The following is a 55,690-nucleotide window of genomic DNA, read 5'->3' as shown; positions in this document are numbered from 1 at the left end:
GTGCGGGAAGGCGCGCTGGTCGCCTGTCACCTCTATCCGCCCGTCCCCTCGACTTCCAATGGAGCCACCCAGCCATGACCCGCGCACACGCCATCGCCCAGGCGGAACACTGCTTTGATTCCGGCGCCTTCCGCACGCTGTTGGCGCGCCGCCTGGCGCTACCCACGGAAAGCCAGAACCCCGAACGCGCCGCCGTGCTGGCGGACTATCTGCAGGAAGAGATCCGTCCGGCGTTCGAGGCCCTGGGATTCACCTGCCGCACCCTGACGCATCCGAAGGCGCTGGCGCCGTTCCTGTACGCCGAACGCATCGAGGACCCGGCCCTGCCCACGGTGCTGGGCTACGGGCACGGCGATGTGATTCGCGGGCTGGAACGGGAATGGAAGGAAGGCCTGTCGCCGTGGTCGCTGACCGAGGCCGAAGGCCGCTGGTACGGCCGCGGCATTGCCGACAACAAGGGCCAGCACACCATCAACATGGAGGCGCTGCGGCTGGTGCTGGAGACGCGCGGCAAGCTCGGCTTCAACGCCAAATACCTGATCGAGATGGGCGAGGAAACCGGCTCGATGGGGCTGCGCGAACTGTGCACCGAGCACCGCGACCTGCTGGCCGCCGACCTGCTGATCGCCTCGGACGGCCCGCGCCTGAGCGCCAACCGTCCCACCATCTTCCTGGGCGCGCGCGGCAGTCTGAATTTCGACCTCACGATCGAGGCACGCGCCGGCGGACATCATTCGGGCAACTGGGGCGGACTGATCTCCAATCCCGGCCTGCAACTGGCCCACGCGATCGCCAGCATCGCCTCGCCCGTTGGTCAGATCCGCATCCCGGAATGGGTGCCGAAGGAACTGCCGCCGGCCGTGCGGCGCGCGCTGGCCGACTGCCAGGTCGACGGCGGCACGGACGGCCCCGAGATCGAACCGGATTGGGGCGAGCCCGGTCTGTCGCCCGCCGAACGCGTGTTCGGCTGGTGCTCGTTCGAGGTGCTGGCCTACAAGACCGGCAACCCCGACACGCCCGTCAACGCCATCCCGCCGCGTGCCTGGGCGCGCTGCCAGTTGCGCTTCGTGGTGGGCGTGGACCCGGACGACCTGATTCCGGCCCTGCGCCGCCACCTGGACAGCCATGGCTTTCCGATGGTGCAGATTTCGCTGACGCGCGAATCCATGTTCCGCGCGACCCGCATCGACCCGGATGACGCCTGGGTGCGCTGGGCCGTGGACTCGCTGGAACGCACCTCTGGCCAGAAGACCGCGCTGCTGCCCAACCTGGGCGGCTCGCTGCCCAACGACATCTTCACCGACGTGTTGGGCCTGCGCACGATCTGGGTGCCGCACTCCTACCCCGGCTGCTCCCAGCATGCGCCCAACGAGCACCTGCCGCCGGAACTGCTGCGGCAGGCGCTGGGGCTGATGACCGGGCTGTACTGGGACCTCGGCGCGGGCGGCACGCCGGAGATCAGAAGTCCCAGATGACCGGTACCCAACGGAACGCGTTGCCTTCCACGGCGACGCGTCCCACCGAGGGGAACGGCAGGTGCGCCGCCACGAGCAGACCCTGGTTTTCGGCCAGTTCGTTGAACAGCGCGAAGCGCACGCGGGCCGATTCCTCGGGGTCGTGCTCGAAGCCGTTGTGCCATTCGGGATGGTCGAAGGCCACCGGGAACACGGCATCGCCGGCGAACGTCAGGCGCTCGCCACCGGAGATCAGGTCGACGACACAGTGGCCGGGCGTGTGGCCGCCGGTATGGCGCACGATGACGCCCGGCGCCACTTCGTGGCGGTCCTCGAAGACGCGGATCTGATCGCGGTACGTTTCATAGAAGCTGGTCGCCGTCGATCGCAGCACGGCGGGCACCGGCTTGGGCATGACCGTCTGCGAAAAATCTGGCGAGGTCCAGAACGCGACTTCAGTCGCATTGACGTGGATGCGCACATCTTTGCGCAGGCGCTCCTTCACGCCGGGGACCAGCAGGCCGCCCACGTGGTCCATGTGCATGTGCGTGATGATGACGTCCGTCACGGACTCAAGCGGAATGCCCGCAGATTGCAGCCGCTGCGGAAACTGGCCCGCGCGCGGAAAGCCCGAGAATTGGCCGCCCAGCCCCGCGTCGATGAGGATGGTCTGGTCACCGGTGCGCGCGACCATCACGTTCAGCGGCCAATCGAAGGCGTCCGGCGGCATGAACATGTGATCGAGCCAGTTGGCAAGATCGGCCGGATCGGCATTGGTGGCCATCGTCGACGTGGGCAGCGGCAACACGCCGTCGCTGACGACCAGCGCATCGATATCGCCCACTTGCACGGCGTAGCGGGATGGCACCAGATCGATGGCCTGGTGGGTGATGGGGTCCAAAGTGTCTGCGGAAAACATGGCGGAATCTCCTTGAAGGCGGCCGGTTGATCCGGCCGGAAACCGGCGCCCTCGCGCCGGGTCGTTGCGCGGCGGCGCGTGCGTCAGCCGCGCAGGAAAGCCAGCAGGTCAGCGTTGATGCGGTCCTGCAGGGTGGCCGTCAGGCCGTGCGGGGCGCCGGGGTAATAGATCGCCTGCGCGTTCTTCACCAGACGCACAGCCTTCTTGGCCGAGTCGTGGATCGGCACGATCTGGTCGTCTTCGCCGTGCATGAACAACGTGGGCACGTCGATCTTCTTCAGGTCTTCGGTGAAATCCGTTTCCGAGAACGCCTTGACGCACTCGTAGGCGTTCTTCTGGCCGCTCTGCATGCTCCACAGCCAGAACTGGTCCAGCTGGCCCTGCGACACCTTTGAACCCGGGCGATTGGCGCCGTAGAACGGCACGGCCAGATCCTTGTAGAACTGCGAGCGGTCGCCCGCCACGCCGTCGCGGATGCCGTCGAATACCGACAGCGGCAGGCCTTCCGGATTGGCGGCCGACTTCAGCATCACCGGCGGCACCGCGCCGATCAGCACAGCGCGCGACACGCGCTTCGTGCCGTGCCGGCCGATATAGCGCGCCACTTCGCCGCCGCCGGTGGAGTGGCCCACCATCGCGATGCTCTTGACGTCCAGCGCCTCGATCAACTGCGCCAGATCGTCGGCGTAGGTGTCCATGTCGTTGCCGTTGGACGGCTGCGAAGAACGCCCATGGCCGCGGCGGTCATGCGCAATCACGCGAAAGCCATTGCGCGCCAGGAAGTGCAGTTGTCCGTCCCACGCATCCGCGTTCAGCGGCCAGCCGTGCGAGAACGTAACGACCGGGCCGGCGCCCCAGTCCTTGTAGTACAGCGTCGTGCCGTCTTTCGTGACGAAGGTGTTGCTGTTCATGGGAGTGCTCCGTTGGGGTTGGGAATTGCGCTGCGGGGCTGCTTGTGCGCCGATGGCAAAGGCGCTGCCAGCCAGGAGCGCGCTGCCGGCAAGCAGCGTGCGCCGGGCGGCGTTATACGAGTCGTTCATGGGGATCCTCAAGGTCGGAAGAGACAGTGAGGGCATCGTAGGACTGCGCCCGCGAGCGCGGTAGACACGGCGCGGGAAGCACGATGTTGTGCGATGCGCACCAATGCCGGCTGGAGGTTGCCGGCGTGCGCGAGACAGGCGCTATTCGGGCAGCGCCGAATCCCGATACGCCACGGCGATCATCGCCGTCAGCACGAAGGTCATGGCGACGCACGCCACTGCGCCCAACACGCCCTGCAGCGCCTGCACGCCCACGTAGTCATACATCAGCGGGAGCAGATCGTTGGTGGCATGCGCGGCCAGGACCAGCAACACCAGGAACCCCAGCATCAACGGCCAGCGTGGATAACGCATCGCGGCGCGCACCGCGCCAAAGCCATATTCGCCGGTGACCGCGACGCGTGGCAGGCTTACGCCGTACACGGCCAGCCCGTACAGCACGGGCACCCACACCACCACCAGCAGCGCGATCAGCACGCCGTAGAACAGCGGTTCGTTGGCGCCGCCCATCAGCATGTACAGCACATACGGCAGATCGCCGGTGGCGCGCGCAAGCGCCATGACGCCAACCACCAGCCCGCCCAGCAGCACCAGATGCCGGGCTTCCGGGTTGCCGCCGCGCGGCGCGGCCGCATGCGCTGTTTCGCCAAGCAGGATGACCCGATGCCAGGCGTAGGTGGTGCGCGCGAGGGCGATCAGGCAGACGAGCGCCAGCGCGAGGATCAGCCAATCCACAAGCCCGTACAGCCGGGACGTCATCAGCGCAAACGGCAACGTCAGCGTGAACACGGCCAGTGACCACGGCGCGGCGGCCAGCATGGCGCGGCCGTGCTGCCTGATGACGCCCACTGTCGCGGCGATGAAACGACCTGCTCCGGGTTTGCTGGACACGAGACTCCCTTGCTCAGAAATGATGGTGCTCGTTTATACCGCACGCAGCCTATTCACCCGATCCCATGTCGCGTATCTCGGTTACCCTTGCGGACCTTTTCTTTCTACCGAGTCTTCATGAAGTCGCTTCCCCTTGCATTGGCTGCCCTTGCCACCGCCCTGCTGCCCACGCTGGCGCACGCCGCGTACACGCCCATCGAGATCGAACGGGCGGTGCTCGAGTACGGCATACGCGAAGAGCACGACGCGCTGCTCCGGGCGGACTGGCGTCTGCTGGGCCGGATGATGGACATATCGCGTGTGGACCCCGCGGATATCTCGGACATGTACGCCAAGGGTCCGACGGACAAGGCGCCGGCCGTGATCCAAGATTCCTTCGTGTTCAAGGCGACGATCGATGCGGCAGCGGCGAAGGCCGGCGTCGTGACGTTCGCCGGCACCCCCGGGGCCACCGTCCGCGCCACGCTGCCGGCAGGCGCGAAGCCCGCCAACGACCTGATGTTGACCTGCGCCAAGCTGGCCTTTGCCGATGGCGTCGCCACGTTCTCGCAGTGCCAGAACTGGACGCCCGTCGCCGAGAAGACCGTTGCGGATTTTCGCGCCGACATCGCCGAATTCCTGCAAGGCAAGCCCGCGAAGAAGTACGTGGCCAAGTTCGTGATCGACTACTTCGTCGTCGCGGGCGACATGCCGGCCAAGGCCGGCTGCCCCGACGACCGCAAGGCCTGCGACGAGGCGATCCGCAAGACCGACATGACGCGCGCGGGCTATCAGGCCGTGACGGACCGCCTGAACGCGGCGGGCGTGCAGACCGGGCGCTAAGCCTTTCAGGCCATTCCTGCGTGCCCTCCATTGCGGGCGCGCAGGCAGCCGCCACGCAGGCGGCGTCCAGCGTCACTAGTCCCGAGGCGTTCAGCTGCGGCCGGGCTCCGTCCTGGCCGCAGCGGCGTTGGCTTGCGTTTCGGCCTGTACTTCGGCCTCCGCCTCGGCCTCGGCCCGAGCCTCCAGCTCATTGCCCAGCACCTCAGCCGAATCCTCGTTGCTGGCTTCCGGCTTCAGGCGGCGGCGCGTATGGCCCGCGGCGCGCGCGCTGTCGCCCTCGTCCGCACGCTCGGCCTGTACGTGCACATTGGCCGCAGGCGCGTAGCCGCGCTTGTCCTGACCGAAGTAGACCACCGTGTGCGGGTACGGCAGCTCGATGCCCGCGGCGTCGAAGTGCTTCTTGAGCAGGCGGTTGTAGCCGCGCTGCACCGCCCACTGCATGCCCGGCGTGGTCTTGATGAGGATGCGGATGGTCACGCCCTTGTCGTTGACCGCCGTGACGCCCGCCACCGTCATGTCTTCCAGGATCTCCGGTCCAAGCACCGAATCGGTCATCAGCTCGGCAAACGCCGCACGCAGATGCTCGATGGCGTCGTCCACGCTTTCGCGGTGGGCAATCGTGTATTCACCCAAGTGATACGAGAAATCGCGCATGTGGTTGGCCACCACGTCCACCGACGAGAACGGCACCAGATGGTAGCCGCCGTCCAGCGTGCGGATGCCGACCGAGCGGATGGTCATCTTCTCGACCGTGCCGAACACGCCGGCCACCTGCACCACATCGTTTTCGTTCATCCCGTTCTCAAGCTGGATGAAGACGCCGGTGATGATGTCCTGCACCAGCTTCTGCGCACCAAAACCGATGGCCAGACCGACCACGCCAGCACCCGCGATCAGCGGGCCGACGTCGATGCCGATCTGCGACAGCAGCACCATCAGCGTCATCGTCACGATGACGATCAGCGCGGCGTTGCGGAACAGCGCCAGCAGCGTGCGTTCGCGCGCGCTGGGCATGCCACGCTCTTCGCTTTGGCTCAGGCGATGCTCGATGATGCTGGCGATCACCGTCCAGGCCAGCATGGCGATCATCAGGACGATCACGATGTTCAGCACCACCTTGATCGCGGCGGCGCCCGCGTCCGACGCCAGCCAGCGCGACAGGTCAAAGGCCTGCCACGCGTCCAGGATCAGCAGCACGATGATGATGCGGATGATCCAGCCAACCACCTTCAGCGCAGCCGGCACGTACGCATTGACGCGTGCCTCCAGCAGCGGCAAGCGCCGCCGCAGGTCGTCCGACAGGCGGATCGGCTTGGCCAGCACCGCGTTCAGAAGCAGGATCAGCAGGCTGCCCACGCCGATGACCAGCAGCGTCTGCGCCGTGGCGCGCGCCATGAACGGCAGCGCATCGGTTGGGTCGACCTGGCTGACCACAAGCAGGATCGTGAAATAGAGGATGCCCAGCACGTGCCAGATGCGCGACAGCAGCCGCAGCCGGGAGCCCATGAACGTGGCCGCGCCCGCGGCCCGGCGGTCCAGCCGTTCGCGGACCGCCTGCCGGTTATGCCAGATGACGCGCACGGCGTAGATGTACACCGCCAGCATGATGAGCATCGTAGTCAGCCGGCCCAGCGCCGGCGACAGCGCCGCCGCCATCACGGGTCCGACCACCAGCGTGCCGTAACCCGCCGCGGCCACGATGCGCACCAGCCACGCGTTCCAGTACTTCGCCAGTTCGTCCGACATCGGCAACAGGCGCAGATGCGGATGGCGCACCGCGAACACCGTGCGGATCAGCACCTTCACGATCTCCACCGCCACGAAGGCCTGCAGGAACAGCGAGGCCAGTCCATCCAGCGTGCCGCGCCCCGGCGTGCTCCACAGCGCCGCCGCGCCGCCTGCCATGGCGGCCAGCAAGACGACGGCGACGTCGATCGCCAGCGCACCCACGATCGCGCCCGCGCGGCGGGTCAGCACCTTCATGGACGCGGGCTTGCCCCGGACGGGAGCCGACCCGGTTTCGCAACCGTGCTCGGCCACCCAGCGGTCGATCCGCGTATAGATGCGCATGGCGATCATGCGCAGCAGGATGAAGGCGATGATGGTGGCCGCGGCAGCCAGCGCCAGCGGCAGCAACGCGCTGCGCGCCGTGCCGCTGTCCATGCGCAAATTCTGGCCCGAGGCCAGCGCGCGCATGTCGTCAACGCCCTGCCCCATGTCGGCCGCGACCCCGGTCAGGAACTGCTGAACGCCATTGGCCATGCGCTCCTGGAACGTCGGCTCGGCGGGGGTGGCGGGCGTCTGTTTCGCCGTCGCGGTCTTGGCTGGCGCTGCGCCAGCGGCGACCGGTTTGTCACTGGCCGCCTGCGCGCGCAGCTGGTCGATCAGGGCTTGGCGCGCTTGGGGGTTGTCCAGCAGATCGGCCAGCGCGGCGGGCGTCAACGCCGAGGCCGCGGGGGCCGGCTCAGCCGCCGCCGCGGGGGTCAGCAGCGGGAATGCGGCGGTGGCCGGAGCGTGCCAGAGGATCGATAAACAACTCAACATCGCCGCCAGCAGCCAGGCCGCCAGCCAGGGCCTTTCCCGTCTGCGCCGCCAGGAGACGGCGGCATGGTGGCGGGAGGGAAGGGATCGGGATGCTGTCGTTGCGGATCGAACCACTAATAAATCTCCTGTGCGATCAGGGCATGGACGCCATAGGTAAAAAGAGAAGCCGGCGACTGCGGGAGACCCGGCTTGGGCAAAGGGCACATGATAAAGCCCCTGCTCTGTCCCCTTTAGCGGCGGCCTGCGCTTATCGCTGGAAGCAATAAACAAGCGGCGATTAATTCGTTGGTCCGGACGGCTTGAGTGTTTAGAGTCCAACGCCGCCATGCCCGCGCCGCATTCCGACAGGCGCGCGCCCAACCACGAGTCCGCTTCATGACCACCCGATTCCAAGCTGCACGCCGCAACACCCTGCTCGCCCTTGCTCTGGCCGTCACCGGCACGGGCGCCGCGCAGGCCGACCAACGCGTCATCCGCATCGTCGTGCCCTACGGCACCGGCGCAGTCCAGGACACCATCGCCCGCGCGATCGGCGACGAACTGGGCCGCGCGTTGGATGCCTCCATCGTGATCGAAAACCGCGCCGGCGCCGGCGGCACCGTGGGCACCGCCCAGGTCGCCCGCGCCAAACCCGATGGCAACACCCTGGTGCTTGCCGCCGCCAGCCACAACATCGCCGGGTATCTGTATAAGAACCTCAGCTACGACCCCTACAAGGACTTCACGGGTGTCGCCTACATCGGCAACACCGGCTACATCATCCTTGCGTCCGCCTCGCTGAACGCCAAGAACACCGCCGAATTCATCCAGGCCGTCAAAGCCAAACCCGGCGCTTACGATTACGCGTCGGCCGGCAACGGCAGCGCCTCGCACCTGGGCATGGCGTCGTTCCTGACCGCCGCCGGCGCGCAGATGCAGCACATCCCCATGAAGTCCACCGGCGACGCCGTGACCGAACTGCTGGCCGGCCGCGTCCAGGCCGTCACCGCCGCCACCATCGGCGTGACCGCCTATCGCAACGACTCGCGCGTCACGTTCCTGGCCTACACCGGCAAGACCCGTTCACGCTTCGCGCCGGATCTTCCTACCGTCGCCGAAAGCGGCCTGCCCGGCTACGCCTTCGATTCGTGGCTCGGTTTGCTCGCCCCCGCCGGCATCGCCCCCGCCGACCGAGACAAGATCAATACCGCGGTCAACAAGGTGCTGGCCGACCCGAAGGTGCAAGCGCGATTGGCTTCGCTGGGCGTCGAAGCCGAGGCCAGATCCGCAGCGCAGTTTCAGGAGTTGCTGAAGGCGGATTTTGAAGCGGCAGGAAAGGTGGTGAGCGCTTCCGGGGCGCGGGTGGAGTAGCTGACGCGGTCGTGCACTGATGGCATTGCGACCCCGGCCCCGTGCCGGGGTTTTTCGTATTGGCGGACATCTGCCTCTGCGCTCTGCGCTCTGCAGACAATCGAATCTCGCGCATATCAGGCCGACTCAACTTTCTGACAAATCAGACCCGCTCTTCCGAGCTTTCGAACTATTCATATGTCCAAGGGGACGACCCCGCCGTAGATTGAACGACTTTTCGTTCATTTGACGAGTGACACTCATATGGCGGGCGCAGCGACAGAATTGATAGCCGAGGCGTCTCGATGGACGCGTCGGGTGGTAAATGCATCGCCATGCCCCGATTGGGTCTCGCTTGAACCGAGATCCCGCGCCTGGATTCTTCTGGACGGCGCGCACAGCGACACACTCGAGAACGACCTTCTGCAAATCAAGCGTGGATTCGAGTACCGCTGGGTCTGGCGCGACACGCCTCGGGAATACCGAAATCCGGGCTATCGCCACGGCCCCCTGCTGGCGCCGCTCGACGAGGCCTTGTTCACCTACGCCGTCGAACATTGGCTTCGCCAGCAAGCAGGAATCATCTTGGTGGCTCCCGACGATATCGACCTCCTCGTCGCCCACCTCCAACAGCTGCACCATCTGACGGGTACAGACGGATTTCCGATCAGGTTCAGCCTTAATGGCGCGCGGGCGCTTGAAGATCTCTGCGAAGGCTTGACGGCGCCTTCCCTGTGCAGGCTGTACGGCCCGATCCAACGCTTCATCTGGTATGAGGGCGAGGAGCATCAGGTGGAATGGTCGGTTGCGGAGTCTCCCGTACAGGTGCAAGCAACGCCCGGACTGGACGAGCTCATCGCCCTGACAAAAGCAGACGAGGTCTCACTCGAACAGGCCAGCTTTGCGTGGTTCGTGCGCGACTGCGTTCGCAGTATTCCCCGACAAACGCCAGCGTTCGACGCCCCCAAGCATGAAACGGCCTCGTGGCGGCGCACGGACCTGTTCGTTCGCGAAGCTGCGGATCAACTTGCGCTCACCCTGGAACGCGACGTTCGCCACTACGTCGACCTGCGGTTTCGGTACCCGCAAGATTTTTTCGCGAAGGCAGCGAGCTCCGGGAAATCCCGATCGAACGGCACATTCCCGGAAAGCGGCGATTGGCGGATGCCGAAGCACGACTCTCGGCGCTCGCGGCGCGTTAAAGGAAATCTCACGTGAGTTTCAAAAAAGCACTTGGCTCCATTCGCCCGAATGAGAAGCGCCTCGGCAAAGCCATCTCCCCACCGCCCTGCGAACGCGGCGTTCCTTTATATCCGCTGCGCTATGGCATTGCCGATTACGCGTGGGACAAGGACATGTTTCCCCGCCTGAATACCGAGGGCTATCCCACACTCACTTCGGGCAAAGCGTACGGCTTGCGCACATTGCGCCCGGGTACCTACGTCTATCTCTGCCATTTCGAGCATGGGCGTATGTGGACGCAGCACTACCAAGTCACTGAAGACGTCAAGTTCGCCCGAATTTGGTGGAGTTATGACGACGACCAGGATGCAACGCCGGGCAGGCTAAGCCGCCCCGATACGGTCGGCGCCCAGACATATCTTTTCGCGCCAGATGCGAATACTGCCGAAACCGTATACATCCTGGTGAGCGACACACTGCTGTCCCACCGCAAGCTCTGGGCCATCGAGACCAACGAAAGTGGTCTTCGAGATGCGTTGTGCACGCAATGCAGGCCCGCCGGCAATCCCTATCAGGAACATATCTTCGACGCGACGCTGCTGGGTCAGGCTGCGCCTGAACTCGTCTCGCCAGCTGGGCACGGCGCGCCCAAGCCTTTCGTATGGAGTGAAATCCAGTTCCCAGAAGAGGCGCCAAATCACCACAACATACTCGGCAATATGTATATCGCCTTGCTGCCGCGCAAGGATTTCACGCCTCTGGTGGTGGCATTGCAGGATCCGATCGGGATTGCCAGCGAGCTTCATTACCTGATCACCCGTTCCGTGACGCTCAAGACTGAATATGCCGGCCGAAACGCGCACAAGCTGCAAAGTGCGACGCTCATCCGAAATTACTTCGAGGGAATGAAGAAGCAGGCGGGAAAAAGCCCGGACTTGGCCCATACGATAGCGAAGCAGCAAAACCTGGTGAACTACGCTGGCGCGATGCTGTTTCCCGGCGTCTACGCCAAGGAGAGCGAAGCGTTCGACCGCACTATTGCGGCAGCAGTAAAGGATTCGCTTGCGTGGGTTCGCCTGATCGATCCGTCGCGGCTATTGGGCAAGGCGCTGCACTGTTTTGACCGCAGCGTGATTCACAACGCGCATGACTATGAGAACGCCGTCTTCCAGTGCATTGGCGGCCTCGTGCACTCCGAAGCTGGAATACAGGTGTTGAGCGATCTGATCAGTCTACCCGTCGACAAAAGCCCTTACTGGCTCGCGCTGGCAAATGGCAGCGAGTTGCTTGTTGCCAGGTTGAAAGCCAGTTCCGGTGAGATTGCCAAGAACCTATTCAGCGTCATGGACAAGGTGTTGGAACAGCACCAGCTCACCACAGCCTCAAACGCGCTGATCGGGTTGCTGCAGGTGCTCCCGGAAGCCAAAGTGGCTGATGTACTGATGCCACGTCTGCGGCACGTGATGGAGGTTAGAGCCGGTTTCACCATCGTCCGCTATGACATCGGCCTGGGGGATTTGCAGCGTGCCGCTTATGAGCTCCAAGGCTATCAAACACTTGGCGAAGACGGGTTGCGTGGGTGGAAGATGCCGTCGCCGAGGATCAAACCGGCTGACGTGGATAAGAGGACTTCAGTCTACGACTGGGTGAAAGTTGGTGAAACCACGTACCGTGAACTTGACGAGGCGCAAACGGACAAGCCGGTACTGCCGCCTTCCAAAGCAGTTCGAATGGAAGGCAATCCATTCATCAATATGTTGATTCGCCTGCGAACACCAGCCGGACACTTGTTCGCCGGACTGGGTGGCCTACTCGCGTTGAATGCGTTTTCGAACGCTTGGAAGAACCTAAGCAGGACAGACGCAAATTCCGCCAACTACGTAAGCGTTTTTGGAGCGACAAGCGCCGTCGTGGCCGCCGGCGTAGAAATTAGTTTTTCCATGATTGCATTCGGTGCAATGAGGCAGGGAAATGCAGCTTTAGCGCTCAGCTTGTCCGTCTCTGCAGCAAAGCGAGGCCTCGCGGTCTTTGGAGCTGGAGCGGCTGGACTGGCGGCAGTAGCCGACTTGATCAGGGCGATCCGGGCGTTTATTGACGGCAACCCGGAACAAGCAGGGATGTTGGTCGGATCAGCGATAGCTAGCGGCATTATTGCTGTCGCGATGGGAGCGGGAGGTACGGCTGCGGCAGCCTCCCTTGTCAGCGGGGGTACTGCAATTGTGCTCGGCTTAAATCCAGCGGGATGGGCAATTGTGGCGGGAATTGTGGCGGTTGTCTCGGTTGGATTTGCCTTCGGTGTTGATATCACTACGCATGGTCCAGTCGAGCTTTGGCTCAAATACAGTGCATGGGGAGTGGAAGACCGGCATTACTCCAACGCTGAAGAATTGGAAGCGGTTCACGGCATTCTCTATCGGCCGCGGTTGACAACTGAATGGACCAACGCAGCGGGATATACGGTAGGTGCTCTTCGCATCAGTTGCCAGCTACCCGATAACTCCGATTATCTCGGGGACCGATTTCAGTCGAGGCTGTCTCTAACTATGCGAGGCAGGCAGCTTTCTCACGTGGACGGGCCCATTGCGTACGCGCCCGGCACGAAACCCGTCGACTATGAAGTCGAATGCATCGTTTCGCGGTTAGGTGGGACCGGCAAAGAATGCGGCTGGTCGATCCTCATGCATGAGGATGCCGAAGTGGCACTGGAATATCTCTACTTTCCCGATCCAGAACGACATCCAACTCTGGCAATTCGGCAGCCCTGTGCGCCGGCTCCGTTGGCATTCACGTCGGGAGGATGGTTTAAAGAGCCGATCGATCAATCCAAACTTGAGCCTGTGCGCCCCCCAAATGAATACAAAAATTAAGCGTCTTCCAAATAGTCTTCGCCTTGGAAGCACACCCCTCGACAGAAAGGGGGCTGCATTTGCAGCCCCGAAGCCCGATGGCGTCCGACGTGCTAACGACCGTTGTATCGAACTCGAAACATACGCGAATCATGTGCAATCGGGGGCGGCAAGTTACATTGGGATGTCAATCCTTATAAGTATTGTGACGCTCATCGCGGGTGCATTCGCATTGGGTGTGGAGAACATTTGCGACGAACGTTTCTTGAAGATGCTCGCCGCGTCTCCCGCCTTGACAATCATGGCCTTGATTTTTTATTTCGCAGGCGGAACTCACAAGAGTCGCGGCGCATATGTCCGTGTCCACCGCGGCACCCGAAAGCTCTACTTCGTACCCCCACGGCAGAAGCGGCTGCTTGTTCTTGCCTGGGATCAACTGGAAGCGGTAGCCGGCTACATTCCAATCGTCTCCCCAAGCGGCTACTTCACCCGACACCCTCTCTATCTAATTGGCGTCGACTACAGCATGGACCCGCCTTCAGAGGTGTGCGTGGCGTGCGGCAATGCTGGCGCTTTTACCGGAGATCAGTCCGCGAAAGACCTGTGGTCTTACCTTCTCGCTTTCATGGAAAACGGCCCAGAGGGCTTGCCGAAGCCGGCTCTGCTGGTGCCGCGACTAAGCCGGACACATGAAACGCTCAAGCCGTATCGGGATTGGTGTACCGAATTGCGGCGCAAGCTCGCTCAACCCAACGGCATATTGAAAGCGCCTATTACCATCCCGCTCTGGTTATTTTTGTTGGTGATTGAAGCGTATCCGAACAGTGTAGAGGCCTTCCTTCAATACCACGTGCCGTACGCGCAGTTTCCCAAAGAGATCGACAGGTTGTGCGGCTTTGATTAATGGAGCCGACCTACCGCCTGCGCATCCCATCGAGCAGCAGATCCGTCATGAACTCCGCTACCGCCTGCTGCCCGGCCACGTCGGGCATCAGGCGCGTGAAACGCTCGATGAGGGCAATGAGCGACTGGCCGAACCACTCGGGCGAAATCTCCGGCCGGAACAACCCTGCCTGCTGCTCCGCCCTGACGTTCTCGGCGATCAGGATGACCAGTTCATCCTTGAGCGCCTCGGCCGCTTCGGCCTGGAAAAAGCCGATGCGCGTGAGGTTCGGGTCTTCCTGCAGGATGGCAAGCAGCGTCCCGATACCCTGCCGGATGCGGTTGACCAGGGCTTCGCCCTGCAGGTGGCCGGGAAGCCGCGCCTCGCTGATCGCCCGGCGCAGCCGCTGGGCGAAAAGCGCCACCAGCTCGTCGAAGGCCGCCTGCTTGCTGGTGAAGTATTGGTAGAACACGGGCTGGGTCACCCCGGCGCGGGCGACGATGTCGCTGACGCGGGTGTGCTGAAAACCCCGTTCGGCGAATTCGGCCGCTGCGACTGCCAAAAGTTGTAGCCGTGTGCGCTCTCCCTTGGTGAGACGCCTGTCCTGCGGTGCCGAATCGGGTAGTGCCATGATCATCGCGGAAAAATACTACCTATCCGCGCTTTCCGCCACTGCAACAGGATCAAATGGTCACCCTTCGGTCCAGGCGGCGACTCCCGCCTAGCGTCTTGTCACAGCGTTGAAATCAGTTGAAATCCCCGTATCGCTTGAGACACTTAATTGGCGCGCCCGAGCAGTAAAGTACGCCTATCGTCCGGCGTCTGGCGCAGTGCCGCCGCCGGTCGGCTCAGGAGCAAGATCATGAAGCGGTTTACAGGCCGGGTGGCCATTGCGGCATTGGCGCTGGCAGTTGCCGGTGCGCCGGCTGTGGCTGGCGGGCGTGGCGGGAATTGGGGCGGCCATGGTGGCGGCTATGGAGGCGGCTATCACCATCATCACGGCGGCGGCGGTGGCAGCAGTTCCAGCGGTTGGTGGATAGGCGGAGCCTTTGCGCTCGCGACGGTCGGGCTGCTGCTCGCGGCCAATTCGGGGCCTTCGTACGTGCAGACCGGAGTCTATTCCTCTGGGGTGGGCTACACGAGTCCGCCGCTGTACGCCACGCCCGTGTATGGGACGACGGTCTATGAAGCCGCGCCGGTCTACAACGCCCCGGTTTACGAAGCGCCGCCGGTTGCCTATTCAACGCCGGTGCCTCAGTACGCGCCCGTGCAATACGAGTCTGCGCCCCCTGTCAATGTCGCCCAGGCAAACGCCACCACGGATTGCCAGCGTTGGGCCATGAACCAGAGCGGTTACGATCCCGCCACCATCACCCAGTGGACCACCCAGATCATGGTAGATTCCTACAACCGCGCGCTGGATTCCTGCATGACCAGCCGCGGATATCGCGCCAACTGACGAGCGCGGTATCGGATATTTCCAGCAGTCCTGACGCGCCGGCCTGCACTTGCTGCATGCCGGCGCACTTGTAGCCACGTTTGACGCCCCGCTTCAGCAGCGCCAGCCGCGCCAGGCAAACATCAAGCCGACAGCCAATAGAGCACCCGCCGGCAGCACCCAGACGAATCCGGAGTCCGTATAGACGACCTGTTCAACGGGATCGTAGTAGCGGCCCAACTCGTTGAATTCCCACCGCAGATACTGCGCATACCAGGCGTAAAAGAAGACGGCGGACAGGACCAGGCTTGCCAGCGCGGCCCCGCGGGCAAACGCGACGCCGCGATGGGTGCGAACGATCCCCTTCCAGGCCAGGCAGCCGCATCGGGCTACGCCGGCCAGCACCAGCCAGTCGCCAACCTCAGCGAGCATCGCCTGCCTCCAGTCCGGCCAGGAATGCCTCCGCTTCGGCCCATTGGTGTTCACTGAAGACGTGCAGCCCTGCGCCGCGCAGCAATTGCGCCGTCACGCCCATGCCGAGCTGACGGCGGCGCGCGAAATGACCATCGTAGACATAACCGCTGCCACAGGACGGACTGCCCTCCTTCAGCACGGCCATAAGGATGCCTCGCGCCTGCGCGGCCGCCAGCGCTTCGTGCGCGCCGTGCAGGAAAGGCGCCGTTACGTCATCGCCCGTCACCGACACTACGCGCGCACCGCCGGCCAGCACCGAGGCCGCGTCTCTGCCCGGCTCGATTTCCGCCGGGGGTCTTGGGATCGGCATACCACCCGCCACCTCCGGACAGACTGCCACCACACGCCCCTCCTGCAGCCAGCGGGCCAGGACGGCGTCGCCGTGAGGCACGCCGCGTCCGTCGTACCGCACGGGGTTGCCCAGGAGGCAGGAGCTGATCAGAACAAATTGCATGGGAGGGTGTAATCGGGCGCTTTGCTGCCGTGGGGCGGTGCGGCCGAAGAGGTGATGCAAGCCGGCATCATAGATCAGCGCCAACGGGGCTGCGCCAGCGCACGTAACGCCTACAGCCCTTGCAACCATTCACGGAGCGCCGGATCGCGCACCTCCAACAGGTCGAACAGCCCCAGCGCGCGCAGCGCGGGCATGGCGTCCTGGATATCGCGCCGCGCGGCGGCTTGCGTTTCGTCCGAGGACGTCGGGTCGGCGCACACACGGACATTTGCCAGGAACGCGCCGACCGTTCCCTTGCGCACCGCGATGCCGTTGAAGGTTTCTTGGTTCATGCCATCCGGCAAGACATCCTGGGCTTTCATGATTCGCTCCTGGGTTGGACACAAGCGCTACGATACGTCCGACCAGCCGGCAAATCTGCGTCATTCAGGACAATGAATACCGTGTTTCAGCCACCGTACCCTCAATCCCCCGCTCCTGCTTCTTCCAGAGACCCGGACACCCCGCTGCTCGTGCCGGAACGCGCCAACGAGCGGCGCGGGGAACGGCTCATTGCAGTCGCCAGGAATGACGGCGCCTTGCGCCACACGGAAAGGCACTCGCATGTGCGCGGGCAACTGCTGGGCGCGTGGCAAGGCCTGTTGACCGTGTACGCGGCAGAACAGCAGTGGGTGGTTCCGGTGCAACAGGCAGTCTGGATTCCGCCCGACCACCCGCATGGGCTGCGCTCGCACGGTCCCTACTCGGGCTACGGCGTCTACCTCAATCCCGCCGCGTGCACGGGCCTGCCGCAATCGCCGTGCGTGTTGCAGGCGTCGGACCTGCTCCTCGCGGCGATCGAGCGCGCGGCGAGCTGGGGCGATGATGAGGCAAGCGGTCCCGCCCGGCGTCGCATTGTTGGGGTGATCCGCGACGAAATCCGCAGCCTGCCGCGCGCGGGCTCGGCGTTGGTATTGCCGCGGGATCCTCGTTTGCAACAGGTGGCGCGGGCTCTCTCGGACCAACCCGCCGACACGCGGCCGCTCGACGCATGGGCGGACAGTATCGGGATGGCGTCACGGACGCTGGCGCGCCGTTTTCTGGCCGAAACGGGCTTACCGGTGGGCGCCTGGCGCCAACGGGCGCGGATGATGCGCGCGCAGGAAATGCTGGCCGCGGGCGCTTCCGTGACGACGGTGGCGCTGGAACTGGGCTATGACAATGTCAGCGCGTTCATCGCCATGTTCAAGCGCGACCTGGGCGTGACGCCCGGCCAGCATCGGAAGCAGACGGGCGCGCAAGGGGCCGTCTGACGCGTTTCCTCAGTGCAGGCCGGCACGGGCCGGGCAGTCCACGTTCAGGCCGCGTCGGTCTTCTTTGCGGTCTTGCGCGGCGCCGTCTTTCGAGCGGGTGTTTTGCGCGCCGGCTTGACGGCCGTGGCGGGCTCGGCGGCGGGAGCCGCTGGCTTTTCCACTTGGGCCGGCGTGTTCTCCGATTGGGATGGCGCCTTGGCCGTGGTCTTGCGGGCGCCGCGCGCGGTTTTGGCGGCGGGCTTTGCGGAAGCTGCTTCGGAAGCGGATTCGGATGCGGCCTGGGATGCAGCGTCCGACCTGCCCGCCGCGGCCGATCGCGGCGCGCCGGCGAAGGGATCTGACGCCTCGCCTCGGCGTTCGCGTTGGGTGTTGGCCGGCGGCGCGACGAACGTCCACTCGGCGACGTTCACCACCGGCGGCGGACCGGAGACCAGCGCCGACTGCGGCGGCGGAGGCACCGGTCGCGCAAAGGCCGGCGGAGTCACTTCTTCGCGCTGGCGAGCCGGAGCCTGCCGCTCGGCCGGAGCCTTTTGTTCCGACGACGCATGCACGTCGGGCGAAGCTTGCCGGTCCGTCGAACCCTGCCCTTCAGACGAGGGTCGCCCCTCAACCGAACCTCGCGGCTGACCGGCGTCCTCCCCGGACGCCGAATGACTTGCTTGCCGGGCATCATCACCCGCTCTCGCTCCCCGCCCACGACGGCCCGACCGTCCCTGCCGGCCGTTATCAGCCTGCCTGCCGCCGCGCGCCTGCGACGGGCCATCCGCGGCATCACCGCCAGTTGCTTGACCCGGCGCTGCCGACACATCCACCACCGTGCCGTCTTCCGTCTGCTGCGGCGCATCAGGCTGTTTCCAAGCCTCCGCAGCTTCGGCGGATCCGTCCGGCGATACAGTCACGGTCTCATCCCGCTCCGATCCCTCGCCGTGCGAGCCAGCCGTCCGGCCGCCCGCCGTCTTGCGGCCACCGCGCGATTTGCGGCTGTTACGGCCGTTAGCGCTCGGCGCCTCGCCGGCAACGGCCGCCGCGGCATCGGCCGCCGCGTCTGCGCTCGTCGCGCCATGCGCCTCGCCAGCCTCGGCAGAGGATGCCTCGCCCGAGCCATCACGATAGACATACGTACCCGACTTCTCTTCGCGCCCGACCTCCAGGAACCCGCGCGACTGGGCCTCTTCCAGCAGATTGCCGAACGCGCGGAAGCCATAGTAGGACTCGTTGAAATCGGGCTTGCGGCGCTTCAAGGCGTCTTTCAGGGCCGATGCCCAGATCTTGCCGCTGTCGCCGCGTTCGGCCATCAGCGCCTCGAACGTTTCGACCACCATCTCGACCGCCCGCGTCTTGCGCGCGTCCTGCTCTTCCTTGCGGCGGCGCTCCTCGTCGGGCGAGCGGCGCTGGGCGCTAACGCCGCGATTGTCGCGGCGCGCCTCGGCGGTGCGCTGGCCTTCGCGGGCCAGATCGTCATAGAAAATGAATTCGTCGCAGTTGGCGATCAGCAGGTCGGACGTGGACTGTTTGACGCCCACGCCGATGACCTTCTTATTGTTCTCGCGCAGCTTGGAGACGAGCGGGGAAAAGTCGGAGTCGCCGCTGATGATGACGAAGGTGTTGACGTGGGACTTGGTATAGCAGAAGTCCAGCGCGTCCACGACCAGGCGGATGTCCGCCGAATTCTTGCCGGACTGGCGCACGTGCGGGATTTCGATCAGCTCGAAATTGGCCTCGTGCATCGGCGCCTTGAATTCCTTGTACCGCTCCCAGTCGCAATACGCCTTCTTGACGACGATGCTGCCCTTGAGCAGCAGGCGCTCGAGCACCGGCCGGATGTCGAACTTCTGGAATTTGGTGTCGCGCACACCCAGCGCCACGTTCTCGAAGTCGCAGAAAAGCGCCATGCTGACGTTTTCGTTGGGGTTGTTCATGTTCTCTCCAATGCCGCGGTCGGAAGGCCAGGCCCAGGCAATGCCCGGCCTTACACCGCCAGAATTCGCCCATGATATACATTTCCGCTTGGTCTCCCCCTTCATCCGCCCCGAGCCGCCATGACCGACACCCAGCCGCCGCCCGAACTCGTCACCGACCGACTGGTGCTGCGCCCCCTGTCCTTGGACGACGCCGACGCCATCCAGCGCACGTTTGCCCAATGGGAGGTCGTGCGCTTTCTGGCCGACAAGGTGCCTTGGCCATATCCCGACGATGGCGCGCGCCAATTCCTGCAACACGCCGCCCTGCCCGCCATGCGCCGCGGAACGCAATGGCATTGGTCGGTGCGCACGCGGGCGCAGCCTGACCAGCTGATCGGCGTCGTCAGCCTGATGGACGACGAGCCCGGCAACAACCGCGGCTTCTGGCTGGATCCGGCGCATCAAGGGCGGGGTTACATGACCGAAGCCAGCGCGGCCGTCACGGCCTACTGGTTCAACGTGCTGGGCAAACCGGTGCTGCGCGCGCCCAAGGCCATCGCCAACACGGCCTCGAGGCGGATTTCGGAAAGCAGCGGCATGCGGCTGGTGGGCACCGAAGAACGCGGCTTCGTCAGCGGACGGCATCCCGCCGAGATCTGGGAGATCACGCGCGAGGAATGGTTGGCGCAGCAGGACGCCACGCGGCAAGCCTAGGCCGTCCCCGATTTGCGCCCGCGAATCGGCGGCGCGCCGCCCGCCTGACTGCCCGATTAAGCCGGCGCTTACCGCCTATTTCGCCCCGCTTTCCGGCCAATTGACCGGCGCTTGCGCTGGCTAGAATTCCCGACAATCCGGCATTCCGCGCGTGGGATGCCATGTTTTCGGGCAAGATCCATGAATCCGTCTACCGTCATCGGCGCCGTTGTCGGCCTGCTCACCCTGATCATCGTGGTGGCACTGTCCGCCAACGACACCAGCCTGTACTTCAACCTGCCGGGCCTGGCGATCGTGCTGGGCGGCACCTGCGCCGCGCTGTTCATTGCGTACCCGCTGCAGGAAGTGGTGCGCGTGTTCAAACTGGTGCGCACGGTGTTCCGCAACGACCAGCACGACCAGCAGCGCGACATCGAGGAACTGGTGTCGATGGCGCAGCTCTGGATGAACGCCGACGTCCACAAGGTCGAGCACGAGCTCAAGAAGGTCTCGAACCCATTCCTGCGCACGGGCGTGCAGCTCATCATCGACAACACGCCTGAAGACCAGATCATCGAACTGCTGAAGTGGCGCGTCGCCCGCCTGCGCGCCCGTGAGCAGGCCGAGGCCCAGATGTTCCGCGTCATGGCCACCTTTGCGCCCGCCTTCGGGATGCTGGGCACGCTGGTTGGCCTGATCAACCTGATGGCCGTCCTGGGCGATGGCAGCATGCAGACCATCGGCCAACAGCTGGCCATCGGCCTGATGACCACGTTCTACGGCATCCTGCTCGCCAACCTGATCTGCAAGCCGATCGCGCTGAAGCTGGAACGCCGTACGGCGCGTCGCGTGGAATCGATGAACATGGTGCTGCAAGGCATCTCGATGATGTGCGAGAAGCGCGGTCCGGCCATGGTGCGCGAGACCCTGAATTCCTTCGTCATGCACGTCGAAGACGAAATCTACGACGGCGGCGCCGACGCCAAGCCCAAGGCCAAGACGGAAGGCCAGGTCAAGCCCGGCGCAACTGCGCCGGCCGCCGGAGCGCCGACCGCCGGAGCGCCGGCCGCCGGCTCGCCCGCCCGCGCCACCGCAGCCGCCTCCGTCTCCATCGCCCGCCCCGCTTCCGCGCGTCAATGAGCCTGATTTCCCCTTCCCTTGCGCAGCGGATCGAGCAGGCCCGCCAGGCGCAACTGCGCGCGCAGAAGGCGTCGGCGGCGAGCGCCTGGCGCCCTAGCGACAGCGACCGCCAGGACCGCTATGCGCGCTGGCACGTCGAAGACGCCGTCGAGCAGGATTCCGAGAACTGGCTGCTGAGCTATCTGGATCTCATCACGCTGCTGCTCGCGATGCTGGTCGTCATGCTGGCCGTCGCCATGTACGGCGGCGGCTCCGGCAAATCCGGCCAGCCCGTCGAGCTGGTCGGTACGCTGGGCGCCAGCGGCCTGCCCAAGTACGACGGCGAGTATTCGGAATTCGAAACCGTGCAGATCCCGGCAAGCTGGTCAGCGCAGCCCACGCCCGGGCCGGCCCTCGCCGCGGCCGCGCCCGCGCTGGCCGAAGACGAAGTTGTCGTGGCTGACGCCGCCCCGCCGCTGACCGCCCCGTCCAAGGAATCGCTGGGCCTGGCGGACCTGGGCAATTCGGTGGACGTGATCGTCAACGAGCAGTCGGTCAGCTTTCGCATCAGCAACGAACTGCTGTTCGCTTCCGGCCAAGCCACGCTCAGCACCGCGGGCCTGGACGTGATCAAGCGCCTGGCCGGCATCCTCAACAAGAACGACTACCAGGTCTCGGTCGAAGGCCACAGCGATCCCGTGCCGATCCTGACCAAGCAGTTCGCGTCGAACTGGGAGCTGTCCAGCAGCCGTGCCACCAGCGTGTTGCGCGAGCTGGTGCGCGATGGCGTGACGCCGCAGCGGCTGCGCGCGGTGGGCTACGCGGAAACGCGCCCAATCGAGTCCAACGACACGGCAGCCGGCCGCGCGGCAAACCGCCGCGTCGAGCTCATCATGGACATTACGCCGCCGCAGGCCAAGACCGCCGCCGCCCCGCAGGCGCCCGCCGCTGGCAAACCGCCCACCGCGCCGCAAGCGGCCGCCCCCGCGGGCGAACCGTCCAAGCCGGCGGCAACGCCGTCCACGGCGAAGGCGGCCACACCGGACGCCAAAGCGCCTGCGAACGCCATGACGGCGCCCGCGCCCGCCACCCCGGCGCAATCCTGATCCGCGATTCCTTCCCTTGAAAAAACCGGCGCAGGCCGGTTTTTTATTGCCCGCTTGCCGTACTTTCGTGATGTAAAGGACGCTTGACATACCGCCGCACGGCCGCCAGAATGTCAAGCACGCTTTACATCAACAAGGGCATTCCCATGAATCAACTCCAGGCCAAGCGCCGCTATTTCAAGGAACTGGGCTTCTCGATGGCGCTGTATGCCGTACTTCTGGCCGGCGCGCTGTGGCTCAGCCTCGACATGCAGCCCGGCGCCCTGCGCACCGTCGTGCTGCTCACGCCCATGCTGGCGTTTCTGCTGGCGCTGCGAGCCGTCGTGCGCGCCGTGCGCCAGTCCGACGAATTCATCCGCAAGACCACGCTGGAACACCTGGCCATTGCCGCAGCCGTCACCGCCGGGGTCACGTTCACGTATGGCTTCCTGGAAATCGCTGGCTTTCCCAAACTGAGCATGTTCGTGGTCTGGCCGCTGATGGGCGGCGTCTGGGCGTTCACCACCATCGTCGACACGTTGCGCCATCGATGAAAAACTGCATCCGCGAACTGCGCGCCGAGCGCGGCTGGAGCCAGGCCGCGTTGGCCGAACGGCTGGACGTCTCGCGTCAGACCGTCAACGCCATCGAGACCGGCCGATACGACCCGAGCCTGCCGCTCGCCTTCGCCATCGCCCGCGTGTTTGAAACATCCATCGAATCGATCTTCCAGGAAGGCTAAGGCGCAATTTCCGGCATGGCGCCGACGCGGGGATCGGCGTTAACCTAGCGGACCCGCCGTTCGCGGCGACCGCAGTCCCCAAGCGGGAGTCCCCATGCCCTACATGCTGCTGATCGTTGAACCGGTGGGCCAGCGCGCCCAGCGCACGCCCGAAGAAGGGCGCGAGGCCTATGCGCAGATGGTGCGCTACGCCGAATCCCTGCAATCGCGCGGCCTGCTCACGCGCGCCGAATCCCTCAAGTCCGATACCGAAAGCGTGCGCCTGCGCGTGCGCGACGGGGAACGCCAACTGATGGACGGCCCCTACGCCGAGGCCAAGGAAATGATCGGCGGATTCTTCCTTCTGACCTGCGAGTCGCGCGAAGAAGCGTTGGCGCTGGCCGCCGAATGCCCCGCCGCGCAGTGGGCCACGGTTGAAGTCCGGGAGTTGGGGCCCTGCTTCATGTAGGGCGAGGGCACGCGAGTCGGCGGCCGCCGACTCAGTATTTACCCTGATCACCGCATGTTGTTGTCGATCTGGCGCGCTGCCGTTCGTCGTCTCTATACAAGCGCCCCTTTCGGCCTTGCTATCCCTCCCCTGGAGACCTCAGATGCGATTCATGATCATCGTCCGGGCCACGCCCGACAGCGAAGCCGGCAAGATGCCGGACGACAGCCTGCTTGCCTCGATGGCGACCTATCACGAAGCCCTGGTCAAGGCCGGCGTGTTGCTGGACGCCAACGGCCTGCACCCGACGTCCAAAGGTTGGCGCGTGCGGTACGACGGCAGCGGCGAACGCAAGCTGCTTGACGGGCCGTTTGCCGAAACCAAGGAACTGATCGCCGGCTACACGATGATCCAGGTGCGTTCCCGGGAAGAAGCAATGCAGTGGGCGATGCGCTTTCCGACGCCCTTCCCCGGCCAGGACTGCGAGATCGAGGTGCGCCAGGTATTCGAGCTGGACGACTTCGAGCCCAGCAAGGAAGTCGAGCGCTTCCGCCAGATGCCGACGCCGAACGTCTGATCCCCTGCGTCCCACCCTGAACCATCAAGCGAGACACGCCATGCACAAGCAGATCTTCGTCAACCTGCCCATCAACGACATGCAGAAGTCCCAGGCATTCTTCAAGAAACTGGGCTACAGCTTCAATCCCGACTTCACCAACGACCAGGGCGCCTGCATGGTCGTCGGCGACAACCTTTACGTGATGCTGCTGGTGAAGGATTTCTTCCAGAGCTTTACCGGCAAGCCGGTGGCGGACGCCACGCAGACCACGGAAGTGCTGGTCTGCCTGTCCTGCGAAAGCCGAGCCGAGATCGACGAGCTGGTGGCGCGGGCCGTCGCCGCGGGCGGCACGGCGCCGCGCGCGCCGCAGGACCACGGCTTCATGTACGCGCACGGGTTCGAGGACCTGGATGGGCACATCTGGGAGTTCGCCTACATGGTTCCCGGCGAAGCGACCGGCGCATGACGCAGGCGGCCACGCATCGCGCCATCGAGGCGGTCTGGCGGATCGAGGCCGCCAGCGTCATCGCGGGGGTGGCGCGTCTGGTGCGCGACGTGGGGCTGGCCGAAGAGCTGGCCCAGGATGCGTTGGTTGCGGCGCTGGAGCGCTGGCCCCAGACGGGCGTGCCGGACAATCCCGGAGCATGGCTCATGACCACCGCAAAGAACCGTGCGCGCGACCGGCTGCGGCTGGATGCGTTGCACACCCGCAAGCACGAGCAGATCGGCCACGAGCTGGAAGCCTTGCAGGCCGACGTGGAGCCCGACTTCGTCGACGCGCTGGATGCGGCGCGCCAGGACGACATCGGCGACGATCTGCTGCGGCTGGTCTTCACCGCCTGCCATCCGCTGTTGTCCACCGAGGCCCGCGTGGCGCTGACGCTGCGCCTCTTGGGCGGGCTGACGACGGCCGAGATCGCGCGCGCGTTCCTGGCATCGGAATCGACCATCGCGCAGCGCATCGTGCGCGCCAAACGCACGCTGTCCGCCGCCAACGTGCCCTTCGAGGTGCCCTCGGCCGCCGACCGTGCGCCGCGTCTGGCCTCGGTGCTGGAAGTCATCTATCTGATCTTCAACGAAGGCTATTCCGCGACCTCGGGCGATGACTGGATGCGGCCTGGCCTGTGCGACGAAGCGCTGCGCCTGGGCCGCATTCTGGCGGAATTGACGCCGTCGGAGGCCGAGGTGCATGGTCTGGTCGCACTGATGGAACTGCAGGCGTCGCGCCTGCATGCGCGCACCGATGCCGAGGGGCGGCCGGTGCTGCTGATGGAGCAGGACCGCCGCCGCTGGGATCCGCTGCTGATCCGGCGCGGGCTGGCGGCGCTGGACCGGGCCGATGCGCTGGGCGGCGCGCGTGGGCCCTATGCGCTGCAGGCCGGCTTGGCTGCCTGTCACGCGCGGGCCCGTACGCCTGGGGAAACCGACTGGATGCGGATCGTGGCGCTGTACGATGCGCTCGCCCAGGCGGCGCCGTCGCCCGTGGTCGCGCTGAACCGCGCCGTCGCGATCGGCATGGCCTTCGGCCCGCAGGCCGGCCTGGATCTGGCTGACCAGTTGGCGTCGGAGCCCTCCCTGGCGAACTATCACTGGCTGCCCAGCGTGCGCGCCGACCTGCTGGCCAGGCTGGGCCGCAAGGCCGAAGCCCGCGCAGAATTCGAACGCGCGGCCGGCATGACCCGCAACGCCCGCGAACGCGAGCTGCTGCTGGCGCGCGCGCGGGAAATGTCCGGGGAAACGGGCGACGTCAGTGGCGATTGAGGGAGCGCGACGCTGCCTCGGGCCCGACCGCCTGGCGCCGGTTCAAAACACCAAATTATTAGACGACGTATACTTTTCAACATCGTCTAATTATTTGGTTGATCATGCCTGACTCCCATCTCCTCCTGTCCGGCGCGGACCCCACCGACATCGGCCGCCGCGAACGCAAGCGCCAGCAGACGGTGGACCATCTGACACAGACCGCCTGGCGCCTGTTCGAAGCCCTCGGTTACGACGCCGTCACGATGGAGCAGATTGCCGCGCAGGCCGACGTGTCCAAGGGCACGCTCTACAACCACTTTCCCGTCAAAGAGGCGCTGCTGGCGCAACGCTTCCACGGCGAGCTGGCCGGGTCGCTGACGACGCTATGGCCCGCGCTTCAAGTCCTGCCCACCTTCGCCGAACGGCTGACGCGGCTGCTGCACGCATCGGCGGATTGGGCCGAATCGCACCGCGCTTACCTTGGCCCTTATCTGCGTTACCGCTTCGCCACCATGCAGGCGGGCACGCAGAACGACGAGCGCCATTCGCGTAGCGGCCTGCACCGTGTGTTTGCCGCGCTGATCCAGAACGCGCAGGCCGCCAATCAGGCCCGGTCCGACATGGACGCCGAACTGCTCGCCCATCATCTTCAGTTCCTTTACCTGGGTGCCCTGCTGCGCTGGCTGGACCAGCCCGGCGCGTCGCTTCAGCAGGAATTCGACGCCGCCATCACCCTGTTCGTGCACGGTATTGCCGGGAGCGCGGCATGACCGCCCTGGTGCTGGACTGGCCGGCCGCGGCGCAGGCCGGTCCGCAAGCGGCGGGCGGCAAGGGCTGGCAGTTGGGCCGCATGGCGCAGTTTGGGGTGCCGGTGCCCGACGGCTTCGTGCTGGCGGCGCAGGCCAGCGCCGGGCACCGGCCCGGCCAGGACGTGCCGCCGGCCATCATGCAAGCGCTGCGCCAGGCGTTGCATGAACGCGGCTGGCTGGACCGTCCCCTTGCGTTGCGCTCGTCGGCGCCTCAAGAAGATTCCGCCGGCGCGTCGTTCGCCGGCATCCATTTGTCCTGCCTTAACGTGCGCGGACCCGATGCCGCCGAGCAGGCGCTTGGACTTATCTGGGATTCGCTATGGACGCCGCAGGCGCAGGCTTATCGGCAGCGCCTTGGCCTGCCGATCGACGGCGCGACCGGCATGGCGGTCGTCGTCATGCCGATGATCGAAGCACAGGCGTCGGGCATCGCCTTTACCATCGACCCCGCCACGGGCCGCCGCGACGAGATGGTCATCCACGCCAACTGGGGCCTGGGCGAATCGCTTGTGAACGGCGAGGCGGACGGCGATGACTACCGCCTGCGCGAAGACTATCTGCGCCAAGCCTGGCCGGTCGTCTCGCGGCGCATCGGCGCGAAACGTCACGCCACGCAGCCCGCCGCCACCGGCGCAGGCACACAGTTGACCGACACGCCCGCCGCCCGCGCCGCGCAAGCCGTGCTGACCGACGCGCAGGCTGAGACGCTGGGCGACATTGCCCGCGACGCCGCCCGCGCATTGGACTACAGCGGCGCGGCGTACGACCTTGAATGGGCCTGGGACGGCGACCGGTTCTGGATCGTGCAGGCGCGCCCGGTGACCGCGTCGGCGCGCCACACCTATCCCGCGCTGCAAGACCAGCCGGATTACTGGTCGCGCGGCAATACCCGCGAGGTCCTGCCGCAAGCCATGTCAGCCCTGGAATGGGATGCGGGCCGCGTCATGGCCCAGCGGATGCTGACCTGCGGCTTCGAGTTGAGCGGTTACCGCACGCTCCCCGGCGTGCCCCTCGCTGCACTGTTCCAGGGGCGCGCCTATCTGAATGCCTCGGTCATCCAATGGGTCGGCCATGACGCGCTGGGCGTCAGTCCGCGCGACATGAACGCGTTGCTGGGCGGCCCGCAGCCCGAGATCCGTGTGCCGCCGGTCACCGCCGTGCAGCGGCTGCGGCACGGCCTGCGCATCGTGCGCTATCTGCGCCGGGCCGCGCCGCTGCGCCGCCAGGCCGCCACCGACCTGCCCCGGCTTCTGGCCCGCGCGCAGGATTGGCTGGACGCGCCGCTGCCCGCCTCCGACGCCGCGCTGGGCGCGCAGTTGCGCGAACAGTTCCAGACCGTCCTGGCCGCGGATCAATTGTTCTTCTTGCAGGGTTCAGGCGGCGGTGCGCTGTCCAAGCTGCTCGACATGGTGGAAAAAGCCGTGCCCGGCGAAGGCCACGCGCTGACCGCCGCGCTGATGGCGGGCGGCGATCCCAGCGTCACGGCGCAGCAGGGTTATGCGCTCATGGCGCTGGCGCAATTGGCCGAGCAGGACGCCGAAGCGCTCGCGTGGCTGCGCGGGCCCAACCGCGACGATGCCGCGTGGGGAACGGCACTGCCCAAAGACAGTCCGTTCAGGAACGCCTTTGCCAACTTCCTGCATCGCTACGGCCACCGCGCCGTCTACGAAACCTATCTGCGCAATCCGCGCTGGCGCGAAGCGCCCGGTTATCTACTGGACAGCATCCTGAACCTGATCGGCGTCGATCCCGCCGCCCTGCGCGCCCGTCAGGACGACGCCGCGCAGCAGGCATGGCAACGCGTGCGCCGCGCGTTGCCGTTCTGGCAGCGCCTGCTCGCCGCCAAGCTGCTCGCGGCATCCCGCCTGGAAGGCAACCAGCGCGAGGCCGCGCGCAGCGTGCTCGTGGCGTATCTGGCCGCGGCCCGCAAGCACGCGCTGGAATTGGGACGGCGCAACGCTGGCCCGGACGGACTCGCGAACGCCGACGACATCTTTCATCTGAACGCGGCCGAGATCTTTGCGCTGGCGGATGGCCGGATGGATGCCTCTGCGCTGGGCCGGCGCGCAGCCGCCCGGCGTGCGCGATTGCAGGCCTGGACCGCGCTGCCGGACCTCGACGTCATCACCGAATTCGCAAGCCGGACCACGCCGCCGTCCCAGCCGCAACCCGCGTCCGGAGCGGCCACATCGCGAGATTCGTGGCGCGGCACCCCGGTGGCGGGCGGACGCGCACGTGGCCGCGCGTTCGTGGCGCGCACGCCGGACGAAGGCCTGTCCATGCCCGCCGGCGGCATTCTGGTCGCGGCGTCTTCCGACCCCGCGTGGACGCCCCTTTTCCTGCGCGCGGGCGCTGTCGTGATGGAAGTCGGCGGATATCTGTCGCACGCCGCCATCGTGGCGCGCGAATTCGGCGTGCCGGCCGTCGTCAGCGTCCACGGGGTTCTGCAAGGGGTCGCCACCGGCGACATGCTGGAAGTCGATGCCGTGAAAGGCGTAGTCACCCGGCTGCGGGAGGAGGCCCCGGACTGAACCCGCCTACCCTTGCGTCGCCGTCGCCAGTTCGAACTGAAACACCGCCCCGCCCCCTGCTGCGTCCACCAGCCGGATTTCGCTCTGGTGCAGCTGCAGAATCCGCTGCACGATGACCAGTCCCAGTCCGCCGGCCTCGCCCGGCCCGCGGTTCAGCGCCGACGCCCGCGTGAACAGCCCGGCGCGCAACGCCTGCGGAATGCCCGTCCCCGAATCGCTGACCTGCACCTGCACCCGGTTGCGCGACAGGCCAAGCTGCAATGCAATCTGTCCGCCCGGCGGGCTATGCCGGATCGCGTTATCCAGCAGGTTCGTCAGCACGCGTTCGATCAGCCCCAGGTCCGCGCGCACCGGCGGCAGCGCCTGCGCAATGTCCGTGGTTATATGCTGCTGACGCGCCTCGGCCGCCAGCTCGAACTTCTGCATCACGTCCTGCACCAGTTCCGGCAGCGAAAACGTCTCGGGTTCCAGGCGCACCAGGCCAGACTCCAGCCGCGCCAGTTCGAAGAGTTCCTGCGCCAGCCGGCCGACCTTGCGGCTTTGCGCCAGCGCGATGTCCAGATAGCGGCGGCGTTCGGCGGGATCAAGCGCCTCATCCTTTAAACGCAGCGTTTCCAGATAGCCATGCAGCGACGTCAGCGGCGTGCGCAGGTCGTGCGAAATATTGGCGACCAGATCGCGGCGCTGCTGGTCCTGCCGCGTCAGCTCGCGCCACTGATCCGAGATCCGCCGGCCCATCTGCGCAAACGTGCGCCGCAGCACCGCGATCTCGTCGCCGTTGCGCGCCGATTGGTCCGCCGGCTGTTCCAGCGCGGCCAGCGCCTGGCCGTCGTCGCCGTCAAAGGCGCGCACCGCTCGCGTCAGCGACCGCAACGGCCGCGTGATGAGCGCAAACGCCGCCAGCCCCGCCACCAGCCCCAGCAAGGCCACCAGCGCAATCGACCACAGCGTCGTGCGCAGCACCGACGTGCGCGACACGTCCATCGCCAGCGCATCATGCGCCTGGCCCTGCAACACCACGTAGACATACCCCTGTTCGCGGCCATCCACGCGCACCGGCGCCGCGCTGAACACCTTTTGCGCGTCAAGGCTGCGCGGATCATCGCCCGTGATGGGCAGCATGCCGCCGGCCAGCAGCCGCTGGACCGGCGCCAGGTCGACGCGATCACGCTTGATCTGTCCAGGCGGCGCGGCGTCGCCGACGATGCGGCCATCGTTGGACAGCAGATAGACCTCGACCGCCGGGTTCACCGTCATCAGCATGTCGAACATCGAGCGCACGGCATCCGGCTTCCAGCCGCCCGCGTCCATCAGTTCGGTGGAGCCCGCGATGTGCTGCGCCAGGCCGCTGGACAGCCGCTGCACGACCTCCTGCTCGTAGCGCGAGTTGGCCGCGATCTGCAGCCACGCGGACGCGCCGCAGCACGCCAACAGCAGCAGCGCAAAGACGCCGGACAGGCGCTGGGTCAACGTGAATCGCTTCATGGCTGCACCCCGGGCGCCGCCGCGAACTTGTAGCCGCGGCCCCAGACCGTCAGGATGCGCTGCGGGTTGGACGGGTCGGCCTCGATCTTGGTGCGCAGCCGGTTGATGTGGGTGTTGACCGTGTGCTCATAGCCTTCGTGCTGATAGCCCCACACCTGGTTCAGCAGGTCCATGCGCGAGAACACCTTGTCCGGATGCCGCGCAAAAAAGTGCAGCAGATCGAACTCGCGCGGCGTCAGATCCAGCCGGCGGGCGTCGACATCGACCGTGCGGGCGATCGGATCGATCGACACGCCATGCACGGCCAGGCTGCCGGCGTCCTGGCGCGCGTTACGTTCGATGGCATCACTGCGGCGCAGCAGCGCCCGCACGCGCGCCACCAGTTCCAGCATCGAAAACGGCTTGGCCAGATAGTCGTCCGCGCCCAGTTCCAGGCCCAGGATGCGGTGCACCTCGCTGGACCGGGCGCTGGTGATGATGATGGGGATGTAGCGCGCCATCGCGCGCGCCCGCTTGCAGATTTCCAGGCCGTCGATGCCGGGCAGCATCAGGTCCAGCACCAGCGCGTCCCAGCCGCCTTCTTCCAGCAGGCGCATGCCCGCGTTGCCGTCGGCCGCGTGTTCGACCGCGTAGCCCTCGTCGCGCAGATGCAGGCGCAGCAGTTCCGCGATATGGGCGTCGTCTTCAACTATCAGTACGCGGCGGGGCGTATCCATGGGGCAACCTGGGGCGTGATCAATGCGCCTATTGTCGCCAATCGGCGCGGGGCAAAGTTAACGATTAATTTAACTTTGCGTGAGGACTTCGGTATGGGCCAGGAGGAAGAATGCCTCCATCGACAGCCCACCGGAGACCGCCATGCTGGCCCGACCCGCCCTCAACAATACGCCGCTTGCCCCGCCGGTGTGCGCGCTGTCGCCCGCTGCGCCACCGTCCACCGCCGCCGAGTCCGCCGCGAAAAAACGGACCAGCCAGCCGGCGCCTCCGGCTATTTCTCCCGTCATCCACCCCCGCTGGCTGCGCGTGACGCACTGGTTGAACGCGTTGGCCGTCGTCGTCATGGTCATGAGCGGCTGGCGCATCTACAACGCCGCGCCATTCTTTGATTTCACCTTTCCCAACGGCATCACGCTGGGGGGGTGGCTGGGCGGCGCGCTGCAATGGCACTTTGCGGGCATGTGGCTGCTGTTTGCCAATGGCCTGCTCTACCTGGCGCTGAACGTCGCCACCGGCCGCCTGTGGCGCAAATTCCTGCCGGTCAGCCCCGGCGGCGTAGCGCGCGACCTGCTGGCCGCGCTGCGCGGCAGGCTCTCGCACGCCGACCCGCGCCGCTACAACCACGTCCAGCGCCTGGCCTACCTCTTCGTGATGGCCGACATCGCCGTGCTGATCCTGTCCGGACTCGTGCTGTGGAAGTCCGTGCAATTCGACCTGCTGCGCGACCTGATGGGCGGCTATGAAGCCGCACGGCGCGTGCATTTCTTCGCGATGGCCCTGCTGGCCGGCTTCGTCGCCGTGCACCTGGCGATGGTCGCCCTGGTGCCCCGCAGCCTGCTCACCATGATCCGCGGCAAATAAGGAACCCGCCATGACCGAAAAACGCCGCCTCCTGCCGGGCCTGGACGCCCCGGCCATCCTGCGCGAAGCCGGAAAGCTGCTGGACAAGCGCGTCGAGCAGCCCTCGCGCCGCGCCTTCCTGCGCCGCGGCCTGACGCTGGGCGGCCTGGCCATGCTGTCCGGGTGCTCGCTGTCCGACGACGAAAGCGTCGAACAGGCGCTGTCGGCCGCCTCCCGCTTCAACGACCGTGTGCAGGGCTGGATCTTCGACCCGGCCAAGCTCGCGCCGACCTATCCCGAATCCATGATCACCCGGCCGTTTCCCTTCAATGCCTTCTACGGCATCGACGACGTGCCGCAGGTGGACGAGGCATCGTTCCGGCTGGAGGTCACCGGCATGGTGGCCGACAAGCGCGGCTGGCGGCTGGACGAACTGCGCGCCATGGCGCAAGTCGATCAAGTCACGCGGCACATCTGCGTCGAAGGCTGGAGCGCCATCGGCAAATGGGGCGGCGTGCCGTTCTCGGCATTCTTGAAGCGCGTGGGCGCCGACCTGTCGGCCAAATACGTCGGCTTCAAGTGCGCCGACGACTACTACACCAGCATCGACATGCCCACCGCGCTGCACCCGCAGACCATCCTGGCCCTCACGTACGACGGCCGGACGCTGCCCCCCGAATACGGCTTCCCCATGAAGCTGCGCATGCCCACCAAGCTTGGCTACAAGAACCCCAAGCACATCCAGGCGATTTTCGTCACCAACACCTACCCGGGCGGTTACTGGGAGGACCAGGGCTACAACTGGTTCGGCGGCAGCTAGGTGATTTCCCGCTTTTTTTCACTGTCAAAAGGAACGCATCATGAACAAACTCACCACCGCCGCATTGTCCGTGTGCCTGGCCCTCGGCGCCACGGCCGCTTACGCTGCCGACACCATGGGCAAGGAAGGCATGAGCAAAAGCGGCATGTCCAAGGAAGCGCCGGCGCAGGACGGGATGAAGAAGGACGGCATGTCGCACGACGGCATGAAGAAGGATTCGATGTCGCGCGATGGCATGTCCAAGGGGTCGATGTCGAAGGATTCCATGTCCCGCGATTCGATGTCGAAGGGGTCGATGTCGAAGGACGGCATGTCGAAGGACGGCATGTCGAAGGACGGGATGTCGAAGGACGGGATGAGCAAGGACGGCATGCAGAAGTAACGCTCGCGCCGGGGCCGCGCCCGCCGGCCCCCGGCTCGAACCATTCGCACGGAACTCGCCATGAACCTCACACGCAGACATTTCCTTGGCCTGGGCGGCGCCGCGGCAGCCGCCGTGGGCATCGCCCCGCTGCTGGTCACGCGCAGCGGCCCGGCGCAAGCCGCCGCGCCCGCAGCCAGCTTTCCCTACACCCTCACCGACGCCCAATGGCAAGAGCGCCTGACGCGCGAGCAATACCAGGTGCTGCGCCGCGACGGCACGGAACGGCCGTACTCAAGCCCGCTCAACGACGAACACCGCAACGGCACCTTCGCCTGCGCGGGCTGCGAACACCCCTTGTTCTCGTCGTCCACCAAGTTCGATAGCGGCACCGGCTGGCCCAGCTTTTGGCAGCCCCTGCCCGGCGCCGTCGGCGAGACCCGCGACCGCAGCTTCGGGATGACCCGCACCGCCGTGCATTGCGCCAACTGCGGCGGCCACCTGGGGCACGTGTTCGACGACGGACCTCGACCCACCGGCCTGCGCTACTGCATGAACGGCGTGGCCATGACCTTCGCCCCGCAAGCCTGATCCGCCACCGCATCGCTACAAGGACCCGACATCATGTCCAAGCACCCCACCCTCCGCCGTCTCTGCGCCGCACTTGCCACCGCGGGCGGCCTGATCGCCTCGACTGCTGCGTCCGCCGCCGAACGCGCCTTCATCATCCCCCCGCCCGCTGCGGAGCAGCCCGCTAATGCTTCCGCGGCGCCCGCCACACAGGAGAAAGCCGTCATTGCCGGCGGCTGCTTCTGGGGCGTGCAGGCGGTCTTCCAACACGTCAAGGGCGTCAGCAACGCGGTCTCTGGCTACGCCGGCGGCCAGGCCAACACCGCTAACTACAACGCGGTCAGCAGCGGCCGGACCGGCCATGCGGAAGCCGTGGAAATCACCTACGACCCCAAACAGGTCAGCTACGGGCAACTGCTGCAGATCTATTTCTCGGTCGCGCATGATCCCACCCAGCTCAACCGCCAGGGGCCGGATCACGGCACGCAATACCGATCCGCCGTGTTTCCCGCCAACGACAGCCAGCGCAAGGTGGCTGAGGCCTATATCGCGCAGTTGAACAAAACGGGGGTGTATCCGAAGCCGCTGGCGACCACCATCGAACCGCTTCAGGCGTTTTATCCGGCTGAGGACTATCACCAGGACTATCTGGTGCGCAATCCGAACAGCATGTACATCGTGATCAACGATGTGCCCAAGGTGGAGAACCTGGCGAAGACGTTTCCGGAGGCATGGCGGGACAAGCCGGTGCTGGTGAGCGCGAAGGACAGATAGCGCTAGGGGGAAGCGCAGACGCCCCGGGCCGGCCCTATCGTAAACTTCAGCCTCTTTGGGATACGGAGGGCGGCCTGCGGAGGTCGCCCTTCGGACACCATTAACTCTCGAAATTTGGCCCGCGCGCAAGACGCGCTGCCGCTTCGCCCGAGGCCCCGATGGTAGGTTCGCAAGTCCGAGTGACGTTGTCATTGATCGCGCCAGCACTGCTGCTGATCTTCGGGCTTACCTTCCTGGCCATCTGGTTCTTCTTCCAACGCAAACGCTTCCTGCTGCACCTTGCCGCAGGCTGTATGACATTTGCCTGTGGGGCGATTTCACAAGTCCTGTACGTACCCCGCGACACGGGTCTCAATGCGCTCGTCTCGGGTTTTCTATACACGGCTGCAGGATGTCTGGTGGTGCAGGGCGTTCTCGAACGCGCACGCATTCGCGTGCCCTGGGCCGCATTTGGCCTGTATGCGGCGGCCATCATGGGCGCGCTCTGGTACTTCTTCTACATCGATCGCAACCTGCTCGTCCGCGTTTATGTGCTGAATGCGGGCTTCGGACTGCTGTTCTGCTTTGCCGCGTGGCGCATGCGGCGATCTTCGCGTCAGCGTCCGATCGACAAGGCGCTTTTCTTTGTGGTGTTGCTTTTCGGCCTGCATTTTCTTCCGCGCACACTGCTGAGTATGGGGACGCTGGCGCCACAAGGCGCCCTTGCCTTTGCCGACTCGCCGTTTTGGCAGATGTTGCAGCTTTCGCTTGCGGTATTCAGCGTCGCGCTGGCGCTCACGCTGCTGGTTGCGATCGCCGCCGACGCCATTGACGAGGTCCGTAAGGAAGGCGACAACGATTGGCTGACCGGCGTCTATAACCGGCGGGGCTTCGAAGCGCGCGTCCGATCGCTCATATCGAATGGCAACGCTGCGGTGGCGCTCATCGTCTGCGATGTCGACAACTTCAAACGCATCAACGACCTGCATGGCCACCAAAGCGGAGACAACGTGCTCAAGCAAGTGGCCAAGGCCCTCAACGACGCGGTGCGCAAGCACGACGTGCTCGGGCGCATTGGCGGCGAGGAATTCGGCATCTTCCTGCCGGCCACCGAGCCGCCCGAGGCCCTGCGCTGCGCGGAGCGCCTGCGCGCAGCCGTTGAACAGAGCGTGCGGGATCCGAGCGACGAAGCGCCGGTCACGATCAGCGCGGGCGCGGCGCACACGGATCGCGCCGAGTCCTGGGAAGTCATGTATCGGCGGGCTGACGCCAAACTGTATCAAGCCAAGCGGGCGGGCCGGAACCGGGTCGAGGCAGAGTAAAATCCGCCCCCCATGCGCTTTTCCGACTTCACCCATCGTCTCACCGCTCTTGGCGCCCTGCCCGTTCACCGTGGCCGGGTCGTGCGCGTCTGGCTGAACGGGCAAGCGCTCGACACCGGGACCCGGCGGCGTAGCGCCGAACACTTCCTGCCTCTGGCCCTACGTGACGCCATCCCCGAGGTGACGGCGGAACTGGACGGTCTTGCCCGGATCCGCTCCGAACACGCGGGCAGCGACGGCTCGCGATTGCTTGTCGAACTGGCCGACGGGCAGATGGTGGAAAGCGTGCTGTTGCCGCGCGATGGGCTGTGCGTTTCCACGCAGGTTGGCTGTGCGGTCGGCTGCCGCTTCTGCATGACCGGCAAGAGCGGGCTGATCCGCCAGGTCACGAGCATGGAAATCCTTGCCCAGGTCGTGCTGGCGCGGCGTCAGCGTGCGGTGAAGAAGGTTGTCTTCATGGGCATGGGCGAACCCGCGCACAACCTGGACAACGTGCTCGAAGCCATCGACCTGCTCGGCACGGAAGGCAATATTGGCCACAAGAACCTCGTGTTCTCGACCGTGGGCGATCAGCGGGTGTTCGACGCCCTGCCGAAACAACGCGTCAAACCGGCGCTGGCGCTGTCGCTGCACACGACCAAGGCCGACCTGCGTGCACACCTGCTGCCGCGCGCGCCAAAAATCACGCCTGAAGCCCTGATTGAACTGGGCGAACAATACGCTCGCGACACGGATTACCCGATCCAGTATCAATGGACGCTGCTCAAGGGCATCAACGACGGCGACGACGAACTCGATGCCGTCGTGCGTCTGCTCAAGGGCAAGTACGGTGTGCTGAACGTCATCCCGTTCAATAGCCTCGAGGGCGATGACTACCAGCGCCCTGATGCCGAGCGCATCCGCGAGATCGTCCGCCATCTGCACGGCCGTGGCGTGCTGGCCAAGGTCAGGAACAGCGCCGGGCAGGACGTGGACGGCGGCTGTGGCCAGTTGCGCGCGCGTGCAGTCGGCGCGGCGCAGGTGGTTGAGTTCCGCAGATAGAATACCGGCACTCACCTTTTCCGATAGCGCGCCAATGGGAGCAGGCCCCTCCACAGATCGCTGAGCCGCAACAACCTCGTCAGTAAGTTGTTGCGGCGGTCAGTCCTCGGTCTTCATGTCATCAGCAGGCAGATCGCCGCCAGATCAATATCTCTGTGCGGATGTTTTGTCATGCCTATTAACTCTGCGCCTGTTTGGGCGTATTCCCTGCCGTACACGCTGGCGTTGATGGTTCCAATCGATCTCATCGCCTCCCTCGCCATGGACGTGTATCTGCCGGTGGTGCCGCTGATGCCGGCCGCGCTCGGCACGTCGCCCGCGCTCGTTCAGTTGACGCTGACCGCTTACATGCTGGTTCTTGGCCTGGGGCAGTTGATCTTCGGGCCGATGTCGGACAGGTTTGGGCGGCGCCCGATCGTGCTGGGCGGTGCGGCGATGTTTGCCGTTGCGTCGTTCTTGCTGGCGGCCACGCATGAAGGCGGTGCTTTCCTCGGGTTTCGGGTTCTTCAGGCGCTTGGCGCTTCGGCGGCGCTCGTCGGCATGTTTGCGACCGTCCGGGATGTTTACGCAGACCGGCCCGAAGGCACCACCATTTACGGGTTGTTCAGCTCAATTCTGGCGTTTGTGCCGGCTGTCGGACCGCTACTTGGCGCGATCATCGCGCTGACGTTGGGGTGGCGCGCGATCTTCACCTCGCTTGGCGCATTGGCAGCGCTGATATTCGTTCACGCGTGGTTCCGATGGCCCGAGACCCGTACCACCCCTTGCACACCGCAAGATCGGTCTGTCGTCTCCATCCTGGGAAATCTTTCCTTTTGGGTCTATACCACCGGCTTTGCGACGGCGATGGGTGCTTTCTTCGTCTTCTTCTCGATCGCACCGCGCGTACTGATCAATCGTGCAGGCTGGGGGCAACCTGGATTCAGCCTGGCCTTCTCGTCGGTCGCGCTGGTGATGATTTTCACCACGCGCCATATCGGAACGTTCGCCAAGAGGTGGGGCATTCCTGGGTGCTTTGTCCGCGGCGTCTCGGTCATCGCAGGCGGGGCGATCGTGCTGGCATTGCTATCGGCGATCACGGAGGCCATGTTCATCGCCTTCATCCTGCCCATGTGGATGATCGCCGCAGGCATCGTGATCGTGGTAGGCGTGACGGCCAACGGCGCACTTCAGGACTTTGCCAAGGCGGCGGGCACGGCCGTCGCCTGGTACTACGGTATTCAGAGCATCATCGTCAGCGGCTTGGGGACGCTGCTGGTGATGACGCTGGATGGCGCCACCGTGCGGCCGCTGGTTGGCTATTGCCTCGTCATGGCTTGCGTCAGCATGGCGGGCTACGCCGCCTTGAAAAACAGATAAGGCGCAGCCAGCATGTCGCATCTTTCACACCTGCGCCCGCAGCCACCCCGCTACCGCCTGCACGGCCACCGACGCGTCCCGCTCCCCAAACATCGCCAGGTGATACGTATGCCCCTCGATCTCGGGCCCGAACGGCTGCACCAGGTGCCCTGCCCGCAGCTCATCGTCCACCAGCGCCAGGCTGACCAACGCAATCCCGTGCCCCGCCACCGCCGCCTGTATGGCGTGCCCTTCATCTGAAAACCGCAACTGCCCGGCCTCGGGCGGCAGCGGACGCCCGGCCACCGCAAACCAGCGCTCCCACGTCGGATTCTCGGGTTGCGCGCGTTTCCAGTCGAAGCGGATCAACGGCACCCGCGCCAGATCGTCCGGCGAGACAACGCCCAGGCGCGGATTGGCGACCGGTCCGAATCGATCGGTGAACAACGGCTGCGTCACCAGCCCGGGATACGGACCCCGCCCATACCGGATCGCGATATCAACCGAGGACGAGCGCAGATCGACAAGGTCGTCGCTCGCCTGCAATTGCAGGTCGATGTCGGGATGCTGGCGGCGGAAATCGGCCATGCGCGGCACCAGCCACTTCACGGTAAAGGCATTGGTGGCCGAGATGCTGACCTGCGCCCGCGTGCGCTGTTGCGTCAGCCGCGACAAGGTCGCCTCGAACTTGTCGAAGCCGTCGCGCAGCACGGGATACAGCTGCGCCCCGGTTTCGGTCAACGTGACCTTGCGCACCTGGCGATCGAACAGCGCGAGACCCGTCCCGGCTTCAAGCGCGCGGATCTGATGACTGACGGCAGTCGGGGTGACGGCAAGTTCCTCGGCGGCGGCCTTGAAGCTGCCCAGACGGGCGGCGGCTTCGAAGGCGCGCAGCGCAGAGAGCGGAAGGGATCGGCGTTGCATGGGCGGTTGCCTATGGATGAATTTTTCTCGTCTTATAGCTGACAAACAAACCTTTGTCACCGGTTCGACAGCGCCCTACATTGTCTTCACTCGCCGGCACACCACTCCCCCAATTCCGCCGGTCATAGATGAAGGAATTCGCATCATGCTCAAACAAGTCATCACCCAGCCCGACAACTACGCGCCTTTCCTGCTGTCGCAAGGCATCCAGTTCGGCAATCTGCTCTTCATTTCGGGTCAGGCAGGCGCCGCCGACGACGGGAAGATCGTGGACGGCGGCTTTCTGGCGCAAGGCGAGCAAGCCTTCCAGAACCTGCGCCGCGCGCTGGAAGCCGGCGGTTCCAGCTTGAAAGACGTCATCAAGGTCACGATCTTTGTCACCGATATGGGGCATTTCGACGACGTGGTGGCGCTGCGCCGCAAGTTCTTCTCGGCGCCCTACCCGGCCGACACCATTGCCGAGATCAAGGCCCTGTACGATCCGGCCGCGATGATCGAGATCGAAGCCATCGCGGCGGTCCGCCAACCGGAGGGCCAGTGACATGACCACGCTCGACAATCGTCTGCAGACCAACGCGCCGACGCTTCCCGCCATGCTGTTCACGCCGCTGCGCGTGGGCGCGCTGAACCTGCCCAACCGGCTGGCCGTCGCTCCCATGACACGCGTCAGCGCCACGGCGGACGGCCGAGCCACGGCGCAGATGGCCGACTACTACGAGGCCTTCGCCGCTGGCGGCTTTGGCCTGGTGATCACCGAAGGCATCTATACGGACAAGGCGCATGCGCAGGGCTACCTGTTCCAGCCCGGTCTGTCGGACGATGCGCAGCGTGAGGCATGGCGACCCGTGGTGGATCGTGTGCATGCGCGGGGTGGACGCATCATTGCGCAGCTGATGCATGCGGGCGCGCTGTCGCAGGGCAATCCGCATCGGTCCCGGACCAAGGGACCTTCGGCCGTGCAACCGGCGGGACAGCAGATGACCTTCTACCGCGGCCAAGGGCCTTACCGGATGCCGGAAGCGATGACGATCGATGAGATTGCCGAGGCGGTCGACGGCTTTGCGCAGGCGGCGCGCCGGGCGCAGGCGGCGGGATTCGACGGCGTGGAGATACACGGCGCCAACGGCTATCTGCTTGATCAGTTCCTCACTGCCCACACCAACCTGCGCGAGGATCGCTACGGCGGCAGCGTGGAAAACCGCCTGCGTCTGACCCTGGACGTCATCCAGGCGGTGCGGCAGTCGACGACAGCGGACTTTGTCGTGGGCGTGCGCAGTTCGCAGGGCAAGGTCAACGACTTCACCCACAAGTGGACGGGCGGCCAGGACGAGGCCGTGCGGATCTTCAGCACGTTGGGCACGCAGCCCGTCGATTACCTGCACACCACCGAGTTCGAGGCCTGGCGCCCCGCATTCGGCGAGGCCGGTCCAAGCCTGGCGGCGCTGGCGCGCAAGCATGTCCCGGTGCCGGTGCTGGCCAATGGTTCGTTGCATGACTCCACGCGGGCCGAAGGCCTGATCGCCCGGCAGGAGGCGGACTTCGTTTCGCTGGGACGCGGCGCGCTCACGCATGCCGACTGGCCGGTCAGACTGCGCACCGGCAAGCCACAGGAGGAATTCGACCGGGGCCTGCTTGCGCCGATTGCCGACCTGGACAACGCGGTCGGCCATCGCGCGCAGGCTCAGGCTGCGTGATCAGCCGGCGAGATCCCGTGGACGAGATCAGTCGGCGAGACAGGTCGGCGTGTCCAATCGCTCACGCCGGCCGGGTCTGATTGCCGCACCGACCCGACCCCGCCGGCAGCGGTTCAGCGCGCAGGCCGCAATGACTGATGGATCCACGTCCCGATGCCGGTGATCGCGGCATCGCCATGCGCCATCCCCATCACCTGCAACCCCAGCGGCAAGCCATCGACGGCCATCAGCGGCACGTTGATCGCGGGCGCGCCCAGCAGTGACGACGCGCACGCAAAGGAAACGTCGCCCGTCGGGTATTTGCTGTCGCGGATGTCCGCCGCGATGGGCGCCGCGCCGCAGGCATTCAGGCTGACGAGCGCATCGCACTGCGTGGCCAGGGCCGCCAGGCACTGGCGCGCGTGTTCACGCAGCAGCAGGCATTCGCGGTACTCAGCCAGCGTCATGCCGCGGCCGCTTTCCAGTTGCCGCACCAGGCTGGGACCCAGCGAGTTCGGATGGTTGGCGACCAGATTGGCCAATGACCAGCGCTGCTCCCACGAGATCAGCCGCAGCGACAGGGGCGCCGCTTGCGAGATGGCGCGCTCCAGCGCGTCGACCAGCAGCGAATCGCCGCGTCGGAGGATCGTCACGCCCTGCCCGGACAGCTTGTCCAGGCTTGCCTCGAACGCTGCACGGGCATTCGGTTCCGCGCGCGACCAGCCCTCGGTTTCCAGCGCGACCAGCCGCGTGGGCTTCTGGGCCGCCGGCGGATGCAGCGGACCATACAGGCCCGGATGTCCCGGGTCGCCGCCCGCGCGCTGGGCGATTTCGGCGGCCGCCGTCCACATGTCCTCGACGGAATTGGCGTGGATGCCGATATGGGCCTGGCTCAGCCCCAGCCGCTCGCCGCGATTGAGCGCGCCGAACGTCGGCTTCAAGGCCCAGTTGCCGTTGTAGCTGGCGGGCCGCAAGACGGAGCCTACGAGCTGCGAGCCGATGGCCATGGGAACCATATTGGCGCCCACGACGGCGGCCGACCCGCTGGACGAGCCGCCCGGCGTGCGGCGGGGATCGAACGGATTGGTCGTCGGACCGGGGTCGAGAAACCCCAGCGCCGTGGTGACCGTCTTGCCCAGAATGATCGCGCCGGCATCGCGCAGCGCGCGCACGACGGCGCTGTCGTTCTTGGGGAAGTTGCCGTCAAAGGCGGCGCAGCCCATCTGCGTCGGCATGTCGCGCGTTTCGATCAGGTCCTTGATGCCAACGGGCATGCCGTCGATTGCCGAAAGCGGACGGCCGTCTCGGTAGCGCTGGGCGCTGGCGTCGGCCGCGGCGCGCGCGCCCTCCTCGTTCAGGACGACCCAGCCCTTGAGCTGGCCCTCCCGCGTGGCGATCACCTCCAGGCAGCGTTCCAGGTAGTCCCGTGGCGTGTCGCGGCGGTCGGCAAAGTTGGCGCGGGCGTCATGAAACGTCAGCGAGGTGTGGGTGCTGGGATCGTAGGTCAAGGGGTGGCTCCGGTGGTCTTATTTGCGGCATTAGTTCGCTGCATTTATTCGCTGCATTTATTCGCTGCTTTTGATGCCGAGGGTCCGAATCAATGCGCTCCATCGGGCATATTCGGCGCGGAAGAACGTATCGAATTCGGCCGGCGTGCCCGGCTGCACCAGCAGATTGATGCCCTTTAAGCGCTCCTGGATCGCAGTTTCGGCCAGCACCTCGTTCAGGTCGCGGTTGATCTTCAGCTTGATGTCGTCGGGAAGGCCGGCGGGCGCAAACAGTCCGTACCAGGCCTCCAGGCGCAGGCCGGGCAAGCCGGCTTCGGGGGCATCGGGCACGGCGGGCAGCGCTTCCAGGCGCTGCGGCGACGCCACGGCGTAGGCGTTGAGCTTGCCGCCTTTCACATGGTTGATGACGTTGCCCGACGCGAACTGCACCAGCAGGTCCACCTCGCCACCGATAGCGGCCATCGAGGCCTCGAGCGCGCCCCGGTAAGGCACGTGCATCACGTCCACGCCGGCCTCGCGCTTGAAGATCTCGGTGAACAGCTGCAGCGACGAACCTGAGCCGTTGGACGCGTAGGTGTACTTGCCCGGTTCGGCGCGGAAGCGTTTGATCAGCGTGGCCAGATCGGCATCGTCGATGCCGGGCCGGGTCAGGACCAGGACCGGCAGGCTGCCGATCTTGCCGATACGCGCCAGGCCATTTTCGACATCCAGCTTGGCATTCGGATTCAAGGCGGGCAGCGTGGCCAGTTCGTTGAAGGTCAGCATCAAGGTGTAGCCATCGGGCTTGGCGCGGGCCACGTAGTCGGCGCCGATGAGGGTGCCCGCGCCCGGCTTGTTCTCCACCACGACGGCTTGGCCCCAGCGCTGCGCAAGCCGCGGGCCGATGAGGCGGGCAAGGATGTCGGCGGTGCCGCCGGGCGTGGTCGGCACCACGATGCTGACGGGCCGCTGCGGATAGTCGGCCGCCGCCACAGTTCCGGCCAGCGCCGCGGCGCCGCAGAGGGCGGCCATTCCAATCCGTCGAACCAACGTTCTGAACATGAATTTCCCCTTGTGCTGTTCTTGGCCGCGAAGTCAGGCGGCCGTGCCATCTTGGGCGCTTGCGGGGCGGGGTTCAAACGACTTTATCTATGGCACACTTAACTTTTTGTTAACCGAACCGCCGCGATGACCGCCCTGCCTCCGCTCAATGCGCTGCGCTGTTTCGAGGTCGTCGGCCGCCTGGGCAGCATCACCAGCGCGGCCGAGGAACTCAGCGTGACGCCCGCCGCCGTCAGCCGGCAGATCCGCCTGCTGGAGGAACACCTGGGGCTCCGCCTGTTCCTGCGCCAGCACCGCCGCATCGTGCTGACCACCATGGGCGCGGGGTATCACGCCGATATCGCGCGGCTGTTCGGCGGGCTGCAGCGCGCAACGTCCGAACTGGGCGAGCGCTCGCGCCGGCGCCAGTTCGTCATCAAGGCGCCGCACAGCGTGGCCATGCGCTGGCTGCTTCCGCGCCTTTCCGGATTTCACCGCCAATATCCCGACATCGACGTCAAGCTCCACACCGCCGTGGACCCGCCGGATTTCGAGCGCGAGGAAGTCGACGCCGGCATCTGCATGGGCGACGGGCGCTGGCGGGGCCTCGTCAGCTACAAGCTGATGGTCAATGAGTTGCTTCCCGTCTGCATCCCCGACAAATGCGCCCGGCTGCGCACGCCCGCCGACCTGAAAGGCGAGATCCTGCTGCATACGCTGGCCCGGCCCGACTACTGGGAGATCTGGCTGCGGGCGGCCGGTCTGACAGAGATCGATGTGTCGCGCGGTTTGCGCTACGAGTCGTCCGCGCTGGCGTACGAGGCCGCGTTGGAAGGGTATGGCGTGGCCATCGCGCAAAAGCCGCTGGTGCAGAAGGAACTGGACGAAGGCCGGCTGGTTGCGCCGTTCGGCCTGACCGTGGATCTGGGCGCGCAAAGCTATTACTTCGTGCTGCCACCCGAGGATTACCGCAGGCCGTCGCCCGAACTCACGCAGTTTCGCGTCTGGGCGGCGTCCTGCGCGATCTGACCCCGCAAGGCGTATCGCCCCACTCGCAGCGCGGCGCCAGCTTGGGTGGACAACCTTGCCACCCGCGCGACCCCGTCTCGCCCGCGCAGTAGGCTACAGTGCTGGGTCGCCCTCAAGGCCCGCGGCGTCATCGCCGCGCATCAACGAATCCAGGAGCAGTACCGCAGTGAACGACACTTCCACGCCGGACACCGATATTTCCGACGCGCCCAAGGAACAGGAAGCCAGGCTCTGGCGCGACGACGGCTGGACCGCGCGCGTCATCAAGAACGAAGACGACGACGGCTGGGCCGTCGAAATGACGCTGGACGGACAGGCCGAGCCCGCGCTGATCGGCCCGTGGACCATGGGCCGCGACAAGAAGAACCCCAAGCCGCTCGACGCGCCGGCCTTCCACACCCTGGTCAAGACGGCCAACGAAGTCCTGCGCCGCCACGAGCAGCAATTGCACGCCACGCTGCACAAAAGCGTGAAGATCGACACCGACGAAGGTCGCCTGACCATCAAGCTGGACATCGTGCCCGACGAGGACGAGCCCTATGCCACGCTCAGCGCCTACGACGAATTCGGCGATCAGCTCGCGCAGATCCGCGTGCCGCCGACGTACAAGCTGAACGTGCAGCGGGCGTCGGAATGGGCAGCGGGCGGCTTCGCCAGGCAGAGCTGATATTCCCGGCCTGTGAAGACTCCGCCCGAGCACGCGCCACAGCGTGCTCAGGCGGGCGGCTGCCGGGTAGTGAGCTGCCGCTTGTCGTCACATCGCGGCTTCTCTTAGAATGCGGATGATTCTCATTTTTCACGGTGCCGGGATTCTCCAGCCCCGCGACGCGCTGGAGGCAGAATGTCCGCGACTGAGTTTGCAGTGCCGCAACAGGGCATCGATGTCCTGTACGCGAATCACCATGGCTGGCTGAAAGGATGGCTGCGGCGGCGGCTGGGAAATTCATCCGATGCTGCCGATCTTGCGCACGACACCTTCATGCGCCTCCTGGTCCTCGGCGACACCGTCGAGGTGCGCGAGCCGCGCGCGCTGCTCACTACCGTGGCCCAAGGCGTGGTGTCCAATTTCATGCGGCGCCGCAGGATCGAAGAAGCCTACCTGGCCACCCTGGCCGACCTGCCCGAGCTTGAAACGCCCGGCCCCGAAACGCGCGCCATCCTGCTTGAAACCCTGGTCGAACTGGACCGCCGCCTGGATACGTTAGCCGCTCCCGTGCGCCGGGCGTTCCTGCTGTCTCAGTTGGAAGGCATGAAGCAGGCCGACATCGCCGCCACGCTGAACGTCTCCCTGGCCACCGTGCAGCGCTATATCGCTAAGGCCGCGCACCTTTGCTTCTTCGGCGCCTGAGCATCGGCACGGCCGCAGCCGCCTGTATCAAGAACGCCCCCTTACCCATGCCCAACTCGCCCGCGGACTCGAGCCCGACGGCCTTCCCCCAGCTTGAGGGCCCGCCATTGCCCGCCAGCGTCAGTCTGCGCGCCGTGGACTGGCTGGTCGCCCTGCAGGCGCCCGACGCCAGCGACGCCACGCGCGAGGCCTGCCGGCGCTGGCGCGAGGCAGACCCCGACCACGAGCGCGCCTGGCGGCACATCGAGACCTTTGGCCAGCAGTTGCGCGGATTGAACACGCCGCTCGTACGCGGCGCGCTGACGCGCGAGGGCCGGAACCGTCCCGCGCGGCGCCAGGCCGTCAAGGCGCTGGCGGTGGCGCTGTTTGCCGGCGGCGGCGCCTGGCTGGCGCGCGATAACATGTGGCGCGGCTGGCAGGACTGGCAGTCCGATCACCACACCGCAGCCGGGGAACGCACGAGCATGCTGCTGGCCGACGCCAGCCGCATCGACCTGGACACGGCAAGCGCCATCGATGTCCGGTTTGACGGCTCGCAGCGCCTGGTCCGCCTGCTGCACGGCCAGATCCTGATCGCCACCGCGCCCGACCCGGCATCCCGGGCCGGGCGCCCTGCCCGTCCTTTTCTGGTGGAAACGGCGCAAGGCCGCGTGCGCGCCCTGGGCACGCGCTACAGCGTGCGCCAGTTCCCTGGCCGCAGCCACGTCGCGGTGTTCGAGGGCGCCGTGGAGATCCGCCCCGAACACCAGGCGGATGCGCCGCGCGTCGTTCACGCGGGCGAACAGGCGTCGTTCACCCGCGACGCCGTCGGCGCCACGCGGGTGGCGGACCCGCGCGATGCGTCATGGTCTGTGGGCATGCTGGTCGCGCAGGACATGCCGCTGTCCGACTTCATTGCGGAGCTTGCCCGGTATGTGCCCGGCCGGCTGGCCTGCGACCCCGCTGCCGGTCGCCTGAAGGTCTCGGGCATCTATCCGCTGGACGACACCGACCGGGTGCTGGACATGCTGCGCCGGACGCATCCGATCGAGGTCGACCAGGTGACGCGCTATTGGATCACCGTGCGCCTGCGTGACGCCTAGCGCCGCGCAGGCCGCCTCGACTCGCCGCGCTATTCATCGACCCCAAAAATTTTTCGCGCCAACATGAGGGGTTTCCGTTTCCCAAGTGGCAAACCTAATAGAAGCCACATTTTTTCACCGGAAACCGGACCTATCATGCCCCCCCGTCAGTCTCGGCGCGCCGCGCGCCTCATCGCACGCAATACCCTCGCGCTGGCGGCAAGCCGCGCCCTCTGGCTCACAGCATCGGGCATCGCCCTGTCGGCCGGAACGGATGCCGTACAGGCCCAGGCCAGCGCGAAAAGCTACGCGATCCCCGCCGGATCGCTGGAAAGCGCCCTAACCCGCTACGCCCTCGAAAGCGGTTTGATGTTGTCCTATTCGGCGACCGACATCGCGGGCAAGCGCAGTCCCGGCTTGCAGGGCAGCTTTGACGCGCCCGAGGCGCTGGCCAGGCTGCTGGCCGGCACCGGACTGGCTGCCCGCCCACAGCCGAATGGCGGCTACATCCTGCGTCCGGTGCCCGGCAGTCAGCCGGGCCAGGACGCCGCGCAGACCCTGCCCGCGGTGACGGTGACGGGCGTTGCCGAGGAATCCGCTTTCGGCCCGGTGCAAGGGTTTGTGGCCCGGCGCAGCGCAACCGCCACCAAGACGGACACGGCACTGCATGAAACGCCTCAGTCCGTATCGGTGATTCCGCGCGACCAGGTTGTCGCGCAGGCGGCGGACTCGCTGGACCAGGCACTGGGCTACACCGCCAGCGTCCAGTCGCTGGAAGGCGGGGCGCTCAGGCACATCGGCACGGGCTTCACGATCCGTGGCTTCAACGTGACCGGCGCGGCTCCGTTGTACCTGAACGGCACCAAGTTCCCCATCAACTCGCTCAGCGGCGCCATCGAGCCCTACAACTTCGAACGCATCGAGCTGCTCAAAGGGCCGGCCTCGATCCTGTACGGGCAGGCCGCACCCGGCGGCATCATCAATCTGGTCAGCAAGCGCCCCACGGCGGAGCCGCTGCGCGAGCTCGAATTGCAGACCGGAAGCTGGAACAAGAAGCAAATTGCGATGGACCTGGGCGGTCCGGTCACCGAGGACGGCAATGTCCGCTATCGCCTCACCGGACTGGCGCGCAACAGCGACAGCATGGTCGACTACATCAACAACGACCGCACCTCGCTGGCCGGCGCGCTGGAGTGGCAGATCAGCGATGCCACGCTGATCACGTTCCTGGCCAGCTACAGCCGCACCGATAGCCCCTACGATGTGGGCAAGCCCCTGGAAGGCACCCTGCTGCCCAACCCCAACGGCCGCATTTCGCGCACGCGCTTCGTTGGCGAACCGGACTTCGACCGCTATGTCACAAAGGGCGCCACGCTGGGCTACCTGCTCGAACACAAGCTGAACGACGACTGGAAGGTGCGCCAGAATCTGCTGACCTACAAGCAGCGGGCCGACAATCAGTACGCCGGGGTAGACACGCGCGTGGACGCGTCGGACCCGGCCCTGGCCACCCGCTATGCCCTGACGCGGTACGACACCGACAAGGGGCTGGCCGTGGACAACCAATTGCTGGGCAAGCTGCGCCACGGCAGCTTTGAACACACGCTGCTGTTCGGCATCGACTGGAGCAAGAACGAGTTCTCGCGCGCCCAGAAATCCGGCTCCATCGCGCCGCTGAACCTGTACCACCCCGTCTATGGCGCCCGGCCGGACCTCGGCCCCACCGGTTATGGCGAAGACAGCACGCGCCAACTGGGCTTCTACGCGCAGGACCAGATCAAGTTCAACGAACGCTGGATCGCGCTGCTGGGCGGGCGCTACGACTCCGTGCGTACCGAGTCGACGCCGGGCACGGGCGCACAGAACTCCCACGCCTTCACGCCGCGCGTCGGCCTGATGTATCTGTTCGACAACGGCTTGGCGCCCTACTACAGCTACAGCAAGTCGTTCCAACCCGTGACGGGACTGGACTTCGCCGCCAATCCCTTCAAGCCGACCACGGGCGTGCAGCACGAGATCGGATTGAAGTACGAACCCAAGGGCGTAGATGCGTCGATCACGTTCGCGCTCTACGAAATTACCCAACGCAATGTCCTGACCAGCGACCCCAATCACGTGGGCTTCCTGGTGCAGACAGGCGAAGTCCGCTCGAAAGGCGCGGAAATCGAGGCCCGGGCCAGCCTGAACCGGCAACTGGACCTGGTGGCCGCCCTGGCAACCACGGACGCGCGCGTGGTCAAAAGCAACTTCGGCAACGAAGGAGCGCGGCCCGAATCGGTTCCTCGCAACATGGCATCGCTCTGGATGGACTACCGGTTTTCGTCCGTGCCGGGCCTGAGCGCGGGCGTGGGCGTGCGCTATGTGGGCCGCCAGGAAATCAACGAAATGCCGATACCGTCGTACACCACGTATGACGCCGCGGTGCGCTATCAACTGGACAAGTGGCAGTTCGCGCTGAACGTGAAGAACCTGGCCAACAAGACCTACGTGGCCGCGTGCCCCTACACCTGCTATTACGGCGACGAGCGCAACATCACGCTGACGGCGCGCGTCAACTGGTAGGCCGCGTTCGTGTCGCAAACCGGGATTCGCGCCGCCCCGCTGCCTGCCCGTTCAGGGTTGCGTGGCGATGCCGGTTTCTGATGAAGGATCGACCGCGCGCAGCAGCCGGCCCAGGTGGCCGCTGCTGGAAAAACCCAGTTCGGCGCTGACTCTTGCCGCCGGTTCGCCCATCGCAAGCCGCTGGCGCGCGGCCTGCGCCAGGACCATGCGGCGCAATGAAATCGGAGACTGGCCGTAGGTCTCCATGCAGGCGCGCTGCAGCGTACGGGTGGTGGCGCCGAGCACGCTGGCCGAATCGGCGATCGCCGGCAACGGCTGCCCCGCTTCCAGCCGCTCGCGCAACAGTTCCAGCCATTGCCGCGCCAGCGGTAGCGGCGCCTGCGGCGTAATGATCTGGCCGTGGATCCGGTGCGTCGCATCCAGTTGGGTGATCAATGCCTCCACCAGCATCGGCAACGCCGACGCCGACAATGCCGGCTTCCAGAGGGCATCCAGCATGGCCTGCGCCGCGCCATCCAATTGCAGCACGCCCCCCGCCCGGCAGGCCCGAAGCAATTCCGGAGCCAGATAGAGTTCGCCATGCTGTTGCGAGATGCTCTCGGCGCGCGTGCTGTGCTCGACATGAGACGGCAGCAGCAACGCCTGGCCCCGCACCAGCCGGCAGCGGCGGCGGGCGCCGGCCTCGTCCCGCCAGGCGCTGTCCAGGGCGCCGGCCCGCGGCCAAAGCAGCATGGCGCAGTCGTGCTCATGCCAATGGAAGGCATAGCGCGGCTGCCGGCTGGCCGCCAGGGCGAAACCTGTCTGGGCGATGAGGTCCTGTTTGGAGGAAAGCGGGACGGAACGCGACATGGAGAGTGCGGGCGTGTGGTGCGCTGGGCGTTGCCCGGCAGCGGCAAGATTGGGCGTTGGGCCAGTATCGGCGCGCGGCCGTTTTCATGCAAGCCCGGCGCGGGCGCGTGGTTTCCCTTGTCGCGCTTGGGATCGGCTACTGTCGCGTCGCGGTTCGCCGCCAGCTCGGCCGCTGCCTACGATCTGGGTCATTCAACAAACACACAAGGGGAAATCCATGATTCGCACACTTCCGTCGGCGTTGCTGTCCGCCGCCCTGCTTACCCTGCCGCTGGCCAGCGCCCTGGCTCAACCCGCCTGGCCGGACAAGCCGATCACGCTGATCGTCCCCTTCCCGGCCGGCGGCGGCACGGATCTGGTGGTGCGCACGCTGCAGCCGGCGTTGACGCGCGAATTAAAGCAGACCGTGATCATCCAGAACGCCGGCGGCGCGGGCGGCACCGTGGGTTCGGGCCAGGCCGCGCGCGCCAAGCCGGACGGCTACACCGCGCTGGCCGTCACGACCAGCACCACCGCGCTTGCCGCCCACCTGTACAAGAACCTGCCGTACAAGCCGGCCCAGGATTTCGATTACATCGGCTTCATCGGGACGTCGCCCTATGTGCTGGCAGTGCAGCCGGCCCTGAAGGCGGCCACACTTCCCGAAGTGGTCGGCGCGTTGAAAGCGCGCTCCGTCGGCACGTATGCGTCGGTGGGCGCCGGTACGGTGTCGCACCTGCTGGGCGAGATGTTCAAGAAGGACGAGAAACTGGATCTGACGCACGTTCCCTACCGTGGCGCGGCGCCCGCCTACACGGATCTGATCGGCGGTCAGGTCGACATCATGTTCGATAACCCCGTGGGCCTGGCGCCCTTCGTGCAGAGCGGCAAGCTGATTGCGGTGGCGACCACCAGCGCCACCCCCATCCTGCCCAACGTCCCCACCTTCGCGGCCCAGGGCATGCCGGCCTACACGCAATCGCTCTGGTACGGCCTGGCCTTTCCCAAGGGCACGCCGCCGACCATCGTGGAAAAGATGAACCTTGCCCTGAATACGGTGCTGCGGGACCCGGCCATTGCCGCCGATCTGGCCGCCAAGGGCGTGGACGTCAAACCCGGCACGGCAGAGGCGCTGACCCAAACCGTCTCACAAGACCTCGCCTTCTGGGGCGACCTCATCACCAAGACCGGAGTCCAGTTTGACTGACCTTCACCCCAACCTCGTCCCCGCCCAGCCTCCCGCCGGCCAGGCGGCCCTGCTGCGCGTATTCGTCGATCCGTCCCAGCCCCTGCAAGGCGGAAATCCGGTGCCGTTGGTGCTTGACGCGCGCGGCATGTCGGCGGCCGACATGCAGGCGCTGGCCGCGCATCACGGCCACGAGTCGTCCTTCGTGGTGCCGGCCGACCGCGATGACCACCTGTGCCAACTGCGATTCTTCGTGCCCGGCCACGAAATGGAGATGTGCGGCCACGCGACCGTAGGGACGCTCTGGGCGCTGCGGCAATGGCAACGCTGGAGCACGCCGCGCGCCCGCGTTCAGACCCTGAGCGGCAGCGTGGACATCGAATGGGACGAGGCTGGCAATCGCGCCTGGGTGTCGCAACCAGCCGTCGCCACATCCGCGCTCACGCCCGCGCAATGCCGCGCGATCGCCACCGTGCTGCGTATCGACCCCCACTTGCCGGGCCTGCACATGATCAATGCCAGCACCAGCCGCGTGAAGACGTTGGTGCGATTGCCGGCCGTGGCCGACCTGGATGCCTTGGCGCCGGACTTCGATGCGATGCGGGACATCTGCGAAGCCATTGGCTCAACCGGCCTCTACCCTTATGCGCTGAGCGCGGACGGCGCCAGCGCGCGGCAATTTCCCAAGGCGTCCGGCTACCCCGAGGATGCCGCCACCGGCATCGCCGCCGCGGCCTTGTGGGGTTACCTGAACGAGACGGGCAGCGTGCCGGCGGACGGGGTGTACACGGTCCGCCAAGGCGTGGCCATGGGCTCGCCGTCGGCGATCCAGTTGCGCCGGCGCGCGGACGCCCCCGGCTGTTGGCTGAGCGGCGAGACGCAATGGATACGGTGACCGCTGGCGGCACGTCCGACTCGCGGCTGGCTGCGGCCGGCTGGCGCCTGCCTGCGGCGCCCGTTCCGCGCGGCGCCTATGCGCCCTACCACTTGGCGGCCCTGACCGGCGCAACACTGGTCTGCATCAGCGGCCAAGCCAGCCGGCGGGACGGCACACCGATCGTGGGGATATGCCGGCCTGGCGTCGATCTGGACGCCGCCCGCTCCGCCTGTGCACACGCGGCGCTGAGTGCGCTGAGCGCTCTGCGCGAAGCCTGCGGCGGCAATTTGGACGGCGTGCGCGCCGTGCTGCAATTGCGCGGCTATCTGCGCAGCGAGGCAGAATTTGAAGACCACAGTGCGGTGCTGGACGGTGCATCAGCAGTGCTGGAAGCGGCATTCCCGCATATGCCGCGTCCGGCACGCAGTGCGGTGGGAGTAACCAGCCTGCCCGGCCGCAGTTGGGCGGAAATCGAAATCAGCGCGCTGCTGGACGACCGCGGCTGACCCGCCAAGCCAACCCGCCCGCGCTGTCGGGCGGGCGGCACTGATACGACGATAACGGTACGGCTGCCCCGCCGCTTCGGCGGCCAGACTCAATGCCCCGTCGCGTCACCCTGACGACTGGCTTCGAACAGGAACCACGTGCGCCGCTCGGTCTCGTCGATCCAGTTTTCGATCAGGCTGGAACTGGCGATGTCGCGATGCTCGTCGGTGACGTTGTGGGCTTCGCGCAGCGCGGCCGCCAGGACCTTGTTGTCTTCGCGCAGTTCGGCCAGCATGTCCAGCGGCTGCACGTAGTCGGCGTCGTTGTCGGCAATGCGCTGCGACCGCGAAATATGCCCGATGGACCGCAGCGTGGTGCCGCCAATCTTGCGGATGCGTTCGGCGAGGGGGTCGGTCATGGCGAACAGCTGATCACCCTGCTCGTCCAGCAGCAGGTGGTAGTCCCGGAAGTGGGGACCGCTGATGTGCCAATGAAAATTCTTGGTCTTCAGATACAGCGCAAACACGTCGGCCAGTATCTGGTTCAGCGCGGCGGAGATGTCGCGGGTGGCCTCAGCGGCGAGGTCGGTGGGCGTCGCCAGCGGCGCCTTGCGGCGGTCCTTCAGCGCCTTGGTGGTCTTCTCATTCAGTTTCTTGGCCATGAATCGCAGCTCCTGATTAGAAATCGGAAAACACGTTCGCGGCGCACTTGCAGCCGGCCGCGAGGCACAGCGTAAATCTCCGGCTGCGCTTTGCCAATGGCCGGCACAACGAAGGAGTATGCTACGCCGCTTCGCATCTCCCAGCTTCCCTCACCACCATGCGCGGCAATCCCGACGCCAGGCAAGGCGCCATCGCGTTGCACGGGTTCTATTTCCTGTACTACGGCTTGCAGGGCGTAAGCATCCCGTTTCTGCCGTTGTGGTTCGCGAGCCGGGGACTGGACCCGGCGCTGATCGGGCTGATCGTCGCCACGTCGTTCCTGCCCAAAATCCTGTCGACGCCGATCGTGGCGCACGTGGCGGACCAGACAGGCCGCGCTCACGCGCTGATCGCATCGGCGCTGGCGGCATCGCTGGCGCTTTTCCTGTGCTACCCGTTCAGCCAGAGTTCAGCTTGGCTGCTGGCAATCACGTTGCTGCTGAACGCGGTGTTTCCCGCCGTCCTGCCGCTGATGGACCGGATGGCGATTGCAAGCGGGCGGGGACAAGGCAATTCCTATACGGTGATGCGCGCGTGCGGGTCGCTGGGATTTGCCACGGTGACGGTGGCAGGCGGCTATCTGATCAAGACGTTCGACACGGACTGGGTGATGTGGCTGTCGATCCTGCTGATCGTCGCGTGCCTGGCCTGCGTGCGCCTGCTGCCGCGGGCGGCTCGACCGGCTGCGGTTGACGCCCCCGTCGATCGCGTACGCCTGCCGATGCGCGAGGTCCTGCGCGACCGCCCTTTGTTGATGTGCATCGCGGCCGCGTCGCTGGTGCAGGCGAGCAACGGCTTTCTGTATTCGTACTCCACGCTGCATTGGACCGCGAACGGGTTGTCGACGGCGATGATCTCGCTGCTGTGGGTGGTGGGGGTGACTAGCGAAGTTCTGTTCTTTTTTCTAGCGCCGCGCATTCTGGCTCGCACAGGCGCGCAATGGCTGATTCTGACATCGGCCGTCATGACCGCCATTCGCTGGACGGGACTGTCCGCCACCACGGATCCTGCGATTATCGCGGGCCTGCAATTGCTGCAATGCTTCACCCTGGCGGGCAACAACGCCGCGATCATGTGGTACATCACTCGCCGCGTACCGGCGGCATGCAAAACGTCCGCCATCGCCCTCTACGCCATGCTTTCAGGCGGCGTCTTCATGTTCGCCAGCATCCAGCTGGGCGGCGCTCTGTACCGGGCCTATGCACCTGGCGGGTTCCTGGTCATGGCGATATGCGCTGCCGGAGCAGTGCCGCTGGTGATTTATTCGGAGAAGCTGCGGAAGCGGAGTACGGAGTGACGGCAGTATCTTTTTCGCGCTTTTTATATCTACGCATGTGATTTTTTGGTTTGTGTTTTTGGGGTTTGACGGGTGCGGATTGCTGGCGATGGTCGGCGTTCTTGGGACGCCCGGCGCGGCGTGGGCCTGGGGTGGGCGGGGCTCCGATTGCGGTCCGGAGCCTTCGCTCCGGACTGCCCCGTGCTCAACCTCGTCCGCCTTCGGCTCCCTTCGGTTTCCGCCGGGCGCATCTAAACGCCCCGCCCACCCCAGGCCCACGCCACACCGGGCTCGGATTGCTTGATCTTTGCGGGCGCTGGGGCGAGTTGGGTTCTTTAGGTTCTTGCATACGGCGGGGTGGTCGAGAAGCGTCTTGCGGTGCCCGCCCCCGGACGGCCGCGCGGGCGGCCTTCGTGGGCTTACGCGCTGTCTTACGTCGGGGCGATGACGCTTCGCGTGTGGCGGCTTCTGGGCGAGGTGTCTGACACCCTCGTGAGATGGGCGTCATGCTGAGTTCACCTCCACAGGGTGTCAGACACCGGCAGCAGCAACCACCGGCACATTTGTAAGACTGATTCGGGTGTCTGACACCGGCAGCAGCACCCCCGGCGCATTTGTAAGACTGATTCGGGTGTCTGACACCCGAATCATCAGCGCCATTTGATCTGCTATCCATTAATCGTCAATTGAACTCCAGTGCCCGATGGGCGGCGCGCGTACGGGTCGGCAAGCTGACATTGTCCGTCGCCGCGCGCCGCCCATCACCGCCCCCCCCCCCGTATTGGAG

General features: G+C 65.9%; 55 protein-coding genes (1 of these 55 cut by a window edge). 39 read left to right on the top strand and 16 right to left on the bottom strand.

The features are described from left to right. Both MHZ91_RS23370 and MHZ91_RS23365 read left to right on the top strand, forming a co-directional pair. A protein-coding gene (locus MHZ91_RS23370) for an ABC transporter ATP-binding protein (RefSeq protein WP_105238663.1) crosses the window boundary here: on the top strand, positions 1–78 show its final stretch. It extends 903 nt beyond the left edge of the window; the window shows 78 of its 981 coding nt (coding positions 904–981); the start codon falls outside the window, past its left edge; its stop codon occupies positions 76–78. Then, the gene (locus tag MHZ91_RS23365; protein WP_239215940.1) at positions 75–1,475 is read left to right on the top strand and encodes a M20 family metallopeptidase; all 1,401 of its coding nucleotides are present in this window, start codon (positions 75–77) and stop codon (positions 1,473–1,475) included. Before MHZ91_RS23370 ends, MHZ91_RS23365 begins: the two co-directional genes overlap by 4 nt. On the opposite strand, the gene MHZ91_RS23360 is transcribed toward MHZ91_RS23365, so the two are convergent. The 3 genes from MHZ91_RS23360 to MHZ91_RS23350 form a co-directional block, all read right to left on the bottom strand. After that, positions 1,459–2,373, bottom strand: coding sequence for an MBL fold metallo-hydrolase (locus MHZ91_RS23360; RefSeq protein ID WP_239215939.1), 915 nt, complete (start codon positions 2,371–2,373; stop codon positions 1,459–1,461). The two genes, MHZ91_RS23365 and MHZ91_RS23360, sit on opposite strands and share 17 nt — an antisense overlap. Positions 2,374–2,456: 83 nt before the next feature. After that, positions 2,457–3,413 carry an alpha/beta fold hydrolase gene (locus MHZ91_RS23355; protein WP_239215938.1) on the bottom strand — a complete coding sequence of 319 codons (957 nt, stop codon included), beginning with the start codon at positions 3,411–3,413 and terminating at the stop codon, positions 2,457–2,459. A gap of 141 nt (positions 3,414–3,554) precedes the next feature. Beyond that, on the bottom strand, positions 3,555–4,304 hold the full coding sequence (locus MHZ91_RS23350; RefSeq protein ID WP_239215937.1) for a hypothetical protein: 750 nt from the start codon (positions 4,302–4,304) through the stop codon (positions 3,555–3,557). 117 nt (positions 4,305–4,421) lie between these two features. On the opposite strand from MHZ91_RS23350, the gene MHZ91_RS23345 reads away from it, so the two are divergent. Continuing rightward, positions 4,422–5,126 (top strand): hypothetical protein, encoded by a 705-nt coding sequence (locus MHZ91_RS23345; RefSeq protein WP_239215936.1) that lies wholly within the window; start codon positions 4,422–4,424, stop codon positions 5,124–5,126. A 90-nt stretch (positions 5,127–5,216) separates the two neighbouring features. Here MHZ91_RS23345 and MHZ91_RS23340 read toward each other — a convergent pair whose 3' ends face one another. Beyond that, positions 5,217–7,670 carry a mechanosensitive ion channel domain-containing protein gene (locus MHZ91_RS23340; RefSeq protein WP_239215935.1) on the bottom strand — a complete coding sequence of 818 codons (2,454 nt, stop codon included), beginning with the start codon at positions 7,668–7,670 and terminating at the stop codon, positions 5,217–5,219. A gap of 375 nt (positions 7,671–8,045) precedes the next feature. On the opposite strand from MHZ91_RS23340, the gene MHZ91_RS23335 reads away from it, so the two are divergent. The 4 genes from MHZ91_RS23335 (at position 8,046) to MHZ91_RS23320 (ending at position 13,931) form a co-directional block, all read left to right on the top strand. Beyond that, positions 8,046–9,020 carry a tripartite tricarboxylate transporter substrate binding protein gene (locus tag MHZ91_RS23335; RefSeq protein WP_239215933.1) on the top strand — a complete coding sequence of 325 codons (975 nt, stop codon included), beginning with the start codon at positions 8,046–8,048 and terminating at the stop codon, positions 9,018–9,020. 243 nt (positions 9,021–9,263) lie between these two features. Next, a complete protein-coding gene (locus MHZ91_RS23330) occupies positions 9,264–10,217 on the top strand; it encodes a DUF4123 domain-containing protein (protein WP_239215931.1) in 954 nt (317 codons plus the stop codon). Next, the gene (locus MHZ91_RS23325) at positions 10,214–13,048 is read left to right on the top strand and encodes a toxin VasX (protein WP_239215929.1); all 2,835 of its coding nucleotides are present in this window, start codon (positions 10,214–10,216) and stop codon (positions 13,046–13,048) included. The genes MHZ91_RS23330 and MHZ91_RS23325 overlap by 4 nt, the downstream gene beginning before the upstream one ends. After that, positions 13,032–13,931 (top strand): DUF6708 domain-containing protein, encoded by a 900-nt coding sequence (locus tag MHZ91_RS23320; protein WP_239215927.1) that lies wholly within the window; start codon positions 13,032–13,034, stop codon positions 13,929–13,931. Before MHZ91_RS23325 ends, MHZ91_RS23320 begins: the two co-directional genes overlap by 17 nt. 10 nt (positions 13,932–13,941) lie before the next feature. Here the strand turns inward: MHZ91_RS23320 and MHZ91_RS23315 are convergent, their stop codons facing one another. Continuing rightward, positions 13,942–14,541, bottom strand: coding sequence for a TetR/AcrR family transcriptional regulator (locus tag MHZ91_RS23315; protein WP_343052107.1), 600 nt, complete (start codon positions 14,539–14,541; stop codon positions 13,942–13,944). 231 nt (positions 14,542–14,772) lie between these two features. On the opposite strand from MHZ91_RS23315, the gene MHZ91_RS23310 reads away from it, so the two are divergent. Then, entirely contained in the window at positions 14,773–15,369 is a 597-nt protein-coding gene (locus tag MHZ91_RS23310; protein WP_239215925.1) for a hypothetical protein, read from the top strand. Positions 15,370–15,462: 93 nt separating this feature from the next. Here MHZ91_RS23310 and MHZ91_RS23305 read toward each other — a convergent pair whose 3' ends face one another. The 3 genes from MHZ91_RS23305 to MHZ91_RS23295 all read right to left on the bottom strand — a co-directional run bounded on the left by MHZ91_RS23305 (position 15,463) and on the right by MHZ91_RS23295 (position 16,638). Beyond that, positions 15,463–15,780 carry a hypothetical protein gene (locus tag MHZ91_RS23305; RefSeq protein WP_239215923.1) on the bottom strand — a complete coding sequence of 106 codons (318 nt, stop codon included), beginning with the start codon at positions 15,778–15,780 and terminating at the stop codon, positions 15,463–15,465. Next, the gene (locus tag MHZ91_RS23300) at positions 15,770–16,276 is read right to left on the bottom strand and encodes a DUF523 domain-containing protein (protein ID WP_175136719.1); all 507 of its coding nucleotides are present in this window, start codon (positions 16,274–16,276) and stop codon (positions 15,770–15,772) included. Before MHZ91_RS23300 ends, MHZ91_RS23305 begins: the two co-directional genes overlap by 11 nt. A 110-nt stretch (positions 16,277–16,386) precedes the next feature. Continuing rightward, positions 16,387–16,638 carry a hypothetical protein gene (locus MHZ91_RS23295; RefSeq protein WP_175136720.1) on the bottom strand — a complete coding sequence of 84 codons (252 nt, stop codon included), beginning with the start codon at positions 16,636–16,638 and terminating at the stop codon, positions 16,387–16,389. Positions 16,639–16,710: 72 nt separating this feature from the next. Here MHZ91_RS23295 and MHZ91_RS23290 point away from each other — a divergent pair, with 72 nt between their 5' ends. After that, entirely contained in the window at positions 16,711–17,568 is an 858-nt protein-coding gene (locus MHZ91_RS23290; protein WP_239215921.1) for a helix-turn-helix domain-containing protein, read from the top strand. A gap of 44 nt (positions 17,569–17,612) precedes the next feature. On the opposite strand, the gene MHZ91_RS23285 is transcribed toward MHZ91_RS23290, so the two are convergent. Further along, entirely contained in the window at positions 17,613–19,487 is a 1,875-nt protein-coding gene (locus MHZ91_RS23285; protein ID WP_239215919.1) for an NYN domain-containing protein, read from the bottom strand. 120 nt (positions 19,488–19,607) lie between these two features. On the opposite strand from MHZ91_RS23285, the gene MHZ91_RS23280 reads away from it, so the two are divergent. From MHZ91_RS23280 to MHZ91_RS23230, 11 genes are all read left to right on the top strand, one after another. Then, positions 19,608–20,183, top strand: coding sequence for a GNAT family N-acetyltransferase (locus MHZ91_RS23280; RefSeq protein WP_218343617.1), 576 nt, complete (start codon positions 19,608–19,610; stop codon positions 20,181–20,183). A gap of 180 nt (positions 20,184–20,363) precedes the next feature. After that, positions 20,364–21,302 (top strand): motility protein A, encoded by a 939-nt coding sequence (locus MHZ91_RS23275; protein WP_239215917.1) that lies wholly within the window; start codon positions 20,364–20,366, stop codon positions 21,300–21,302. After that, the gene (locus tag MHZ91_RS23270) at positions 21,299–22,387 is read left to right on the top strand and encodes an OmpA family protein (protein WP_239215915.1); all 1,089 of its coding nucleotides are present in this window, start codon (positions 21,299–21,301) and stop codon (positions 22,385–22,387) included. The genes MHZ91_RS23275 and MHZ91_RS23270 overlap by 4 nt, the downstream gene beginning before the upstream one ends. A gap of 146 nt (positions 22,388–22,533) precedes the next feature. Further along, positions 22,534–22,920 (top strand): hypothetical protein, encoded by a 387-nt coding sequence (locus MHZ91_RS23265; protein ID WP_175136724.1) that lies wholly within the window; start codon positions 22,534–22,536, stop codon positions 22,918–22,920. Then, positions 22,917–23,108, top strand: coding sequence for a helix-turn-helix transcriptional regulator (locus tag MHZ91_RS23260; protein ID WP_175121827.1), 192 nt, complete (start codon positions 22,917–22,919; stop codon positions 23,106–23,108). The genes MHZ91_RS23265 and MHZ91_RS23260 overlap by 4 nt, the downstream gene beginning before the upstream one ends. Before the next feature lie 94 nt (positions 23,109–23,202). After that, positions 23,203–23,556, top strand: a complete 354-nt coding sequence (locus MHZ91_RS23255) for a YciI family protein (protein ID WP_175136725.1) — start codon at positions 23,203–23,205, stop codon at positions 23,554–23,556. Between the two features lie 142 nt (positions 23,557–23,698). Beyond that, on the top strand, positions 23,699–24,112 hold the full coding sequence (locus MHZ91_RS23250) for a YciI family protein (protein ID WP_175121830.1): 414 nt from the start codon (positions 23,699–23,701) through the stop codon (positions 24,110–24,112). Positions 24,113–24,152: 40 nt separating this feature from the next. Continuing rightward, positions 24,153–24,560 (top strand): VOC family protein, encoded by a 408-nt coding sequence (locus MHZ91_RS23245; protein WP_239215913.1) that lies wholly within the window; start codon positions 24,153–24,155, stop codon positions 24,558–24,560. Continuing rightward, a complete protein-coding gene (locus tag MHZ91_RS23240; RefSeq protein ID WP_239215911.1) occupies positions 24,557–25,855 on the top strand; it encodes an RNA polymerase sigma factor in 1,299 nt (432 codons plus the stop codon). The genes MHZ91_RS23245 and MHZ91_RS23240 overlap by 4 nt, the downstream gene beginning before the upstream one ends. A gap of 104 nt (positions 25,856–25,959) precedes the next feature. Then, complete coding sequence (locus MHZ91_RS23235; protein WP_239215909.1) at positions 25,960–26,607, top strand: TetR/AcrR family transcriptional regulator; 648 nt, start codon at positions 25,960–25,962, stop codon at positions 26,605–26,607. Beyond that, the gene (locus MHZ91_RS23230) at positions 26,604–29,177 is read left to right on the top strand and encodes a PEP/pyruvate-binding domain-containing protein (RefSeq protein WP_239215907.1); all 2,574 of its coding nucleotides are present in this window, start codon (positions 26,604–26,606) and stop codon (positions 29,175–29,177) included. The genes MHZ91_RS23235 and MHZ91_RS23230 overlap by 4 nt, the downstream gene beginning before the upstream one ends. Positions 29,178–29,183: 6 nt before the next feature. Here the strand turns inward: MHZ91_RS23230 and MHZ91_RS23225 are convergent, their stop codons facing one another. Both MHZ91_RS23225 and MHZ91_RS23220 read right to left on the bottom strand, forming a co-directional pair. Then, the gene (locus MHZ91_RS23225) at positions 29,184–30,662 is read right to left on the bottom strand and encodes a HAMP domain-containing sensor histidine kinase (RefSeq protein ID WP_239215905.1); all 1,479 of its coding nucleotides are present in this window, start codon (positions 30,660–30,662) and stop codon (positions 29,184–29,186) included. Beyond that, positions 30,659–31,378, bottom strand: coding sequence for a response regulator transcription factor (locus MHZ91_RS23220; protein WP_175121836.1), 720 nt, complete (start codon positions 31,376–31,378; stop codon positions 30,659–30,661). Before MHZ91_RS23220 ends, MHZ91_RS23225 begins: the two co-directional genes overlap by 4 nt. A gap of 142 nt (positions 31,379–31,520) precedes the next feature. On the opposite strand from MHZ91_RS23220, the gene MHZ91_RS23215 reads away from it, so the two are divergent. The 8 genes from MHZ91_RS23215 (at position 31,521) to cml (ending at position 38,445) form a co-directional block, all read left to right on the top strand. Next, positions 31,521–32,240 (top strand): cytochrome b/b6 domain-containing protein, encoded by a 720-nt coding sequence (locus tag MHZ91_RS23215; RefSeq protein ID WP_239215903.1) that lies wholly within the window; start codon positions 31,521–31,523, stop codon positions 32,238–32,240. Between the two features lie 10 nt (positions 32,241–32,250). Then, entirely contained in the window at positions 32,251–33,039 is a 789-nt protein-coding gene (locus tag MHZ91_RS23210; protein WP_239215901.1) for a molybdopterin-dependent oxidoreductase, read from the top strand. Positions 33,040–33,079: 40 nt separating this feature from the next. Further along, positions 33,080–33,421 carry a pentapeptide MXKDX repeat protein gene (locus MHZ91_RS23205; protein WP_175136733.1) on the top strand — a complete coding sequence of 114 codons (342 nt, stop codon included), beginning with the start codon at positions 33,080–33,082 and terminating at the stop codon, positions 33,419–33,421. Positions 33,422–33,481: 60 nt separating this feature from the next. Then, positions 33,482–33,991 carry a peptide-methionine (R)-S-oxide reductase MsrB gene (msrB, locus tag MHZ91_RS23200; protein WP_239215899.1) on the top strand — a complete coding sequence of 170 codons (510 nt, stop codon included), beginning with the start codon at positions 33,482–33,484 and terminating at the stop codon, positions 33,989–33,991. Positions 33,992–34,024: 33 nt separating this feature from the next. Then, on the top strand, positions 34,025–34,744 hold the full coding sequence (gene msrA, locus MHZ91_RS23195; protein WP_239215898.1) for a peptide-methionine (S)-S-oxide reductase MsrA: 720 nt from the start codon (positions 34,025–34,027) through the stop codon (positions 34,742–34,744). A gap of 179 nt (positions 34,745–34,923) precedes the next feature. Next, positions 34,924–36,045 carry a GGDEF domain-containing protein gene (locus MHZ91_RS23190; protein ID WP_239215897.1) on the top strand — a complete coding sequence of 374 codons (1,122 nt, stop codon included), beginning with the start codon at positions 34,924–34,926 and terminating at the stop codon, positions 36,043–36,045. A gap of 12 nt (positions 36,046–36,057) precedes the next feature. Beyond that, complete coding sequence (locus MHZ91_RS23185; protein WP_239215896.1) at positions 36,058–37,086, top strand: RNA methyltransferase; 1,029 nt, start codon at positions 36,058–36,060, stop codon at positions 37,084–37,086. 171 nt (positions 37,087–37,257) lie between these two features. After that, a complete protein-coding gene (gene cml, locus MHZ91_RS23180) occupies positions 37,258–38,445 on the top strand; it encodes a CmlA/FloR family chloramphenicol efflux MFS transporter (RefSeq protein WP_239215895.1) in 1,188 nt (395 codons plus the stop codon). 24 nt (positions 38,446–38,469) lie between these two features. Here cml and MHZ91_RS23175 read toward each other — a convergent pair whose 3' ends face one another. Next, a complete protein-coding gene (locus tag MHZ91_RS23175; RefSeq protein ID WP_239215894.1) occupies positions 38,470–39,348 on the bottom strand; it encodes a LysR substrate-binding domain-containing protein in 879 nt (292 codons plus the stop codon). Between the two features lie 145 nt (positions 39,349–39,493). Here MHZ91_RS23175 and MHZ91_RS23170 point away from each other — a divergent pair, with 145 nt between their 5' ends. Together MHZ91_RS23170 and MHZ91_RS23165 are read left to right on the top strand one after the other, a co-directional pair. Next, the gene (locus MHZ91_RS23170) at positions 39,494–39,889 is read left to right on the top strand and encodes a RidA family protein (protein ID WP_175136739.1); all 396 of its coding nucleotides are present in this window, start codon (positions 39,494–39,496) and stop codon (positions 39,887–39,889) included. 1 nt (position 39,890) lies between these two features. Beyond that, positions 39,891–41,042 carry an NADH:flavin oxidoreductase gene (locus tag MHZ91_RS23165; RefSeq protein WP_239215893.1) on the top strand — a complete coding sequence of 384 codons (1,152 nt, stop codon included), beginning with the start codon at positions 39,891–39,893 and terminating at the stop codon, positions 41,040–41,042. A 113-nt stretch (positions 41,043–41,155) separates the two neighbouring features. On the opposite strand, the gene MHZ91_RS23160 is transcribed toward MHZ91_RS23165, so the two are convergent. Then, positions 41,156–42,529: an amidase gene (locus MHZ91_RS23160; protein WP_239215892.1), complete on the bottom strand. Its 1,374-nt coding sequence runs from the start codon at positions 42,527–42,529 to the stop codon at positions 41,156–41,158. 57 nt (positions 42,530–42,586) lie between these two features. Beyond that, entirely contained in the window at positions 42,587–43,540 is a 954-nt protein-coding gene (locus MHZ91_RS23155) for a tripartite tricarboxylate transporter substrate binding protein (RefSeq protein WP_239215891.1), read from the bottom strand. 156 nt (positions 43,541–43,696) lie between these two features. Here MHZ91_RS23155 and MHZ91_RS23150 point away from each other — a divergent pair, with 156 nt between their 5' ends. From MHZ91_RS23150 to MHZ91_RS23130, 5 genes are all read left to right on the top strand, one after another. Then, positions 43,697–44,578: a LysR substrate-binding domain-containing protein gene (locus MHZ91_RS23150; RefSeq protein ID WP_239215889.1), complete on the top strand. Its 882-nt coding sequence runs from the start codon at positions 43,697–43,699 to the stop codon at positions 44,576–44,578. A gap of 166 nt (positions 44,579–44,744) precedes the next feature. Next, complete coding sequence (locus MHZ91_RS23145; protein ID WP_239215887.1) at positions 44,745–45,245, top strand: hypothetical protein; 501 nt, start codon at positions 44,745–44,747, stop codon at positions 45,243–45,245. 174 nt (positions 45,246–45,419) lie between these two features. After that, positions 45,420–45,926: a sigma-70 family RNA polymerase sigma factor gene (locus MHZ91_RS23140; RefSeq protein ID WP_239215885.1), complete on the top strand. Its 507-nt coding sequence runs from the start codon at positions 45,420–45,422 to the stop codon at positions 45,924–45,926. 47 nt (positions 45,927–45,973) lie between these two features. After that, positions 45,974–47,008 carry a FecR domain-containing protein gene (locus MHZ91_RS23135; RefSeq protein WP_239215883.1) on the top strand — a complete coding sequence of 345 codons (1,035 nt, stop codon included), beginning with the start codon at positions 45,974–45,976 and terminating at the stop codon, positions 47,006–47,008. A 135-nt stretch (positions 47,009–47,143) separates the two neighbouring features. After that, the gene (locus MHZ91_RS23130) at positions 47,144–49,549 is read left to right on the top strand and encodes a TonB-dependent siderophore receptor (protein WP_239215882.1); all 2,406 of its coding nucleotides are present in this window, start codon (positions 47,144–47,146) and stop codon (positions 49,547–49,549) included. Between the two features lie 51 nt (positions 49,550–49,600). Here the strand turns inward: MHZ91_RS23130 and MHZ91_RS23125 are convergent, their stop codons facing one another. Then, positions 49,601–50,398: a helix-turn-helix transcriptional regulator gene (locus MHZ91_RS23125; RefSeq protein WP_175121854.1), complete on the bottom strand. Its 798-nt coding sequence runs from the start codon at positions 50,396–50,398 to the stop codon at positions 49,601–49,603. 217 nt (positions 50,399–50,615) lie between these two features. Here MHZ91_RS23125 and MHZ91_RS23120 point away from each other — a divergent pair, with 217 nt between their 5' ends. Genes MHZ91_RS23120 through MHZ91_RS23110 form a run of 3 tightly spaced genes read left to right on the top strand, consistent with a single transcriptional unit; the run spans position 50,616 to position 52,946 of the window. Further along, positions 50,616–51,584 (top strand): tripartite tricarboxylate transporter substrate binding protein, encoded by a 969-nt coding sequence (locus tag MHZ91_RS23120; protein WP_239215881.1) that lies wholly within the window; start codon positions 50,616–50,618, stop codon positions 51,582–51,584. After that, on the top strand, positions 51,577–52,458 hold the full coding sequence (locus MHZ91_RS23115) for a PhzF family phenazine biosynthesis protein (RefSeq protein ID WP_175121855.1): 882 nt from the start codon (positions 51,577–51,579) through the stop codon (positions 52,456–52,458). Before MHZ91_RS23120 ends, MHZ91_RS23115 begins: the two co-directional genes overlap by 8 nt. Then, complete coding sequence (locus tag MHZ91_RS23110; RefSeq protein WP_239215880.1) at positions 52,446–52,946, top strand: RidA family protein; 501 nt, start codon at positions 52,446–52,448, stop codon at positions 52,944–52,946. The genes MHZ91_RS23115 and MHZ91_RS23110 overlap by 13 nt, the downstream gene beginning before the upstream one ends. An 89-nt stretch (positions 52,947–53,035) precedes the next feature. Here the strand turns inward: MHZ91_RS23110 and MHZ91_RS23105 are convergent, their stop codons facing one another. Further along, positions 53,036–53,587 (bottom strand): Dps family protein, encoded by a 552-nt coding sequence (locus MHZ91_RS23105; protein ID WP_175121857.1) that lies wholly within the window; start codon positions 53,585–53,587, stop codon positions 53,036–53,038. 158 nt (positions 53,588–53,745) lie between these two features. Between MHZ91_RS23105 and MHZ91_RS23100 the strand changes: the two genes are divergently transcribed. Beyond that, positions 53,746–54,924, top strand: a complete 1,179-nt coding sequence (locus MHZ91_RS23100) for an MFS transporter (protein WP_239215958.1) — start codon at positions 53,746–53,748, stop codon at positions 54,922–54,924. Positions 54,925–55,690: the final 766 nt, after the last annotated feature.

The organism is Achromobacter sp. ACRQX (genome assembly GCF_022346505.1).
Lineage (GTDB): Bacteria > Pseudomonadota > Gammaproteobacteria > Burkholderiales > Burkholderiaceae_B > Achromobacter > Achromobacter animicus.
This window is presented reverse-complemented; position numbering and strand designations above follow the sequence as displayed.

Excerpts from the sequence above, each read along its gene's own strand:
- MHZ91_RS23365 (WP_239215940.1), top strand. The coding sequence starts at position 75 with ATGACCCGCGCACACGCCATCGCCCAGGCGGAACACTGCTTTGATTCC.
- MHZ91_RS23360 (WP_239215939.1), bottom strand. The coding sequence starts at position 2,373 with ATGTTTTCCGCAGACACTTTGGACCCCATCACCCACCAGGCCATCGAT.
- MHZ91_RS23355 (WP_239215938.1), bottom strand. The coding sequence starts at position 3,413 with ATGAACGACTCGTATAACGCCGCCCGGCGCACGCTGCTTGCCGGCAGC.
- MHZ91_RS23345 (WP_239215936.1), top strand. The coding sequence starts at position 4,422 with ATGAAGTCGCTTCCCCTTGCATTGGCTGCCCTTGCCACCGCCCTGCTG.
- MHZ91_RS23340 (WP_239215935.1), bottom strand. The coding sequence starts at position 7,670 with ATGTTGAGTTGTTTATCGATCCTCTGGCACGCTCCGGCCACCGCCGCA.
- MHZ91_RS23335 (WP_239215933.1), top strand. The coding sequence starts at position 8,046 with ATGACCACCCGATTCCAAGCTGCACGCCGCAACACCCTGCTCGCCCTT.
- MHZ91_RS23330 (WP_239215931.1), top strand. The coding sequence starts at position 9,264 with ATGGCGGGCGCAGCGACAGAATTGATAGCCGAGGCGTCTCGATGGACG.
- MHZ91_RS23320 (WP_239215927.1), top strand. The coding sequence starts at position 13,032 with ATGAATACAAAAATTAAGCGTCTTCCAAATAGTCTTCGCCTTGGAAGC.
- MHZ91_RS23315 (WP_343052107.1), bottom strand. The coding sequence starts at position 14,541 with ATGGCACTACCCGATTCGGCACCGCAGGACAGGCGTCTCACCAAGGGA.
- MHZ91_RS23310 (WP_239215925.1), top strand. The coding sequence starts at position 14,773 with ATGAAGCGGTTTACAGGCCGGGTGGCCATTGCGGCATTGGCGCTGGCA.
- MHZ91_RS23305 (WP_239215923.1), bottom strand. The coding sequence starts at position 15,780 with ATGCTCGCTGAGGTTGGCGACTGGCTGGTGCTGGCCGGCGTAGCCCGA.
- MHZ91_RS23300 (WP_175136719.1), bottom strand. The coding sequence starts at position 16,276 with ATGCAATTTGTTCTGATCAGCTCCTGCCTCCTGGGCAACCCCGTGCGG.
- MHZ91_RS23295 (WP_175136720.1), bottom strand. The coding sequence starts at position 16,638 with ATGAAAGCCCAGGATGTCTTGCCGGATGGCATGAACCAAGAAACCTTC.
- MHZ91_RS23290 (WP_239215921.1), top strand. The coding sequence starts at position 16,711 with ATGAATACCGTGTTTCAGCCACCGTACCCTCAATCCCCCGCTCCTGCT.
- MHZ91_RS23285 (WP_239215919.1), bottom strand. The coding sequence starts at position 19,487 with ATGAACAACCCCAACGAAAACGTCAGCATGGCGCTTTTCTGCGACTTC.
- MHZ91_RS23280 (WP_218343617.1), top strand. The coding sequence starts at position 19,608 with ATGACCGACACCCAGCCGCCGCCCGAACTCGTCACCGACCGACTGGTG.
- MHZ91_RS23275 (WP_239215917.1), top strand. The coding sequence starts at position 20,364 with ATGAATCCGTCTACCGTCATCGGCGCCGTTGTCGGCCTGCTCACCCTG.
- MHZ91_RS23270 (WP_239215915.1), top strand. The coding sequence starts at position 21,299 with ATGAGCCTGATTTCCCCTTCCCTTGCGCAGCGGATCGAGCAGGCCCGC.
- MHZ91_RS23265 (WP_175136724.1), top strand. The coding sequence starts at position 22,534 with ATGAATCAACTCCAGGCCAAGCGCCGCTATTTCAAGGAACTGGGCTTC.
- MHZ91_RS23260 (WP_175121827.1), top strand. The coding sequence starts at position 22,917 with ATGAAAAACTGCATCCGCGAACTGCGCGCCGAGCGCGGCTGGAGCCAG.
- MHZ91_RS23255 (WP_175136725.1), top strand. The coding sequence starts at position 23,203 with ATGCCCTACATGCTGCTGATCGTTGAACCGGTGGGCCAGCGCGCCCAG.
- MHZ91_RS23250 (WP_175121830.1), top strand. The coding sequence starts at position 23,699 with ATGCGATTCATGATCATCGTCCGGGCCACGCCCGACAGCGAAGCCGGC.
- MHZ91_RS23245 (WP_239215913.1), top strand. The coding sequence starts at position 24,153 with ATGCACAAGCAGATCTTCGTCAACCTGCCCATCAACGACATGCAGAAG.
- MHZ91_RS23240 (WP_239215911.1), top strand. The coding sequence starts at position 24,557 with ATGACGCAGGCGGCCACGCATCGCGCCATCGAGGCGGTCTGGCGGATC.
- MHZ91_RS23235 (WP_239215909.1), top strand. The coding sequence starts at position 25,960 with ATGCCTGACTCCCATCTCCTCCTGTCCGGCGCGGACCCCACCGACATC.
- MHZ91_RS23230 (WP_239215907.1), top strand. The coding sequence starts at position 26,604 with ATGACCGCCCTGGTGCTGGACTGGCCGGCCGCGGCGCAGGCCGGTCCG.
- MHZ91_RS23225 (WP_239215905.1), bottom strand. The coding sequence starts at position 30,662 with ATGAAGCGATTCACGTTGACCCAGCGCCTGTCCGGCGTCTTTGCGCTG.
- MHZ91_RS23220 (WP_175121836.1), bottom strand. The coding sequence starts at position 31,378 with ATGGATACGCCCCGCCGCGTACTGATAGTTGAAGACGACGCCCATATC.
- MHZ91_RS23215 (WP_239215903.1), top strand. The coding sequence starts at position 31,521 with ATGCTGGCCCGACCCGCCCTCAACAATACGCCGCTTGCCCCGCCGGTG.
- MHZ91_RS23210 (WP_239215901.1), top strand. The coding sequence starts at position 32,251 with ATGACCGAAAAACGCCGCCTCCTGCCGGGCCTGGACGCCCCGGCCATC.
- MHZ91_RS23205 (WP_175136733.1), top strand. The coding sequence starts at position 33,080 with ATGAACAAACTCACCACCGCCGCATTGTCCGTGTGCCTGGCCCTCGGC.
- msrB (WP_239215899.1), top strand. The coding sequence starts at position 33,482 with ATGAACCTCACACGCAGACATTTCCTTGGCCTGGGCGGCGCCGCGGCA.
- msrA (WP_239215898.1), top strand. The coding sequence starts at position 34,025 with ATGTCCAAGCACCCCACCCTCCGCCGTCTCTGCGCCGCACTTGCCACC.
- MHZ91_RS23185 (WP_239215896.1), top strand. The coding sequence starts at position 36,058 with ATGCGCTTTTCCGACTTCACCCATCGTCTCACCGCTCTTGGCGCCCTG.
- cml (WP_239215895.1), top strand. The coding sequence starts at position 37,258 with ATGCCTATTAACTCTGCGCCTGTTTGGGCGTATTCCCTGCCGTACACG.
- MHZ91_RS23175 (WP_239215894.1), bottom strand. The coding sequence starts at position 39,348 with ATGCAACGCCGATCCCTTCCGCTCTCTGCGCTGCGCGCCTTCGAAGCC.
- MHZ91_RS23170 (WP_175136739.1), top strand. The coding sequence starts at position 39,494 with ATGCTCAAACAAGTCATCACCCAGCCCGACAACTACGCGCCTTTCCTG.
- MHZ91_RS23165 (WP_239215893.1), top strand. The coding sequence starts at position 39,891 with ATGACCACGCTCGACAATCGTCTGCAGACCAACGCGCCGACGCTTCCC.
- MHZ91_RS23155 (WP_239215891.1), bottom strand. The coding sequence starts at position 43,540 with ATGGCCGCCCTCTGCGGCGCCGCGGCGCTGGCCGGAACTGTGGCGGCG.
- MHZ91_RS23150 (WP_239215889.1), top strand. The coding sequence starts at position 43,697 with ATGACCGCCCTGCCTCCGCTCAATGCGCTGCGCTGTTTCGAGGTCGTC.
- MHZ91_RS23140 (WP_239215885.1), top strand. The coding sequence starts at position 45,420 with ATGTCCGCGACTGAGTTTGCAGTGCCGCAACAGGGCATCGATGTCCTG.
- MHZ91_RS23135 (WP_239215883.1), top strand. The coding sequence starts at position 45,974 with ATGCCCAACTCGCCCGCGGACTCGAGCCCGACGGCCTTCCCCCAGCTT.
- MHZ91_RS23130 (WP_239215882.1), top strand. The coding sequence starts at position 47,144 with ATGCCCCCCCGTCAGTCTCGGCGCGCCGCGCGCCTCATCGCACGCAAT.
- MHZ91_RS23125 (WP_175121854.1), bottom strand. The coding sequence starts at position 50,398 with ATGTCGCGTTCCGTCCCGCTTTCCTCCAAACAGGACCTCATCGCCCAG.
- MHZ91_RS23120 (WP_239215881.1), top strand. The coding sequence starts at position 50,616 with ATGATTCGCACACTTCCGTCGGCGTTGCTGTCCGCCGCCCTGCTTACC.
- MHZ91_RS23110 (WP_239215880.1), top strand. The coding sequence starts at position 52,446 with ATGGATACGGTGACCGCTGGCGGCACGTCCGACTCGCGGCTGGCTGCG.
- MHZ91_RS23105 (WP_175121857.1), bottom strand. The coding sequence starts at position 53,587 with ATGGCCAAGAAACTGAATGAGAAGACCACCAAGGCGCTGAAGGACCGC.
- MHZ91_RS23100 (WP_239215958.1), top strand. The coding sequence starts at position 53,746 with ATGCGCGGCAATCCCGACGCCAGGCAAGGCGCCATCGCGTTGCACGGG.